Here is a 57671-nt window from a genome sequence, read left to right as displayed (position 1 = left end):
TCGGCGAGCAGTGCACTCTTGACCTGCTTTAACATGCCTGGCAAGTCCGAATTGTCGAGCGCTGTGAGTACGCTGTGCCATGTCGGAAAGGGCCGGCCCCTGCCTACGCCTATACGAAAGCCATCTGACATCACGACCACCCGACGAATCTCGGCTGCCGCGTAGGTCGTAACGGCAAGGTGCGGCAGCCCTGCGCCGGATAGGTCAGCGATCCAGTAGCCGTCATGGTGATTCGCTCTTTGGCGATTTTCCAGAAGTATGTTACTGATATATGTCCGTGCTTGGCGCGGGGAGATATGACGGGCTCTTGCTGTGTCGCGCAGGTATGAGATTGCGCTCTCATCCAATGCAGACAGTTTTCTATCGCCGGGTAGGAATCTAATCTCGCCAGTTCGAAATTGCACTAATATTGGGCAATCGCCCAGGCTCCCGATGTGAACGACATCGTCTATGAGATGGACGATCGAGATAGCCGCTGTGGGGTCGATGCCTTCTTGCGAGACGAGGAGTTGTCCGACAGTCGAGTTGCGCATGGACGCAACCGCCGCAACCAGTTCGGTTGAGATGTCCTTGAACTCCGGAAATACGGCGTCAAAATGGTCCGTAATTCCTCTCGCAAGCCATTGTGCTTCAGATTCACAATCTGTCAGGTTTCGGTCGCTTAGTCCTGACGCGCCGTCTGAAACGATAAGAAGGGCGGAGTTCGACCGGTTGTCAACCCGTGCCGAAGCCGAATCCTCATTCACCTTTGCGCCGGCCACTACCGCGCTGCCAATGCGGATCACTTCGTAGGCCATCCGGGCAGAAGAAAAGTAGACAGAACTATTAGTGATCCGAATGTAAAGACGATTGCCGCTCGGAGGTATCCAGCCTTCGAAGGGCTGCTTACCAGAAGGCCAAACCCGGCAAAAACACCCATCAGGACGCCCATCAACACAATGATCAGTCGCGCCGCTTGGGACGGTGTCAGGCTGATCGCGATCTGAATACTTCCGATTGTAAAGGAAAGGATGGCGGCGAAGAATCCGAGAAATTCGAGGTTCCGAGTCGATGACTCATCAATCCGCTTGCTGGCGGCTGCCAAACTCAATCTATTCTCTTCGATGGTTTGGATCATTGATTGACCGAGCGCGTCCATCCGGGCTTCTGCATCGGCCCTGGTGGCCCTTATCTCGGCGGCAACTGCAGCGCCACTCTCGCGGAGAGAGTTTCGCATTCTCTGTGCTTCGTAATTTGTGATTCGTAAAGAGTAATCCGCGCGAGATGAGCTCTCAAGATCGACGGCTCGATCAAACTCTCTGCGGGCCCCCGCGTAGTCGCCATTCAGCGACCGCAGTCGTCCGAGAGTGGAATGGAACTTGGCGTATGATCGATCGAGTTCGACTGCCTTCAGCGCGGCGTCGAGCGCACGTTCCAGCCATTCTCGTCCAACCTGGGCCTTACTGCCCTCTTCTGCTTCCATGACAAGCGCGACGACGCCGGCAAACATGTGAATGTATCCGGCGTTTCCGGGGTGACTCTGCGCGTGTTCATATGCAGCGCGTATGAACTCGTCGGGATCAGTAAATCGGTCGAGAAGTCCGACGCGAGTCAGGAGCTCCAGGTGGCGATAACTTTGGCGATTTCTGAATGGATCGCCATGGCGCTCCATGAACTGTTCGAGTATGGTGTAGTCGCGATTGGTTCGCAATATTGTGCATAGGCAATAGAACGCACCGTATTGTATCTTCTCGTCAGCGTCGGCCATCAATGACTCGAGTTGCGACTCGCGGTCCAAGCGCCGCACTTGAGCCGCGAGCTTCGCCATCGCTAGCTCGTAGTCGTGGCTCGTTTCTGAGGGAAGCTGCGAAAGCAGCTGTTTAAGGTCTGCCCGCTCGTCTCCATCAGCCGTGGCGCCACGGTCGCCAAGAGTAACTGGACCGGCTGCTCCGTCCAGGCCCGCAGCGTTGTTCGTTTCAGCCATGCCACTCCAATCGGCACTTCGGACGATGCGCACCTTATCGATCGAGGGGGACCATTGTCTCGCTCTTGGAGGTCCGGCGAGCCTAGTGTTGGCCTAGCGCCCGCGGACGGCCGCTACGTGGTGACGAGCGACTGGGATCAGGCTGCGCTCCGGCCTATGCCCGGCTAAGCCGTCTCGTCGGATGTCAGCCGGAGGCCGGCGCGTGGCCTACCGGTGGGGCTTCCAGTTGCGTCTTCACGCCCTGGTGCGTCTGCTGAGGCGCAGGGGTGCCGAACGGTGCAGATTCGGGGCGGGAGCGCGGCCCGACTAAGTGAAGTGAATCGGGCAGCGCTTCCACTGGAGCGGCGGAACGGACGCGGGGTGCAGGGGACTTGAGGAGAACGAGGGATGTCCCCTCAGCACGTCCGCTCCGCCGGCTTGATGGCGATCAGGACCTCGTGGGTGCAGTGGCGGAGATGGTCCCTGATCTGCGCGGGGTGCCCGAGTACGGCGAGGTGGTGCAGCGTTGGAACGACGAGCGGCTGACCCTCGGACTCCAGGAGTGATTCGAGAAGGTCGAAGGCCGGGCCGGGCGGTCCGGGCTCTTCGACGTACACCTTGATGAGCTCGAGCCCATGCTCGGTCGCGAACGCCTTCAGCTGCCGACGGATCGCGAGGAGCTCGCCGGTATTGCGCACGAAGGACATCGAGATGAGCCCGAGGGCTGCGGTAGTCGGCATATGCACCACTGGTCCTTACGGTCGCGGGTGCCTAGCCGCCGACCACGATCGCGATGCCGTTCGACTCAAGGCGCTGTTTCACCGACGCAGGGTCGCCCGCGACCTCGAGGTGCTGGACGTCGGGCGTGATGATCATTCGCTGTGTTTCCTGCATGACGACCGCGAGCAGATCGTGGAACGCCTCGGGCGACGTCTCGATCTCCTCGACGTGAATCGCTACCAGCTGAACGCCACGACTCTGAGCAGCGTCGACGACGAGTTTGCGAGCGCTGGCCAACTCCGTCTCGTTCATGAGGAAGTGCTTCCTGATGTAGCCGTACGCCCGCATGGCGTTGCCCCGCTCGTGCTGATCTGTAGTTGAAAAGGTGCTGGTCATCTGTCCCGCTGCCCTGTCATTCGTTCCGGCCGGAAAGGTCTCGGAACAGATCGGTGAGCATTGCGATCATCAGCCCCGTGGTCACGCAGATCACGATGAGCAGCGGCGTCGTCATGGCGGGCGTCCTTTGTCAGTGGGTGTAACACTCTGTGTCCACACCATGGCGCTGTGACGGCGGCCACCACTACAGGCTGTGCTCATCGAGCCGACCTATCGGCCGAGCCGATAGACGCACCGGATGCGCTCGGGCTAACTTCACAGAGCCGCCTAGAGACAAGGAGTGACGATGACGGCACCGCAGCCGCAGCTCGACTCGTCCTGGTGGGATCAGGCGGAGCTGCGTCCTGTCCTGGCGTCGCGTGACGTTGCGGGCATCTTCCGCTGGCTGCAGCGGCACGGCTGGAGTCAAACGCAAATCGGAGCCCGCACCTATCAATCCCAGGGCGAGGTCTCAGAGATCCTCAACGGTCGCCAGGTCAAGGCGTACGACGTCCTTGAACGTGTCGCCGACGCGTTCGAGATTCCGCGCGGACGGATGGGGCTCGCATACAGCTCACCTGGCGAGGGGGAGAGCGGCAAGTCGAGTGAACTGACCTGCGACGATCGCCGGGACTTCGCCGGCGCGGTTGCGAGCGTCGCGTTCGGCTCAGTCAACGACCAGGCACGGAAGTGGCTTCCCGAGTTGCCGAACAGTGTGGCCGCGGTACCGCCTGTGATCACCGATTCTGACGTCGAACAAGTAGGGTCGATGACCCTGGAGTTCCGGAAGCTCGATCAGCGCTATGGCGGGGGAGCAGCGGTCGACGCGGCCCGCGGTTTCTATGGGTACGCACGGCGGATGATCCACTCGACCGCGGACCAACGCACCCACCGGGACCTCAAGGTGTCTCTAGCGGATTTCAGCAGCATGCTCGGTTGGTCCTTCCACGACATCGGCGATCAAGCAGCGGCTCGACGCTTCCTGATGAACGCTCTCGTCCTCGCCAAGGATGCCGACGAGCCCTCTCTCGCAGCTTCGATCCTGTACCGGCTCGGTCGGGTCAGCATGCAAGAAGCCCAACCAGTCGAGGCTTTGAAGATGCTCCAGCTTGGCCAGCTCGCGGCACAGGACGCAGGCGATCCGGCCGAGGTCGCACGACTGCACGCCAACGAAGCGCTCGCCTACGCGATGCTCGGCAAGCACGATCACGTCCTCGACGCGCTCGCTCGTGCAGAACATGAGATGGGCCGTGCCGACAAGAGCCGGGTGTCACCGTGGACGACGCTGTACTTCACGCCAGGCGACTACACCGGGCATCAGGCGCTGGTGTACAACTCGCTGTCTGGCTACGCAAAGGACGAGTCACAAGCCCGCCAGTACGCCGTACGCGCTGTCGAATTCGCGCAACAGGCCATCACCGAGTCCGGCCCGGACAGATCGCGCCGAAGCCGCACCTTCGACCGAATCATCTTGTCGACGAACCTGCTGCGTACGAACGAACTGGATGCCGGCGTCGACATAGCTCGCGATGTGATCAACGAAGCCCAAGTCCTCCGCAGCGGCCGTGGCCTCAACCGCCTCGCCGAGATCGGCGTCGCAGCTTCACACCATTCCGGCAGCTCCGACGCCGTGGACTTGCTCCACCAGCTCGAATCCGTCCGCACAACCGCGCCGAAGGCCCTCACCGCATGACGAACCTGTCTCCAGAGCTCGACCAGCGGCTCAAGCACGCCCTCAAGGGAATCTGCCAAGAAGCAGGCCTTCTCCCGGACGAAGCCGAACTCATCAAGTACACGAACAACGCCGTGTACCGACTCCCCAGCCAAGGCGTCGTCGTCAGGTTCGGCGCCGGCGATCTCGCCAGCCAACGCGCCGACCACGTCGCCCGAATCGCCACCTGGCTCGAGCAGCACGACGCGCCCGCCGTCAGGCTCGCTCCAGATCTGACCCAGCCCGTCCTGTTCGAGAACTACTCCGCCACCATCTGGCAACTCCTCGAAGGCAGCAACGCCGCGTGGACCGGCGCCGCGCTGGCAGCACCGTTACTCGGCTGGCACAAACTAGAACCGATGCCCAACCTCAAGCCGTGGGACCCCTTCAGCAGCGCACGCAGCCGCCTCGCGTTGGCCGACGGTCTAACCGCTGATGACCACGCCTGGCTCACTGAACAGTGGGCCAATACCGAGGCCGACTACCGAGATCTGACACCGGATCTCCGGATGGGCCTACTCCACGGAGACGCCTACATAGGGAACCTGCTGAAGGAGCCGACCGGCCGCTTCGTCCTTTGCGACTTCGACGGCACCAGCATCGGCCCTCTCGCCTACGACCTAGTAGTTGCCGCGGTCAGCGCCCTCCGCTTCGGCGCCACCCAAGACCACGATGCCCTAGCCGCCACCTACGGCCTGGACGTCACCACCCTTCCCGCCTGGCCCACCCTCCGCCGCATCCGAGAGCTCGTGCTAGTCACCAGCGTCATCACCGACCTCCGGAACCGCCCCGACATCGCCAAGGTCCACTCGCACCGGCTAGCGACGCTCCGATCGGGCGCTAACGAACTGTGGCACCGCTACAAGTAGCGGTTGCGGCGGCTCAGAAGAGTGTCGCGGCTACCTCAACCGGCGCCTTGTTTGATGCGGTCTTGCCGGCTGTCGTATCCAGCAGTTCGGCGAGTGTGAGCGGCTCGTGGCCGGGAGACGTCGCCAAATGGGACAGGAGCCGGGCGCAGGCCAGTGCGTCGTAGGTCGCGCGGTGCGGCACCAGGTCGGACGGAAGCCCTCTGGCTAGCCCGAACGCGTCGACGAGCGCCCCGAGCGTGTACGAGTCGCGGCCCGGAAGCAGTCGTCTCGCGAGCTTGAGAGTGTCCACGACGCGAGCGGGTCGGAAGCCCGGCAGCTCGCGGCCGAGCACCCCGAGATCGACGCTGGCGTTGTGGGCAACGAACACCTTCTCGCTCAACGCCCGGTGCAGTTCTGCTTCGATGCCGGCAACGGCCGGAGCGTCGGCGAGCTGGTCGTCCGTGATCTTGTGGAAGCGTCGCGCCATCGGAGTGATCGGCCGTGGCGGGCGAACCAGCCAGCTCTGCGGCTGGCCGACCAAGCCGCCCTTGATCGCGACAATCGAGATCTCAACCAGATCTGGTGGCCGCTGCCCATTGCCCTCGACGTCGACAACGGCGTAGTCGAATGCCGTCCACAGCTCCGTAGGTTGCTCCATTCTTCGTCGCCTCCGATGATCGTGCCGCCTGGGGCGGTCGCGTGTGCCGTCATGCGCTGTGGACGTGCCGAGCTACTCCCAGTCTCCCGCCGCCGCTTGCGCCGGCGCTGCATCCGAACCGGCGCGCGTCGCGGGCAACTGGTGGGCGACTGCACCCAACATCCGTCTGGACAGGCTCGACCGATTCATTCAGCCCCACATCGGGCCGCCAGGGGGGACCTTTCGGCTCCACGGCGTGGATGTGGGCGATCTGGACCTTCTTCTCGGGGTCCGCGTCGAAGAAGGTGACCGTTGGTACGCCACAATCAGGGAAGTAACACTTGGTGCTGAACGCGAAGAGCGCGCACTTGGTGGTTTCTGAGTGGTGTCGCTTTGACGTACTGACCCTGAATGATGCTGACTACTGATGGTCAGAAGACTCTAACGGTGAGTGCCGACAGTTTCTGCGCGATCGATCTCAGGCCAAGAGCCGACGGCGTCGTTATCGAAGGGGGAGTTCGTCGCGGCACAGGTCGACAACGAAAATGACGACGATGGTGTCGGGTGACCGGGTGCGGGACGGTTCACCCTGTCTAAGTTCAAGCTGGACTGGTGACGGCGGTCCGCTGCCCAACGGGCACTCCGAATGTCCGGCGGGGCGAGATCTGTAAAGCTCAGCACCGACAGCCGCTGCTGAAGCGGCCGCGTGTTCTTCGCCGCACTGTCGGACGTCTACGGAATGCTGTGGTGGCGATGCCTTGAGAGGAGCCGACCATGACCACCGAGGCTAGGACTGTGCCGTCACCGAAGAAGGCGGCGCAGGACTACGGTCCCGTGCAGGCATCGCGACGACTAGGAATCGCGCGCTGGCAGTTCCGGGATGCATTGCGCCTCGGCCTCATCCCAGCGGCCACGCTTGGGCGTTGGCCGGCGGAAGTGATCGAGGATGTCGAGCGGCGGCTGCCTGAGATTCTGAGCGCCTTGGAGCGACCCGGCGTCTTCTTTGTTGACGAGGACCGGGATGGCGACGAAAATCCAGATGAGGTAGCTGGGGTGGGTGAGCGGAGCATCGTCGACAGCGTGTTCGGCCGCAGCGTGGCCGGCCAGGCCTTCTCTCCCCTTCCGGGCCAGACCGACATTGACAGCGCCCTTCGCCTGACCTCCCCGGTGCTGCCGCCACTGTATCCCGATCTGCCGCGCGATGTAGAAGATGCCCGAGAGATTCTTCAGAACAACGCTGTTGACTTGGACAGATTCGAGCCAGCGATGCCCGAGGAGATCCACCTGCTGCAACTGAACGTCCGGGAAGGCCTGTACCGCTACCTCGCCCACACCTGGAGAGGTGACGACCGTTTGTACGTACTGGAGTTTCAAGGACCCTGGCAATATGTGATGTTCGGCCACACGAAGGACCTCGCCAGGCGCGTCACGAAGCACATGAACGACGCCACCCGGCATGGGTTCGCGCTCTTGAACGCCTGGGCGTCACCGCCCTTCGCGGATGCACGTGCGGCTGAGCGATCGGTTCTTCTCTTCGCGCGACAGATGCACCGTTTCAGTCGGCACGAATCGTTCCCACAGCTTCCCTATCCCAAGGCACTCAGCATCGCTCGCGCTGTGTTCGAACTGCAGTCCGGCTGGCCTGATGAAGCGGTCCCGGCAACCTCACCGGTGACCTACCCGGACCAGCGTTCGGCCGAACTGGCTCGCATGGTCCGTAACGTGCGCAGGCTTGGGCCCGATCGGGCCAACGGCGCGTTGCACGATTTGTGAGATGTCCACGGCCGAGCCGGAGTACGGGTCGTTGCTGTTCTCTTCGTTAACCAGGATCTGGCGGCGAACGAGGTCTTCCTGCGCAGTGTCGAGAGCTTGCGGGCGGCTGGGTTCGTGTCCTGTTCGGGCCGGGGGAGTTCGATCCGCATCCGCCCAGGACGGATGGCTCTGAGTTGACTTCCTTCCCATGGAGTATGGCGCTGCAGGCTGCCCACCTAGCGCACGGCTGCGGGCAATATCGCGGTCGCGGTGACCAACAACCGGGTCGGTTCGGGGGCTGTCTATGCGCGGTGATGGGGCCAAACCACGCGAGCCGGCTGGAAGCGTTGGATCGTTTGGTGGCGCTTCAACTGGTCGCGTAGAGCGGCGTTGGCTTGGCGGAGTTCTGCTGCTTGGGACTCCAGGCGGGAGACCTCTGCGCGTAGAGCAGCGACGAGGTCTGTGGTGGATTCTGTAGATCCGGCTTGGGTCTTTCGGAGGGTTCGCCAGCGGCGGAGGCGGCACGGGCCCGAGCAGAAGCGTTGGTCGGATCTAGCCATTTCGAAGTGGGTCGAACACTGTTCGCAGACGTTGGAGCGGTAGGTGGAACCGAGGCGTTCTGGGCGCGATGGGGTGTCCATGTGTCATTCAACGGTTGTGCCGTCGGGGGGCGGATTAGCCGTTTCAGGAGGCAGAAACGCCTCGGATGCCAGATGTGTAACGGTTTGCGGCTTTGTCGCTGCGGCGGCGGATGAGAATCGGGGTGTGCCGTCCGGCGACGTCGAGTCACACTGGTGCGGGTGAGCCCGTAGATGTGTAAGGCGCGGGGTCTTCGGGTGCCGGTGGATTGTTGCTGCGAGCACGTGGGTCTGTGTCCTGGCAGAGGGCCCTCCGGGCGGCGCGTGGCCTGTGGGTGTCGCGGGTCGAAGTCGTGGCCGGAGGGAGTGCTCGATGGAGGTCTTGTTCGAACGGGTTGCGGTTGGATGTCGGTAAGGCGTCGGTGACTGTTTGCGTGCGTGTTCCGGGCCCGCGGCAGGGGAGTCGTTCGTCAATGACGAGGACGTTCAAGACCACGATCGGGTCGCTGCGGGTGATGCGCGAGTGGCTGGTCGAGTGTGGTGTGACGATCGCGGCGATGGAGTCGACGTCGACGTATTGGAAGCCGCCATTCTTCTGTCTGGAGGAGGCGATGGAGATCTGGCTGCTGAACGCTGCGCATATGAAGGCGGTGCCGGGCCGAAAGACCGACGTGCGTGACGCCGAGTGGATCGCCCAGCTGCTCGAACACGGATTGCTGTCTCCGTCGTTTATCCCACCGCCGCCGATCCGGCGGTTGCGCATGCTGACCCGGTATCGGGTGCAGCTGACGGGCGACCGGACGCGTGAGGCGGTTCGGCTGGAGTTGATGTTGGAGGATGCCTCGATCAAGTTGTCGTCGGTCGCGTGGTCGGTAACGACGGTCTCGGCGCGGGTGATGCTGCGTGCGATGATCGACGGTGAGCGCGACGCTCGCGTGCTGGCCGAGATGGCCAAGGGCAAGATGCGTTCGAAGATCCCCGACCTCGCCCAGGCGCTCGAGGGGCACTTCGACGACCACCACGCCCGGATGGCCGCCGCGATCCCGGATCGACTCGAGCTAGTCGAGCGCGCCCTGGCTGATCTTGATGAGGCGATCCGGTTTCAGTGTCTGCCATGGACGCACGAGATCGAGTTGCTGCAGACCATCCCCGGCGTTGGAGAGAAGGTCGCGCAGGTCATCGTCGCCGAGACTGGTGCGGACATGACCCGATTCGGTTCCGCCAGGCTTGCTGCCTGGGCTGGGGTGGCGCCCGGGGTCTATGAGTCGGCCGGCAAGCGGACTCCGACCGGGAAGCGGCACGGCAACAAGTGGCTAACCGCGATGCTCGAGCGATTTGGCGTCGTGGGTCGACTGGATAGCCAGCCGCTACAACCTCGACCACAAACTCATCCCGCCTTGCTGGCCCCACCATGGCGCCCTGGTCGAAGAGCTCTCGGCGCTCCGCACCCTCTGGGAAGCCTCCTACCTCGAAGACGCCGCCCCCTCCAGCCCTCTCGCCTTCCACCGCGAACTAGACCTGACCCTCCGCCGCCTCCGAGAATGGACCTCCCGCCTCGGCTGCTCAAGACCCAGCACCGCCACGAGAGCTAAACCCGATCGTCCCATCGAGATGACTGGCGATATTGCCGTATTCACGTCATGATGTTGGCTCCAATCAAGGGGGGAAAATGGGCGAGACAAGAGGTGATGGCACCGATGGTGTGGGTCTCTCAGACGCGATCGCGCTGCTGAGGGATGAATTGCTTCGTGCGCGGGCGTCGGGCGCGGGATCGGCGGTACAACTGCCGATTCAGTCGATGACTGTTGAACTGACCGCCCGCGCCACGAGGTCCGTGGACGGCAAGGCCGGATTCAGAGTTCCAATTGTGAACATTGAACTCGGTGGTGGTGGAAGTCGCGAAAGTGGTGCTGACCAGACGATCACCGTCGTCTTCGGACCGCCAGTCGATCAGGAAGGCCGTCCGGTCAAGGTCGCGAACGCGAGCGACGAACTCAAGGGCTAGCCGCAGTGCGTGTCTCGCTGGCCAGCCGAATCGTCGAGATCATAGTCGATCTGGGGGCCGGTGCCGCAGAACGGTACAGATTCGGTTCCGGCTGCATAGTTCGAGGCCGAACAGTAGTCACGGCTGCGCACCTTCTGGTCGGCGCCGTCAGTGTGACTGTTCGAGATGCCGCGAAGAACACATACGGTGCCGTCCTTCAGGAAGCGTTGGTCGGCGATCCCGACGGTCCGGGTCCCGATCTCGCCCTCATCGACATCGAGCACACGGCGCTTGACCTGCCAGCCATCGGACTCGCCCGAGTCGATCGTGACAACCCGGCGGGGGAGCCCGTGGAGCGATGCCACGCGATCGGCTATCCGTGGTTCGCGGAGACCCCCTCGCCATCAGCGGTCCGTGACTCTGTGGACGCGATCGGAATGATCCCGGTTCTGTCGAAGCTTGGATCCGGACTGCTCAGTGTGCGCGTCTTGGAATCGCCGCGGGGGTTGCCGGCCGAGGACCTGACTCTCGACAGATCCGAGTGGTCAGGTATGTCTGGTGGACCGGTAATTGCATCTGGACGTCTCCTCGGAGTCGTCGTCGAACACGCGCCACGCGAGGGAGCGTCAGCAATCACAGCGGTGCCTTTGACTGCTCTGGAGCCGGATGGAGCACGATCCACCAAGAGGAGAGGCGTAACAAACCCTGAGCTTTGGTGGTCCCGCCTCGGCGTGTCCGGCCAGCAGGATCTTGTGGTTCTGCCGGCCCATACATCGACACCGGAAGCGCCATATCTGGCAACAATCAGGGAGGTCCGCAGGCGCACGCCGAGCCTTCGGGGTCGTCAATCTGAACTTGCAGATATTGCGGACTTCGCTACGGGAAATGAGAGCTACCGGTATATTGTGGGAGGCGCCTGGGCGGGCAAGACTGCGTTGCTTTCAAGTGTCGCTACGGACACGATGCCTGAAGATGTTGACGTGGTCGCCTATTTCTTGTCAATGCGCGAGTCGGATGCGGATAGCAATCGCTTCCTCGCCGCAGTCGTTCCACAGTTGGCAGAGTTGCTTGGCGAAGTCACGCCGGTGGCCGATCGTGATCAGTTCAGATTACTCTGGGAGCGTGCGACAGTTCGCGCCTCCACACTCGATCGACATCTATTGCTTGTGGTCGACGCCTTGGACGAAGACTTACGGCCAGACACTGTGCCCAGCGTGGCCTGTGTTCTTCCGCAGCATGCTGGGCATCACTCGCATGTGCTCGTATCCGGACGGCCACATCCAGAGTTACCGCAGGATGTAGCTGTCGAGCATCCGCTTCGGCGTGCAACGCTAGTTGAGCTCCGCGAATCTGAGTACGCCCAATATCAGCGGTCATTGGCTGAGCAGGAGATAGCTGGCCTTCTGAGTCGACACAGGAGTGAACTTGCAGTCGATATACTCGGCTGCCTCACAGCGGCGGCCGGACCCCTGTCTATTATGGACATCGGGGAGCTTACGTCGCGACCCCTGCTGCAGATCGGCAGGTTTGTCGAGGAGTCAGCGGGCCGGAGCCTGCAACCGGTCGCGTTGCACGCCAGGCAGAAGCGCTACCAGTTTGCACATGCATCGTTGCTCGAACATTGTCTGGCGAATCCATATACCAGCCATCCGAAGTACCTGAAACGATTGACGGAATGGTCGCTAGACTGGCAGCGTAAAGAATGGCGAGCGGTCGATCCAGATGAGGTACCCCCCAGCTATTTCTTCGACTCGTATCCTGATGCGATTAGCGCCGATCGGGATCGACTCGACGCACTGCTCGGTGATGTCTACTGGATCGAGCACGCCATTCGCATCTCCGGTGTCGACAACGTCCTTGCGAGTTTGCGAACAGCGGCTCGAGGTATGTCTCGACTCACCGGAGCTCGTAGCATGCTAAACGTCGTCCAGAGGCAGGCGTTGAATCTACGTGAGTCCGCTGGCAAAACGGAACCTGGATTCGTGTTGCGCCAATTATGCCTGGAAGCGCTCGCTTGCGAGGCATGGGTAGTTGCTGAAGCCTGCGCGAAAAGGCTACAAGTTATGGCTGATCCGGGGATCATCCCGACGATTGTACTTGCCGACTCGGAGAAGCCTGCTGCATCGATGGCGGTCAAACTTCGACAGCAGATGATGATTGGCATCGCAGGGGGCGGCGTTGTAACAGTGACGGAGGAGGGGAGGCTCCTTCGCTGGTCTCTGGCCTCGTCGAAGGCTAGGCCGATGGAGGTGGGTGGCGCATTCCGCGTCGCAGGCGCGCCGCAGGCGTCGGCTCTGCTGGATGGCCGACTGGGCATCGGTGGCTCAGACGGGCGAGTTTGGATCCTCGATCCCTCCACGCCGGACAGCACGCCTCGCCTGATGGGGGAAGTGGATGGACCGCTATCGGCCATGACCACGTTAGCCGACGGGCGACTGGTCACCGCGTGCAGGGATCGTGCAGGCGGGGTCTCTGAGCAGGGTAGTGTCCATGTCTGGAGTGATGATGGTCGTGCGTTCACCGCAGCGGAATTCGGGCGGATATGTGCAGAACTCCTAGCTCCATTGCCCAATGGCGGCCTTCTTGCGTACACCGCTGACCAACGTGTTCTCTACTGGTCTTCAGTTGGAAGGCGATCGGAGCCGATTTGTCTGTCGTACGGGGAACAGGTCATCAGTTTCTGCGGACTGCCTGATGGTCGAGCCCTATCCGTTGTTGCCACACGTCGTGGTGGACATGTGGTACGCATATTAGATCCAATGTCACCTGTGTCCGCTATCTTCGCTCCTGATTCTAGCAAAGTGTCCTTCGATGTTCGTGAATCCTATGTAGACACGGCGATTGCGTTGAGTAGTGGATATGTTGTCCTTGCGACGGCAGATTGCTTTCTCACAGTGTGGAGTATTAACGATTCGCAGAGGCGGATCGGTCGTGTGAAGATGTCGAGTCGTGTCCTTGCGATCGCGGCGCTGACGGATGGTCGCATTGTTGCCCTCGATACATCGGGCGAGATATTTATCTGGGACGTTGAAATCCGGTCGGATCCTGAGGAGATCCACAATGATCGCCTGAGGATGAGCGCGATCGCCTGTGGCCCTGACGGCAGCGTGTTGACCGCTCGCGATGACGGGTACGTTAAGTTGTGGCGGGCGGACGAGGTGACCCCCACGAGTCTAGGTCTGCAAACGGATTCTGTCGCGGTCGTCGTAACGGCTGGCGGAGACTACTTCTCCGCAGGAGGCTTCTTCACGCCGTCCCTGAGGAAGTGGACTCCCAGCGGAGAATTCTCTGAATCGGCGTCGTTCGGTTGGGTGAGTGTAATGGCACCCGCTCCGGATGGCGGATTTCTTACAGGTGGGGTAGACGGGCGGATCAATCGATGGCATCCCACGACGTCAGTCCTTGACCCGACGCTTTTGGGACGATTGCCTCGCGCAATTACGGCAATCGCTGGACTGCCTAACGGTAATGTGATGACAGGTGATCAAGAGGGAGTGGTCGCACTCTGGTCTGCGGATGGCGAGGCCGAGCCCATTCAGCTACTTCGGCTGAATAGCGTGGTTAGCAGCGTTGCCGTGCTGGCAGGTGGGCAGATTCTGCTAGGCACCGAAAGTGGGGATCTGTTGTCGATTGAGGGACCTAACGCAGCGCTCACGCCGACACTGCTTGGATCGCATCCAGGTGGAGTGATTGCGATCGCGGCAGTGAGCGATCATCGAGCTATGTCGGCCGGGCGAGATCAGACCATCCGCCTTTGGGATACGCTGCAAGGGGTAGAAATCTGTCGGCTTTGCTCTCCGGTTGAGGCTATCGACTGCTTGCCGAGCGCTGATGATTGTGCTGTTGTCGCAGTTGCGCACGATGGCAACCAGCTTTCAATCCTTCACTGCCCCGCGTGAGGTCATCGACGGTCAACCAGCGCCTGCATCCGGTGCGCTTCGCTTAGGTAGGCGTGCGCGTAGACGAGGCGTCCCCTGGTGAGCTCTTGAGAGCTCTGGCTGTCTTCAGTTGGAGGGCTTTGTGTCGCGAGTCTTGGACTGACGTAAGCACCGGCCGGGTGACGCTCGCTGCTGGATCGAGTTGGTCGAGGAATCGTGTGAGCTGCAGCCGCTCGCCGAGGGCGAAGTGGATCTTGGCGACTTCGAGGATGTCGATGTCCTCGCGGGACGCGGTCTCGACGATGCCGAGTCCGGCGTACGCCGGGGGCAGCACGGCGATCCGGGTTGCGAAATCGTCCGCAACACCCTTCTGCACAAGGCTTTCCCGGCGCTGCTCGAACAGGGCCAGCTCACGACCCCGCAGTACGTCGGGCAGCGCCGCGGTCAGCTTCGCGATCCCCGGACCGAAGAACTCGATGAGCTCCTCGATGTCGACCGGAGGCCGCCGGTTGCTGACCAGCCAGCGCGTTGCGCGTTCGACCAGCGTCCGGGTCTCCAGCCGCATGTGGGTCTGGGTCTCGGCGTCGACGATGTTGTCCAGCTCGGCGTTGCGCGACAGCAGCTCCGGCTGCGAGAAGATCCTGCTGGCCGCGAGGTTCGCGCGGACGACGTCCTCGACGGTCCCGCCGGTCTCGAGCGAGAGCCGGTGGTACGCCGTGATGCCGGACGTGTTCACGAATTCGTTGACGACCTGCGTGGTGATGATCTCGCGCCGCAGCTGGTGGCTCTGGATCTGGTCCTCGAACCGCTCCTGGATCGCCTTCGGGAAGTAGCTGGCGAGCTTGTGCTTGAGGAACGGGTCGTCCGGGAGCGTCGTCGTGAGCAGCTCCGCCTTGAGCACGAGCTTGGTGTACGCGATCAGCACCGACAGCTCCGGCGACGTCAGCCCACGTCCCTCGGCCCTGCGGCGTCTGAACTCCGGTTCTTCGAGGAGAGCCTGGATTGCCGGATCGAGCGGAGCGTCTTGCTCGAGCCGCCGAATCCAAGCGAGGTGGATATCGAGGAGCGCCGGGGCCTGCTCGGCCGCGTTGGCGAGCGCGATGTTCTGCCGGTAGTTGCTCTTCAGCACTAGCGCGCCGACCTCGTCGGTCATCGACGCGATGATGTCGTTGCGCTGCTTCTCGGTGAGGTCGCCGTCGGCAACCACCTTGTCCAGCAGGATCTTGATGTTCACCTCGTGGTCGGAGGTGTCCACGCCGGCCACGTTGTCGATGAAGTCGGTGTTGATCCGGCCGCCGGCCGCGGCGTACTCGATCCGGCCGAGCTGGGTGAAGCCGAGGTTGCCGCCCTCGCCGACCGCCCGGGCCCGCAGGTCGGAGCCGTTGATCCGGATCGCGTCGTTGGCCTTGTCGCCGACGTCGGCGTTGGACTCGCCGGACGATTTCACGTACGTGCCGATGCCGCCGTTCCAGAACAGGTCGACCGGCGCCTTCAGGATTGCGTTCATCAACTCGGCCGGCGTCAGCTTCGCCGGACTGCCTTCGATACCGAGCGCGTCGCGCACCTCGGTGGAGATCGGGATCGCCTTCTCGGTCCGCGGGAACACGCCGCCGCCGGCGGAGATGAGCGACGCGTCGTAGTCCGCCCAGGACGACCGCGGGAGGTCGAAGAGCCGCCGCCGCTCGGTGAACGACGAGGCGGCGTCGGGCGTCGGGTCGAGGAAGATGTGCCGGTGGTCGAACGCCGCGACCAGCCGGATGTGCTCGGACAGCAGCATGCCGTTGCCGAACACGTCGCCGGACATGTCGCCGACGCCGACGACGGTGAAGTCCTCCGCCTGGCAGTCGTGGCCCATCTCGCGGAAGTGCCGCTTGACCGATTCCCACGCGCCGCGGGCGGTGATTCCCATCGCCTTGTGGTCGTAGCCGACCGAGCCGCCGGACGCGAACGCGTCGCCCAGCCAGAAGCCGTACTCCTTCGCGACCCCGTTCGCGATGTCGGAGAACGTCGCCGTGCCCTTGTCGGCGGCAACGACCAGGTAGGCGTCGTCACCGTCGTACCGGACCACGTCGCGCGGCGGAACGATGTCACCGGCAACGATGTTGTCGGTGATGTCCAGCAACCCGGAGATGAAGGTCTTGTACGACGCGATGCCCTCGGCCAGCCATGCGTCCCGGTCGACGGACGGATCCGGCAACTGCTTGGCGTAGAACCCGCCCTTCGCGCCCACGGCGACCAATGCCGAGTTCTTCACCATCTGCGCCTTCACCAGGCCGAGCACCTCGGTCCGGAAGTCCTCCCGCCGGTCCGACAACATCAGGCCGCCGCGAATTAGTGGACTGCCGAACTGCAGGAATGATCCCTCGACCTGCGGCGAGTAGACGAAGCTTTCGTACATCGGGCGTGGCTGCGGTAGGTCCGGGATCGCTCTGGATTCCAACTTCAGCGAGATGTACTCACGATGCCGGCCGTCGGCGCCCGCCTGAAAGTAGTTAGTCCGTAGCGTTGCCTTCACCAGCGTCAGGAACGATCGCAGGATCTCGTCCTCGTCCAGGCTCTGCACCGTGTCGAGCGCGGCTAGGATCTCCTTCTCCAACGTCAGTGACTGCTCATGGCGATGCAGTCCATTCAGATCCCCACGAGTCGGATCGAACAGTGCCTCGAACAGTTGGTAGAGGAGGGTGATCACCTCGCTGTACTTCAACAAGCAGGAATCAATGAAGTCGCCACTGAACCGAGTCCCGATCTGGCGGTGGCATCTGACGTATGCACGTATGAGCGAGATCTGGCGCCAATTCAGGCCTGAGCGAATCGCTAGTCCGTTGAGCGCATCGCTCTCCGCGGCACCGTACCATTGAGCCTGGAACGTGTCGGAGAAGAGTTTGCGCAGTTCCTCGCGCTCCTCGGTGTCCTCCGGTGCTCTCAGGCCGAAGTCGTAGATGTAGGCCATCGGGCCGTCGTCGCAGCGGATCTCGTACGGGCGCTCGTCGACGACCTCCACGCCCATCGCGCTCAGATGCGGCAGGACCTGTGAGAGCGACAGCGACGACCCGGTGCGGAACACCTTGAAGCGCCGTTCGCCTTCCCACTCCTCGTCGAGCGGGGTGTAGAGCGACATGGCCAGCCCGTTGTCGGACGGCAGGCTCTCCAGGACATGTACGTCGTTGACCGCGACGCGCGCGTCGAAGTCCTCCTTGTACGCCTCCGGGAACGCGTTGGCGTACCGGCGGGACAGCTTGGTGACCGCACCGTCGCCGCCCTGTGCGTGCAGCGCGGCGGTGAAGTCGTCCTGCCACGCCCGGGTCGCCTCGATGACCTGCTGCTCCAGCAGATGCGCGTCGTACTCGCCGACCGTCTCGCGCTGCGTCATCCGCACTACGAAGTGCACGCGGGCCAGCACGGACTCCGTGACGTAGGCGGCGTACGTGACCGTCTCGGCGCCGATGGCGTCCTTCAGGATCTGCTGCATCTTCAGCCGGACCGCAGTGGTGTAGCGGTCACGCGGCAGGTACACCAGGCAGGACAGGTACCGGTTGTAGACGTCACGCCGTACGAACAGCTTGACCGCGCGCCGCTCCTGCAGGTGCAGCACCGACTGCACGATGGGGAGCAGGTCCTCCACAGGTGCCTGCAGCAGCTCGTCGCGTGGGTAGGTCTCCAGTACGTCGAGCAGGCCCTTGCCGCGATGACCGTTTGGCTCGAAGCCGGTCTGGCGGAATAGCGCCAGCGCCTTGCGTCGCAGCAGCGGCACCTGCACGATGCTCTCGGTGTACGCCGTCGACGACAGCAGACCGATGAACCGGCACTCTCGGAACGGGTTGCCGTTCTCGTCGAACTGCTTGATGCCCACGTAGTCCAGGTAAGCCGACCTGTGCACCGTAGAGCGGGAGTTGGCCTTGGTGAGGATCAGCAGCTTCCGCTCCTGAGCCATCTTGCTGGCCTCTCGCGGCAGTTTCACGGTTCTTATGCCAGCCGTCGGATTATCACGCAACACACCCAGGCCGGTGCCGGCGCGCGCGCATAGGACGCCCTGCTCACCTTCCATGGTGAAGTCGTACTCGCGGTAGCCGAGGAAGGTGAAGTGCTCGTCGGCGAGCCACTCGAGCAGCTCGCGGGTCTCCTCCACCTCGCTCTCGGAGACCGGCAGGTCGTCGGCCGTCAGCCCGGCGGCGATGCTGACCGCCTTCTCGTGCATCTTCGGCCAGTCCTCGACCGCCGCACGGACGTCGGGCAGCGCCCTCCGCAGCGCCTGCCCCAGGGTGCGCTGCACGGCGACGTCCGCGATCCGCTCGATCTCCAGATGCATCCAGCTCTCGCGGACCAGGCCCTTGTCGTCAGCGAGTGCATACTCGTCGAGCACCTCCTGCAGTGCCCCGCCAGCGTCGCGCCGCGCGATGAACTGAGAATAGATCGCGCCAGCGACCTCAAGGCCTTGCTCGGTGATCGCCATTAAGACGCTGTCTAAGAGAAACGGCATGTCGTCGCTGACGATCTCGATGACGGTCCGTCCGATCGCGGACCAGCCGTGCTCCTCCAGCGTGGGTGTGAAGACGTCCAACCTCGCAGTTCCCGGTGGGCGAACCATCGCTGACTTATAGTGATGCCGTGCGGCGCCCAGGCAGTCGATCGGCTGACGCTCGGCGACATCCTCTGCTGCGACATGCCGGTAGTACTGCTCGAGGAACATCTTCAGCTTGCCAGGGTCGGCCGACTTGTCATGACCATGCGTCCCGGCCGACACCGCCTTGGCCAGCACATCGGCCTTCTGGACGTCCAGCTTGCTTGCCATACCCACCCCCATCCGGCGTCTCGCCGGCTACCCCATACCTGCCGTCGAGTCGACGGATCCAGCTCAGAAGCCCGATGGCCTCAAGCCTTGGATCCATCGGACAGCCCGACGCCCCAGATAAACCATAGAGCACTACCGTCCTCTCGGTTTGGACATCCCCATGGCGAGAAGGCGTGCAAGCTGGGCGCGACTAGATTACCGTGGGCATCAGCGTCCGACGGTGGGCTTCACGCCGAAATCGCCGTCTGGGGACGTGGCGCAAGGGGTGGCCGCTTGTGCGATTCCCTCAGCCGAACCTTGAGGTGGCCGTGATGGCGCAGCTGGGCGTACGCAGCGGTTGGTGGGGTTGCAATAGGATCAAGACCGGAAACCTGACACGTCTCGCGGTAGGCCGCGATGTCACGGACGACTTGGTGCCTCAAGGCGATCTTGTCTGACGCTGAATCGGCAACCAGCCGGAACCAAGGCTCGTTGGCTGACGCAGCTTGTTCCCCGAGCCAGTCTGCGCGTTGTGCGATCTGGGACTCGATCTCTTGGAGAGCGGCCTTGTAGGTGGGGTTGGAGACGTGGGTGGACGGCGTTGCGACGCCAGGGATGAGTGTGGGTGATTTTATGCGCGTACGCCGTTCGGCTCGCGTAGTGAGTCGTTCGACGCGGGCGTGTAGGACGGACGCTAATGTCCTTCGCATCGGTGAGGGAGGACTGGGCAACGGCCTGGCGGAGGGTGGTGGGGACGTCGAGGCCGAGGTGCTCGGCGCGGCGTAGCGCGGTGATGAGCGGGCCGAAGGCGGAGGATTGGAGGGCGGCTTCATCGATGGCGTCTAGGCTGCTGATGGAGATGGCGGGGCGGTAGCGTTCGCGAGCGTCTTCTTGGCAGAGGTGTTCGTGGATGGGGAGGAGGCGGTCAGGGCGGGTTCCGTCGTCGAGCTTCTTGCGCATCATCTCGTGGGCAGAGCGCTCGATGCCGTCTTGTTCGAGGACGCTCTGCAGGACGTCCTGCATGGTTTGCGGGAACTGGGGCTCATGCATCTCGGCGGTCGACGTATGAGTGGCGACGTACGCGCGGCTGCTGTGGCGGCCGCGGGTCATGCCGGCGTCCATGAGGGCTCGTGTGAGCTTGTCGGTGACGAGTAGGTGCGCGGTGTCGATGGTGGCACCTTGTGCGCGGTGGGCCGTTGTGGCATAGGCGAGCTCGACGGACTCGCGCTTGGCTGCACGGCAGCCCATCCCGCGGTTGCCGGTGGTTCGAGGGCCTGCGCATTATGTTGTCGGCCGACGCCGCCAGCTGTCGGAAGTCCGCGCGAACCCGCTCAAGCTAGTCGTGAACCAACTGTCATACCTCCATGATCCGCGCCTCCCCGAAGAGTGCCGCAAGGGGCTCGTCGGCCGTCAGAAAAGGTTGCATGAGGCAAGTTTCTGCTACGTCACTGCTACGTGGGAGGTTGAGAAGCCGCGATCACCGATGCTGACCGTTGAGAGACGAAGCCGCAGGTCAGAGATCAAGTACGCCCGTCCGCGCGCCAATCCCCGCGACGCTGGAAGAGATCTACACCATCTTCGAAGGCACCAGCGAAATCCAACGCCTGGTGATCGCGAGAGCCATCTCAGGCATGCGAATCCGGTAGGTAAGAGCTGGGGGAGTGAATGCCCCCGCCCGCTATGCAGGCGCTACCTTCGTCGCTCCGCTCCTCAACGCGCCTGCTACGCGTGCACCCCGCCCACCCCCGGCTACCGCCGGGACATACGGGCTGCCGCCCGCGCTGCGCCCGCTATCGCTCGCGAGTGACTGCCACGTGCTGCCGCCCAACCGCGACGAGCGCCGGACCCAGCGAGGGCCGCACGAGCCTCGTGCCCAGAGCACACACGTACTCGATGGTCAGCAACACCCGCTCGCGCCCGAGCGCTGACTACCGCTGAGTGGCGCCGCTCGTCGTGTCGGCGTCCACGGCGAAGCGGTTGCCGCTCAGCTGGATCAAACGAATCGTAGGCGGGGTACCGTGTGGCCACGGAGCCAGGCCGGATCGAAGAAGCCAGCGCCCGATCGCGGCACTGCGGAGCTCACTGCACGTCCGCCAAAACGAGGCGGACAACTGGACTGTTACTTCACCTTCACCCGGAACGGTCAGCACAATGTCGGGCCACGCCGGATCAAGACGCTGTCCCGGTCCACGATGCGAATCTTCAGCCCGTACCCGGCGCCAGACAGGTGGTGTGCGCCGTTGTTCCACGCTTTGCCTTGCATCTTCCGCCACCTCCGGAGACCCGTCGACCCTGCGCTGGCCGGCGAGAGTTCCGTCAGGCCGGATGGCCATCGTGGAGGTACGCGACCGTCCGCGATTCGGTGGCCTTGAGAGCAGCTTCCACGCGGAGCCAAACGTATGGGCGTAGACGCTGTTGTACCTGCTGTAGGTCGAGGAACGCGTACCGCCGCAGCTCGTCGTGGTCCGGCTCGAGTCGCGCAATCTGGTCGGCGGGTAGTTGTCCGGCATCAAAGATGAACATCAACGAGTCGTCCCAGGGGCCGTGGGGCGACATCCAATCGATGCACGAGAGCGCGAGTTGGTCCGGCACCAGCTCGAGATGGAGCTCTTCGTTGAGCTCCCTGATGAGGCCGTTGACAGGTGGTTCGTTGGCCTCGATCATGCCGCCGGGATGGTCCCAGTCGGGCTTGTAATCGGGGTCGACGAGAAGGATCCGGCCCTGCTGGTCACGGAGGATTGCATCGCCCAGCCGAGCCCGACCCCTCCGAGCAGCAGCGGGAGGCCCACGAGGGCGAGCAGGATGCCGATGACGAGGGGGACCGGGCGGTTCCTGTGTGGAGCGGTGCGGCCTGGCTCAGGTGGCGGGGTGGAGGTGGTCATGGTTGTGGTCGCCCTTCTCGTCGCCAGGCGACGTCATGACCGGGGCGCTGAGCCGATCCACCACGAAACGGCGGTATCCGGAACGTGCAGATGAGTTCCGGATAGGGCCGCTCGCGTGTGTGGCTACTTGACCTCGGAGCGGCGCAGGAACGACAGCCCGACGACGAGGGGAATGACGATCCAGATCATCGTGGTCGAGCCGAGCATCGCCCACTCCTTGACAGTGTTCGTGGCGCCATTGAGGAGCGCCACCTGCGTGTAGTGCCAGTCGATCCACGGCTGCAGGTCCTCGAACCACGAACGCACCTGAGCCAGGAGCGCGAGGATGCCCGGCATGACCAGTGAAGCGACGAAGTAGCCCACGATCGCGGCTGCGGGGTTGCGCAGCACGACACCGAGGGCGAAGCCGAAGGCCATGCCAACCAGGTTGTAGAGCATCATCTGGAGTGCCATGGACAACGAAATGTCCCACGCGGTGTCGACGCCTGCGAGCGCGGACCCGGCCACGTTGCCGAGGGCGCCGACCGCGAAGGCGACGGAGACGGCGCCGAGGCCCACCAGGAGGGTCGCGATCGCCTTGGCGCCGATCACGCGGCCGCGGCTCGGCACCAGCGTGAAGGTCGTGAGCCCACTTCGCTGGCTCCACTCACCTGTGACGGCCAGGATCGCGATGATCGGCAAGATCACCGACATCGGGAACCCGCTCGCCCTCACGAAGTTCTGGTAGGTGACGTCGCTGTTGAGGCCGAGGACGAGGAGCGACCCGGCCGAGATGGGCGACAGGACGCCGATGCTGATGAGCATCCAGAATCCCGAGCGGGTGTTGAACATCTTGCGCAGCTCGACCTTGACGAGTCGGGTGGTCGGGATGGGCTGGGCGGTCCGTCGGGCCGGCTCGGCCTCGATGGTGTCGGGAGGGACGATCGTGGCGGTCATGCCGCAACTCCTTCGCGTTGGGCGTCGGCAGTGAGGGACAGGAACATGTCTTCGAGCCCGGTGCCCTCGGCGGGCCGGAGCTCGGTGAGGGCGATGTCAGCTGTCAGTGCCACCGCCCCGACCCGAGCCGGGTCGGCATCCGTGCGGACCCAGCCGTCCCCTGCGAGCGTGCTGGGGATCCCGGCCCGTTCGAGGGCGTGCGCGAGGTCGCGCGGTGACGTCGACCGGACGAGCGTCCCCGCTGCGGCCAGCAGCTCTTCCTTGCTGCCGGACGCGACGACCTTTCCCTTGCCGATCACGACCAGGTCGTCGGCGATGACCTCGATCTCGTGGAGCAGGTGTGAGGACAACAGGACGGTGCCGCCCTGGCTGGCAAAGCCCGTCAGCAGGTCGCGCATCCACCGGATCCCGGCAGGGTCGAGCCCGTTGGCCGGTTCGTCGAGGATCAGCACCCGGGGGTCCCCGAGCAGTGCGGTGCCGATGCCCAGTCGCTGACGCATGCCGAGGGAGTAGTTGCGCACCCGGCGCTTGGCCTCCGAAGATGTCAGGCTGACGAGCTCGAGCATCTCGTCGACGCGGCGGCGGGGCAGACCCATGGTGTCCGCGGCGATCGTGAGGATCTCGCGTCCGGTGCGGCCGGCGTGCTGGGCGGAGGCGTCCAGGAGGACGCCCACCTCGAGGCCGGGGTTGGGGAGGTCGGCGAACCGTTCTCCGTTGATGGTCGCGGTGCCGGACGTGGGGACGGTCAGGCCGACCATGACGCGCATCGTGGTGGACTTGCCGGCGCCGTTCGGGCCGAGGAAGCCGGTCACGCGCCCAGGCAGGGCGGTGAAGGAGACGTTGTCGACGGCGGTGAAGCCGGCGTACCTCCGGGTCAGTGACTCAACAGTGATCATGTGACAACCCTCGCCGCGTCGCGGCGGGCGCACATCGGCGTCGAGGCCGGAGCCTGCTCGGCCGTTGGGAGGAGCGGGGTCTCGTTCTTTCGGTCGGTCCCCGAGGCCGCGGCGATCCCTAGGCTGGGCGTGTGATCAGCAACGCCCCCGCGCTCGCTGTCGGCCGAGGCGCCGCGCAGCCGACGTTCCCGAACGGGTGTCGCGCGACTGGGTGCTGGTCGGGGTGTTGATGGTGACGGCGCTGCTCGAGGGAGTCTTCCGGGACGACGTCGCCTGGCGGCCGTTAGTGGCGATCGTGGCGGTCGGGATCGCGCCGGTGCTGCTCTGGCGGCGTACCGCCCGACCACGATGAGACTCGTCTGTGCCGACGGGCGCGGACGAGCCTCGGGTGCTTGCAGCACCTACGTATTCCATTGCGGGTGACGCCTGCTCGTGCCGGATCGCCGACCACCTCCCGGTGGCTTCGCCCGCGGCCCCGCGCTGGCGGTGCGAGAGTTCATCAGCCTGAATGGCCATCGTGGAGGTATGCCCACCGGTGCCCGGCGCGGTTGGCTGCGTTGCGATCTGTGCCCGCTAATTTGCTCTGACGCGTTTGGTGTCGTGGGCCCACATTGCGATTTCTACGCGGTTGCGGGCGCCGAGCTTGGTCATTAGCGATGCGATGTGGGACTTGACTGTGCTCAGGCCGACGAAGAGGTCGGTGGCGATTTCGGCGTTGGTCCGGCCTCGTGCCACCAGTGCGAGCACCTCTTCCTCGCGGTCGGTGAGCGGGGAGGTGGGCTGGATCGGTACCGCCGGTGCCTGGTTGGCGAAGGTTGCCAGGAGGCGGCGGGTGACGTTGGGGGCGATCAGGGCGTCGCCGTTGGCGGCCGCGTGGATGGCCTGCACGAGGAGGTCCGGGCCTGCGTCTTTGAGCAGGAAGCCGCGGGCGCCGGCGCGTAGGGCGCCGAGGACGTACTCATCGAGGTCGAAGGTGGTGATCACGACGACCGCCATCGGGTCGGCCACGTCTGGCCCGGCCAGGCGCCGCGTCACCTCGACGCCGTCGAGCCCGGGCATCCGGATGTCGACGAGGAGGACATCGGGACGCAGCCGGGTCGCCATGTCGAGCGCTGCGAGCCCGTCTGCTGCCTCCCCGACGACCTCGAGATCGGGTTGCGCGCCGAGGATCATCACCAACCCGGTCCGGACCAAGTCCTGGTCGTCGGCTACAAGAACACGGATGCTCATCCCAACGCCTCCACCGGGAGCACGGCCTCGACCACCCAGCCACCCCCGGGCCTCGGGCCTGCGGAGAACGATCCGCCGAGGAGCTGGGCCCGTTCGGCCATGCCCAGCAGGCCGAACCCAGGCCCCGGGCCCGGCCCCGGCTCGGTCCGTCCATCGTCGCTGACACGCAGTCTGACGGCGTCGCCTTCCCGGCGTACGTCGATCCCGACGCGGGTCGCGCTCCTGGCGTGCCGTACGGCGTTGGTCAGCGACTCCTGCGCGAGCCGATAGAGCGCGGCGTCCACGGGTCGTGCCAGCCGGGTCAACGAACCGTCCAGCGAGACCTCGACGGTGGGCGTCGCGTCCGCGCGCGCCAGAGCAGGTAGGTCCGCGATACCCAGCTGCGGTGAGTAGGCGACGGCTTCCTCCTCACGCAGCACCCGCACCATGGATCTCATTTCCGCCAGGGTTCGCGACGCTTCACGCTCGATTGCGGCCAGTACCTCGGCAGCCTTCTCAGGCTGGATACCTGCCACCACGCGACCGGCCTGCGCCTGTACCGCGATGGCCGAGACGTGGTGGGCCACGGTGTCATGCAGCTCGCGCGCCAGCGCCACCCGCTCCTGATTGCGGATCTCGCGCTGTCGGCGATGCCAGAGGTCGGCGCGGTAGCGGAACACCACCGCGAGGGCGACGACCAGCAGCAAAAGGACGCTTCCGCCAAAGACCTCGGCCCAGCCCACGGAGGCGGCATACATCCCCAGTAAGACGACGACTGTCACGAACGCCGTACCCAAAACGATCTCCCGGCCCGAGCCCCATCGCACCAGGGAGTAGAGCAGGATCACGACGGCCGTCATGGAGTCGAGGCCGAGGTCCTCGGCGTGCGCAGCCAGCTGGAGGACCGAGAGCAGCCCGGCGATGCCCCACCCGGACAGGGCGGCCATCAGGGGGCGGCTCCGCCGCCAGAGCAAGGCAGGCATCAGCGCCAGGGCGAGCACCGTCACAAGAGGCCGCCAGGCCAAGCCCGGCCGAACGATGCCCTCGACCAAGGCGGCGGCCGCGAACACGCCCACCAGCAGCCAGTCGAGCCGACCGACGGGTGGGGCGTCAGCAGGCCGCGGCTCATGCCAGATGGAGCGCCGGATAGTGACCACGGCTCCAGCCTAGGGTTCGGCGCGCCTCCGCGTACCAGCCGAAAGCACTAGAGGGAGACCGTGCCATCGGCCAGGCAACCCGAGCCTCCGGGCCGAGGCGCCCGCCGCCGGGCCAGGCGATCGTGGACCTACTGATCCACACCACGACAACGGAGCCCATGATGAGAACAGGTGCCACCCTGGAAGACCAGCCGGTCCCGGTGCGAGCGAAGCTCGCCGCAACGTGGACAAGCTTCATGTTCCTCTACGCCTACGTGGACATTCTCAACTTCTTCACGCCCGGCGTCGTCAAGGACATTCTCGGCGGCAAGGTCTTCGAGTTCGACCTCTCCCAGACCTTTTCGACCACGGCGCTGGCCCTCGTGGCCATCCCGATCCTCATGGTCGTGCTGTCGATGACGCTGCCCGCCAGGGCGAACCGCATCACGAACCTCATCGTGGCTTCGCTCTACATCCCCGTCACGGCATTCAACGCGGCGGGCGCGTCCTGGCTGTTCTTCTACGGCCTCGGCATCGTCCTGGAATTGATCCTTCTCGCCCTCATCCTGCGGTTCGCCTGGACCTGGGCCCGCACCGCACCGTCGGCGACTAGCCCGCACCATGAAACCGTTCGCACCCAACAGCGAGCGTGAACCCACCCGCAATCAGCTGGCGTGGAAGGAACGCTCCAATGCCAGAGCGAGCCGCTGCTTCCAGGCTTCGGCGGTGCCTTCGATCCAGGGGTACTCGTCGAGGAAATTTCCCCAGTCGACATCCCAGGCGAGCACCGACGCCGGTTCGAAGTCCAAGGATTTCGACTTGGGGTGCAGCACCTGCCGGATGAGGGTGGGGGAGACGTCCTCGGGGCCGGCTGTCAGCAGCCAGGCGTCGCCGATCGGCAACCGTTCGGGTCCATCGGAAGTTTCTCGTTGTAGACGAAGTCGAGTTGGACGGAGCCGGTCAGGCCCTCGTGCTCGTACGGGAAGACCAACCGCCGGCCCGGGACTCGTTCGTAGGTTCAGATCTCGTCCCGGGCCACCTCCGCGGCGCGCAGCCCTGGACCCGGATCCGCGGCCCGAGTCCGGCAAGGTGGTGCAGCGTTGGTACGAGGCGCGGTTGCCCATTCGAGGTGCGATTCGAGGAGTCGAAGGCTGCACAAGGCGGCTCGGGAGCGGACCCGCGGGCCGCCTGGCTCGATGGGAGCGGAATGCTCGCGCGATGTGATCTGGGTTCTCGAGTACTCGGATGCGAGCGTCTTCGGCTGTCTGAGGGGTTCGCTGGTTAGGTGGGTGGGCCGGTGGTTATGCGGTGGTGGAGTTCGGTGGGTGGGATTTCGGAGCCGTCTTGGAGCCACCAGGTGACGCCGGCTGCCTCGTACTGCTTTGCTGTTTGGGCGTTGGGGGTGCCGGCTTGGTTGGGGGACCAGATGGCGATGTCGGGATTTGGGGGGCCGCCGGAGGCTTCGAAGTTGGTGCGGATGGTGGTTAGTTCGGCGATGGTGGGTAGGCGGAAGTCGTCGGACTCGTCTCGGATCTGCGGGAAGAGGCCGGTTGCGTTGCGTGCGCCTCGTACCGGGCCGGTTCGCGGCCAGAATCCGCTGGTCCAGATCGGGATGTTGCTGGCCGGCATGCGTACGTCGGTGGCGTGGTAGTACTTGCCGGTGTGCTCGACGGGGTCGCCGGTGAGGAACTTGTGTAGGAGGTCGGCTCCGTCGTCGAGGCGTTCGGCTAGTTCCCTGCGGCTGGCGGACTCGCCGAAGCGGGTGTAGTCCCAGCCGGCTCCTGTTCCGAGGCCGAGGATCAGACGGCCGTCCGAGAGGTCCTGGAGCGTGCTGGCTTCGAGTGCCAACTTTGCCGGTCGTCGGCGCGGCAACGGCACGACCATCGGGCCGATGAGGATTCTGGTGGTCGCTTGGGCGATCGCGGCGAGCGCGACCCAAGGATCTGCGACCGGTGGCTCGTAGGTGGGTGCGCTGAGCAGGTCCCAGACGAAGAACCCGTCCCAGCCGTGTTCCTCGCTTGCTACGGCGAGATCGCGCAGCACCCTCGGACTTCCGTACTCACCGAACGACTTCGTATAGATCCCATAGCGCATGGTGCTGGCAACCTCCCGCTTCCGGACGCTATTCCCGCACGTCTCGAAGACCGGCGGGGCGTGAAGCCGGCATACCGCCTGGTACCCCGGCTCAGCCTCAAGCCGGAGACGCGCGAGACGCTGCCGTTCGCCGTACCGCAGGAACTCCTCGAGCCGGAGGGCTGATTGACTTGTGCCGACTCGTGCGACATGAGGCGTGGGTGCATCGAGAGGAGACTTTGATGGGTTCGTACGACGTGTTGCTGGACGATGAGCGTGTGCAGCTTGATGCGTTTGTCGAGGAGTATCGGAGTGCTGTCGAAGGGACTCTGGACTCTCTTACTGAGGAGCAGGCGCGGCGGCGGCTTGTGGCGTCCGCGACTACGCTGCTTGGGCTGGTGAAGCACGTTACTTGGATGCAGAGGGTGTGGTTCGAGCAGTGTGTTGGCGGGGAGTCTCTGCGCGCGCTCGGGTTGGTGCGGAGTCCGGAGGAGTCCTTTCGGCTTGACGCGGACGACACCATCGCGTCGGTCACGGCGGCCCATCAGGAGGCCTGTTCCACTGCGCGGAAGGCGGTCGCGGACCTGCCCCTGGATGCCGTCGTGACCGGGCATCAGTCCGGACCTCGCACGCTTCGGTGGGTGTATCTGCAGGTGTTGCGGGAGTTGGCGCAGCATTGCGGACACGCCGATATCCTGCGCGAACAGGTACTTGCGGACTGACAGGTCGAACAGTTGACGCTCGCTAGTCGGGGGCGGGCCTAGCGGTGTTGGTTGAGGAATTTGGTGAGTTCTGTGAGGTACTGCGCGCGGTTGTCGCGGCGTACTGAGTGGCCGGCGTTGGGGACGTGGGCGGATCGGAAGTCGCCGGCTGCTGCGTGGGCGCAGAGTTCGGCGTACTCCGGGGAGATCAGGCCGCCGCGGCCAGGGTCTCCGTGGATGAGCAGTACCGGGCACGTGATCGTGGCCAGCAGGTCTGTTAGCGGGGGCGGGGGCTGGTGTGGCTGGTCGAACAGGTGGGGGTTGACCTGCGCTTTTGACACGGCCCAGGGCTCTAGTTCGTCGTCGGGCCAGTCGGGGTCGTTGGCTCGGCCCTGTGCGATCCGTGACGGCAGATCGAGGGCCCGGAGGTCTGCGAGCCACTCCGGCTCGGACCACGGCTGGTCCTGTCGGTCTGCGGACGGCTGGCCGGTCGGCGGGTCTTCCAGTACAACCGCGCGGACCAGGTCCGGCCGGGACGCGGCGAGGTGGGCGGCCGACATCGCGCCCATCGAGTGGCCGACCACGATCATCCCGCCGTCACCAGGCTGGCTCGACAGCACGAGGGCGGCATCGTCGCTGTGCGCGGTATAGCGGACAGGTTCCTCGGGGAGCCCGGACTCGCCGTGCCCACGTGCGTCGATCGCGAGCGCCTTGATCCCGGGTATCGCGCCGATCACTGGCTCCCAGCACTGCGCGGAGTCGGAGAAGCCGTGAAGGAAGGCGACCTCGGCCGCCGCTTCATCGGTCCGGTACCACGCCAGATGGGCCGTCCTGCCTCGCACATCGAACATGCTTGGGGACACTATCCCAAACACGCCACACCACCCAGGGGGTTGGCGCTGCCACGATGTGCGCGCCTACGACGACGTGGCAGACCCGCGCCCGCCGAGGTCGAGCTGAAGCTCAGTGCGACTCGTCGTCGAGGGGGAGGTGAGCCAGTTCTACCCGGGAGCGGATCGAGAGTTTTCGGAAGATCTTTTGCAGGTGGTAGGCGACCGTGCGGGGGCTGAGGAAGAGTTGGGCACCGATTTCGCGGTTGCTGGCGCCGTCGCGGGCGAGGCGGACCACCTGTAGCTCCTGGGGTGTGAGGCTCGTGATTGGTGTGGGTTGGGACGGCCGCGTGCGGGGGGCGCCGGTGGCGCGTAGTTCAGTGCGCGCGCGTTCGGTCCACGGTGTGGCGCCCAGTTGGGCGAAGGTCTCGGCAGCGGCTCGCAATGGTGCCCTGGCATCGCTGGGGCGTCGCTGGCGGCGCAGCCATTCGCCGTACAGGAGCTGGGTTCGGGCCCGATCGAAGGGCCGGGGCTGGCCGCGTCGCGCGGCCTCGTCGTGCATCGACAGCGCCTGCTGGTAAAGGCTGCCGGCGGTGGTTTCGTCGTCGGCCAGCAGGGCTTGGCAGCGCAGATCGAGGGCCCGTGCGGCCGGCCGGTCACTGGCATCTGCCCAGGCGGTGAGCGCGAGGCTGCGCTCGCGGACCATAGTCGGATCAGCGCAACGGCTCGCGGCCTCGATCAGGTCAGGGGCCTGCAGGACCGACATCAGCGGGTGCTCACACCCGCCGGTGTCGCGGAGCGCCTGCTCGGGGCGTCCGAGACCAAGATCGAGCAGGCACAGCGCCCAGTGGCCGATGGCAACTACCGGCGTGACGCGGTTGACCTCGGCGTGCCCCAAGGCGCTGTGGGCGAGCTTGCCGGCGCTCTCCTCCTGTCCGGCGACCGCGTCGAGCCAGGCCAGCACCCCCTCGAAATGACAGCGCCGGTTCTGTTGTCCGAGTACGGTCGCCAGGTCGAGGCCTTCGGTCGCGTTCGCTCGGGCGTAGCGGTAGCGGCCGGTCAGCGCCTCCACTGTGGCGAGGATCTGCAGCGACAGGACCAGCGGACCGAGCTGGCCACCTGTCCGGCACACGCGTACGGCGGTCTCGGCGGCGGCAAGCGCCGCATCGTCGTCAGCCAGCGACATCGCGACGGCGGCCTGCAGCACGAACTCCACCGGCGAGCGGCGCGCATGGTCGTACGCCGGTCGAGCGTGCTCCGAGCCGCCGGTCAACGTGTCGAGCCGACTCGACAGCTCGAGCACGACCTGGACGGCGGACTGCTGGGGACTGTCCGGCGGCAGAGTCAATGTGTGCAGCGCACAGAGGACTTCGTGCGCCAAGCCCTGGTCGTTGGCGAACCAGGCGTTCTTCACCGCGTCGACCAGGAGCAGAGCGGCGAGCCCGGGATCAGCGGCGGCGACCTCATCGATCTCGGTCATCAGCAGCTGGTGTGTTGTCACCGGCGAACCGCTGTCGACCGCCATGCCCCCACGGAGGCGCCGGTTGTGCGCCCGGACCACCGGATCGCGGGCGAGCTGGTCGGACTGCTCGACCAGCCGCTCGGCGCGCGCCGGCTGGCCGGCCAGGTTCGCGGCCTGTGCTGCCGCGGAGAGCAGACGCGCCCGCTCAGGGTCCGTAGTCGTCAACCATGCGGCCTTCTCGAAAGCAGTGGCCGCCGTCGCCGGACCGCCGCGTCCTAACGCGCGCCGGCCACAGCGCTCGAGTTCGGTGGCGATGGCGTCGTCGGGACCGGCGGAGGCGGCTGCCAGATGCCACGCCCGTCGGTCCGCGTCGCGCTCCAGTACCTGCGCCAAGGCACGATGGGCATCGATCCGGTCAGCGACCGCTGCCGAGCGGTAGGTCGCGGCGCGGAGCAGCGGATGGCGGAAGACGATCCACCGGCCGCTGACCGTGTCCTCGGTTCGCACCACACCTGCTGCCTCGGCAGGGATCAGCGCCTCCGGTGCGAGCCCGCGCGCGGCGGCGGCACGCAGTACCACGGCCAGATCGGAACTCTCCTCCGCCGCGCACAGCAGCAGGAAGGCCCTGGTCTCGGTCGGCAGCGTCTCCAGCTGAGCCTCGTAGATCCGCTGCAGCCGCTCCGGCAGCGGAAGCGGCTCGGCGAGCGGCTCGACTCCAGAGCGCTGCGCCGGCGAGAGCGCGGTCGGCAGCTCGCGCAACGCCAGCGGGTTCGCGGACGTCTCAGCGATCATTCGCTGGACCAGGTCGCCGGTCACCTCGGGATGAGCCTGCGCCAGCAGCGACACAGCCGCGGCTGTATCCAGGCCCTCCAGCCGGATCTCCGGCGAGTCAGGGAAGAGTGGAGCGTCCCGGACGGCGATCAGCAGACCGATGCGCTCAGCAACCAACCGGCCGGCGACGAACGACAACGTGTCGGCCGACGGCTGGTCCAGCCACTGCGCATCGTCGACCAAACAGAGCAAGGGGCGCTCGTCGGCCGCCTCGGACAACAAGGTCAGCGTGCCGAGGCCGACCAGCATCCGATCCAGCTGCGCGGCTGGTTCCAGTCCGAAGGCTCCACGCAACGCAGCTGCCTGTGGAGCCGGGAGCCCGTCGATGCGGTCCAGCAGCGGGCGGAGCATTTGATGCAGCGCGGCGAAGGGCAGCTCGGCCTGGCTCTGTACGCCGTACCCGCGCAGCGTCCGGACGTCATCACCTGTGGATGCAGCCGCATGCTCGAGCAGAGCCGACTTGCCGGAGCCGACCTCGCCGCGAATCACCAGCACACCCGGGGATGCGGCCACGAGATTCCCCAGCAGCTGCTCGATCCGTCGGCACTCCGACTCCCTGCCGTACAACATGTCTCCAACCTAAGCCCTCTGAACTGGTCATCTGACGGATGAGCTCGTGTCGAGCTCGGGCCTACCGTCGGCCCATGGACACCTCGTGCGACCTCCGGCACGTGTTGGTGACCGGCACTTCGACCGGCATCGGGCGCGCGACGGCCCTCAGACTGGCCGCGGCGGGCTTCCACGTGTTCGCGACCGTACGCCGTACCGCGGACGGCAGGGCGCTCGCGCTCGCGGCCGGATCCGGGCGGCTCGACGCGTTCACGATGGACGTGCTGAACCCGGAGCATATCCGGGACGTCGCGCGCGCCGTCGCGCAGCATGTGGGCGCCCGTGGACTCGATGCCCTGGTCAACAATGCCGGGGTCGGTCTGTTCCAGCCGCTCGAACTCGTCGACCCGGGCGCCTTCCGTCGGCAGCTCGACATCAACGTGACCGGTCCGCTCGTGGTCAGCCAGGCCTTCCTGCCGCAGTTGCGAGCAGCCAGGGGCCGGATCGTGATGATCGGCTCGATCGGGGACCGCATCACCATGCCGTTCGTCGGGCCGGTCGCGGCCGCCAAGCGCGCGGTGTTCGCGCTCACGGAAGGCTTCCGGCAAGAGCTTGCGCCCTGGGGTGTCAAGGTCGTCCTGATCGAGCCGGCCAGCATCCGTACCGCGGCGGTGGACAAGCTCGCCGACGATTCGGAGCGGGCGCTCAGCCCCTTGTACGACGTCATGTTCCGGAGAGCGATCACGAAGGGCATCGCCCGCGAGCGCAGCGGCAGTCCGCCCGAGGTCGTGGCGGCCGCGGTAGCTCGAGCGATCCGTACGCCGCGCCCGCGGCCCCGCTACCTGGTCGGGAAGGACTCGCGCAGGCTGGCCCTGCTGGCCGGACTCCCACCGGCCCTGCTCGACCCCATCCGCCGGCGGCTGTTCGGCCTGCCCAAGCCGGGATCACTTGCCGCGGGACCGGTGCAGAACGCCGTTCAAACACGACAGCTGAGAGAGGTGTAGCGGATGAAGTTCGGAGTCGAGGCTCCTACTTGCCTGGCTGGAATGATGTACCCGACCCCGTTCGCGACGGCGAACGACATCGTGCGCGTGGCCGTCGAGGCCGAGCAGCTCGGGTACTACGACGTAGGCGGCAACGACCACCTGAGCACTATGCGGTTCATCCGCGAGGCGTGGCCGCATCCGCCCGACTTCTTCGAGCCGCTGGTCGTCCTGTCCAACATCGCCGCGCGGACGTCGGTGATCCGGCTGACCACCGGCATCATGGTGCTCCCGATGCGTGACCCGGTGCTGCTGGCCAAGCAGGTCGCGACGCTCGACCAACTCAGCAACGGCCGGGTGACTCTGGGCGTCGCCGTCGGTGGCTACCGGGACGAGTTCGAAGGCGTGGCGCCGGACCTGGTGGACGCGTCGAGGGCGCGGTTGACGACCGAGGGGATCGAGTCGCTCCGGGTGCTCTGGGAGCAGCGGTACTCCACCTACAACGGCAAGCACAGGCGGTTCGAGGACGTCGAGTCGTACCCGAAGCCGGTGCAGTCGCCGCTGCCGATCTACTCCGGCGGCAACGTCGAGGGTTCGTTCCGGCGGGCCGGCGAACTGTGCGACGGGTGGCTGCCGGCCAAGGTCGGGCCCGACAAGATTCGCACCGGGCGCGCGAAGGTCGAGGCGTACGCGCGGGCGGCCGGTCGGGATCCGTCGACGATCGCCACCGCGCTGCAATCGGTCGTGTGCCTGGGCAACACCAAGGAACAGGTACGGGAACGGTTCGAGCGGTCGGCGTTCGACCTGTTCCGGAAATCGCTGTCGAAGACGATGACGAAGGGCGTCGACCTCGACGCGTACTTCGATGCGAACCTGATCGGAACGCCGGACGAGGTGTGCGCGAAGGTGCAGGCGTACCAGGAGGCAGGGCTTGATCACTTCTGCGCCAGCCTGTTCGTCGGCAACACCGTCGACGAGCTGCTCGACCAGATGCGGCTGTTCGCCCGGCATGTGATGCCCATGTTTCCCGCGGAGGCGTCATGACCGGCCTGCAGATCGGCCTGGCGGCCGCGCTCGAGCAGTTCTCGCCCCGAGAGGCGATCGACACCGCGGTGCTGGCCGAGCAGCACGGCTTCTCCGGGCAGATGGCTGCCGACCATTTCCAGCCGTGGGTCCCCGAACAGGGGCAGGCGTCGTTCGTCTGGAGCGTGCTCGCTTCGCTCGCCGAGAACACCAGCGGCGATCTCGGACCCGGAGTCACGTGTCCGTCGTTCCGACTGCATCCGGCCCTGGTGGCCCAAGCCGCGGCGACGCTCGAAGCGACGTACCCGGGCCGTACCTGGCTCGGCCTCGGATCGGGGGAGGCCCTGAACGAGCACGTCATCGGAGGGTACTGGCCGGAGGCGCCGGAGCGGGTACGGCGGATGTTCGAAGCGCTCGAGGTGATCAGGAAACTCTTCAGCGGCGGGGATGTGAAGCACGCGGGGGAGTTCTTCAAGCTGCACACGACCCGCTTGTGGACGATGCCCGACGTACCGCCGCCGGTGTATGTGGCCGCGGCCGGCCCGTACACGTCACGCAAGGCCGGCGAGCTGGCCGACGGGCTCATCACGCCGGCGGCCTCGCTGGAGAAGCTGGCGGGCATTCTCGATCAGTTCGGCAAGGGCGCGCGAAGGTCCGGCAAGGATCCGGACGAGCTGCCGAAGCTGCTGCAGGTACACCTGTCCTGGGCCGAGACCGACGAGCAGGCGTGGAGAAATGCCTTCTCCTTCTGGCCGAACGGCGGGATGAGGTTCCCGAAGGCGGACGTCCGGTCGCCGTACGACTTCGCCCAGATGGCGCAGCTGGTGCGGGTGGAGGACTACGAGGGCCGGATGGTCGTCTCCGCTGACCTCGACGTCCATCGCGCGTCGCTGCAGCGGTACGTCGACGCCGGCTTCAACCGGATCTACCTCCACAACGTCGGTCGCAACCAGGAGCAGTGGCTCGAGGCATTCGGCCGCGAGGTGCTCCCCAGTCTGAAGGCATGACATCAGTTTGGTGCGAGGACAAGTAGGTCGCTGTCGGTCGCGATGGGCTCAGCCGTGGTGGCTGCCCTCGCGGCCGCCTCGATCGCGGTGAAGCCGGCTTCGATCTCCGCCTCGGTGAGATGCTCGAACGTCGAGCTGGCTCGGTGCCGCAGTCGCTCGACGTACTCGGCCAGGCTGTCGGTGTAGTGCTCCCGCACCTGCTCGAACCCGGCCTCGCGCAGACCGGCCTCCTCGAACAGCCCGACCACCTCGGAGTACGCCGGAAAGACCTCCTGCTCGATGGCTCGCGCGCGGGGGAAGTACCGGTACCAGGGCTTGTCCGGCAGCCGGTCCGCGAAGCTGCTGCGTAACAGGACGCGGCCACCCGGGCGCAGCACACGGGCGAGCTCGCGGGCCGCTGCCGACCGGTCCTGGACGTGATGGAAAGACAGGAACAGCAGCACGAGATCACAGCTGTCATCGGGGAGCGGCAGTCGCTCGGCGCTGCCGGCCAGGTAAATCACGGCTGGGTGCGTCGCGTCCCGCTCGGCGATCTCTCGCATCCGTGCGAACGGCTCGACACCGTAGACCGGTCCGCCGAAGGTCTGGGCGAGTGAAGGCGTGAAACGCCCGGTGCCGGAGCCCACGTCGGCAACGGTCAACGGCCTGCGAGCAGGAGCGTGCCGGGTGAAGGTCTCCATCCAGGAGCGCATCACCTCCGCGCTCAGCGCGCGCCCCTGGTCGTAGGTCGGGTACTGCGTGCGGTCGTAGTCCACCTTCTTGCGCATCGTCCCTCCGAGATCCGGTCAGGCATTGGGCTGTACTTCGCGACCCTGACGCTAGATCTCGCGTTCCGACGCTCGCATCCGTCGATCGACGAGCCGAGGTGCCCACGCCCCGCGAACAGCCTGTCATTCGAGGGTGTGTTGAACCGGGATGGTCTGCGGTAGGTCTGTCAGTTCGAGTGCGGCTCGGAGTGGGGAGTCCGGTGGGACGACGATGCGGAGTTCCTGGCGGCTTTGGCCGAGTCGGTCGGCGAGCCGGAAGAGCATCGCGATTCCGGAGCTGTCGAGGTAGGCGGTCTCGGTCAGGTCGACGACGATGACGGTCGCGTCGACCGAGGCGACGCGACTGATGGCGTCTCTCACCTCCATGGCGTTGGTGAGGTCGACTTCACCGGAGATCCGCACAATCTGGACGCCTTTGCTCGTCCAGGCGTCCACTTCCGCGTACGCGGTCACCCTTCGCCCCCGATCACCACGGTGCGTCGCATGACGATCGTCGTACCTGCAGGATCGGTGTCGATGTCCACCGAGTCCGAGAGTCCGTGGATCAGTGTCATGCCCAGGCCTCCGCCCCGGTCCGCCGGTCGCCGCCATCGACCCTGGTCGCGCACGGTCAGCTGGATCGAGTCGTCCACAAGCCGCGCCTCGACGTGCATGTCGCCGGGCGCGGCGCCGTACGCGTGCCGTACGACGTTGCCACAAGCCTCCCCGCAGGCGATCGCGATCTCACCGGCGTCACGCGCATTGACACCCGACTCGCGGAGCCAGCGACGCAGTGCGTGCCGGACCTGGAAGAGCATGCGCGCGTCGGCCGGTACGTCGAGCGACAGCGGCGTGCCGGCCAGGGCCAACGGGCGCAGCGCAACCAGAGCGATGTCGTCAGCAACCTGGCCGGTCTCCGCCAGCGACGAGAGGAGATGGTCGCAGAGACCGTCGAGGTCGGGCCATTCGACGCCACACGCTTCCGCAAGCAGCCGATCGAGGCCGTCCTGGATCGACAGCGTGCGCTTCTCGACCAGCCCATCGGTGTAGAGCAGCAGAGTCGCTCCAGGCCGCAGTCGTTGCGTTGCCTCGGCATAGTCCCAGTGCCCGACTACGCCGAGCGGTGGGGCCAGCCCGCCGTCGAGATACCGCGTGCGCTCGTTGTCGATCAGGAGGGCGGGCGGATGTCCTGCGTTCGTGAACCGCACGGTGCCGGTGTCCGGGTCGTACAGGACGTAGAGCAGGGTCACCATATCGGCCATCGGCAGCTCGCGGGCCAGCCGGTGCAGGCTGTTCATCACCGCTACCGGTGACGGATCGTTCACGGCGTAGGCCCGTACCGCCATCCTGAGCTCTGTCATCGCTGCCGCAGCTTGCAGACCGTGGCCGGCGACATCACCGATGACGAGACCGATCAGGCCGTCGCGCAGCTGGACCACGTCGTACCAGTCGCCCCCGACATGCAGGTCCGCGGTCGCCGGCACGTAGCGGGCGGCCACGGCCAGGCCAGGGATCTCGGGCATCCGGTCCGGGAGCAGGCTGCGTTGCAGCGTATCGGCGATCTGGTGCTCGCGCCGGGTCCGGGCCTCTTCCCGGGTCAGCTGCTCCTGGGTCTCCTGCCGCTGGTCGATCTCGCGACGCAGACGGTCGTTGGTCGCGTTCAGCTCCGCTGTGCGGTCCTTGACGCGCTGCTCCAGGTCAGTGGCCGCGACCATCAGCGCGCGAGCGAACCCCATCCGCTCGGTTACGAGCGCGGCGAGGAAGAACGACGTCAGCGCGACGGTGGCGTTGAACGCCTGCAGGATCAGCATCTCTTCCAGCAGCGACTTGCCCGCGAACGGGCCGAGCTGGCGCGTCGCCGCCCAGGTTGCGATCAGTGACGCCACCAGCGCGGCAGGAGCAGCTCCACGCAACTGCAGACGCCACGAGGCCCATCCGAGCAACGGGAATACCAGGAACAACACGGGCAGGTCGGTGTACGCCGTCCACGACACCAGCACCGTGGTCAGGACGAGGATCACCGCGGCTTCGATCCAGCGCCGGGCCGCCCACGGTTCCAGCTCTCGGAACAGCGGCAGGCACAAGAGGAACGGGGCAACGGCGAGAATGCCCATCGCGTCGCCGGTCCACCACACCGCCCACGCACCCGCCAGCTGGTCGGCGCCGATCGCTTTCGACGACAGGAGCGTGACGGTGCCGATGGTCGCGCTGATCGTCATGCTCGCCAGCGCACCCAGGAAGACGATCGCCAGCGCGTCACGCTGGCGATCCAGCTGACGCCGGAACCCGACGCGCTCGAGCACGATCGCCGCCACCAGCGGTGCAAGCGTGTTGCCCGCGGCGGTGAGCAGCGCCGGCACCGGACCGGTGCTGATCGGCAGATTCACGGCCAGCGCCGCGAGTCCGACGCCCGGCCACGTCCACCTCCCGAGAACCAGGAAGGCGGCCAGTGCGATTCCGCTGGGCGGCCACAGGGGCGTGACGTTGCGCTCGATCAGCGACAGGCCCAGGCCCAGACGGGCACCGAGATAGTAGGCCGCGCCGACCAGGACGACGGCCGCGACGGTGCGCCCCAGATCCGCCGGTAGGCGCAGTCTGAGTGCCCTTGACGTCCAAGAAACTCCGGCGCGCCCAGCCATGGCCCTACTCGTGTGCTGTGGCTGTAGACACCCTGTCCAACCCCCTGGCCGAGGCCGAATGCCTCCCTGCCCTCAGCTCATTAGGACGCTGGAAACCGGGCCACGTCAAGCCACTGGGGGATAGCGATCAGTCCGCTGATTTCGGGTCTTTGCGCTGGTTGGCGTTGAAACGGGCCTTCTTCTGGCGGTTTCCGCAGGTGTTCATGTCGCACCATCTGCGGGTGCGGCTCTGGCTGGTGTCGAAGAAGGCGGCTTGGCAGCTCGGCGATGCGCAGAGGGCCAGTTTTCCGTCTCGTTCGCCGGCGATGATGCTGATCGCATCGGCGGCGATCACGCCCAGGGCGTCCTCGACGCTGGACGCCGAGCCGAGCTGCCAGCGCCGTTCGCCCTCTGGGGTCAGGATCGCGGCGGCCCGGCCCTGAGCGCTGCGGTCGTTGATGATTCGGACAGCAGACATGGGCAGCGCGTCCTGGATCGCGGCCGCTGTCGCGGCGGCGTGGATCGATTCCCTCAGCTCCCGGGCGAGGTCGAGTTGGGCAGGGGTGCAGGAGTCCACGGCGAGGCCGCTCACCGCCAGCCAGTCGACGAGTCGCTGCGGCGTGGGAATGCGCTCCACAGGTTCGCCGCGGCGCTCCGACAGAGTCCCGGTGAAGCTGGTCGCCAGCACGCTGCCGAGGCGGAAGTCAGGGAACCGAGCAGGCATGGAACCAGCTTAGCCGGTTGCGTGCACGTTCGAAGACATGTAGAACCGTCTTAGGTGGTTCCAGCCATGGCCAGGAGGTCTCATGCCCCGCCCAGCCAGCGACGTACAAGCATTCGAAGCCCACGCGACCGAAGCCGACCTCGACGACCTGCGCGCGCGATTGGCCGCGGCACGGCTGCCGGAGGCCGAGACGGTCCACCGCGCCGCGCCCGACCCTCGCCGCTGGGACCAGGGTGTTCCTCTCGCCGACCTCGTCGAGGTCGTGAACTACTGGCACACCGGCTACGACTGGCGGGCGTTCGAGGATCGCCTCAACCGGATCGGCCAGTTCCGCACGACCATCGACGGTCTGGGAATCCACTTCCTGCACCGCCGGTCTGCGCGCGCAGATGCGACTCCGCTCATCCTGACGCACGGCTGGCCGGGCAGCATTGCCGAGTTCATCGACGTGATCGACGAGCTCGCAGACCCGAACGACGCAGGGACGCCGGCGTTCCACGTCGTCGCTCCCTCGCTGCCGGGCTTCGGCTACAGCGACAAGCCGGCCACCACCGGGTGGGGAACCGAGAAGATCGCGGCCGCCTGGGTGGAACTGATGGACCGGCTCGGCTACAGCAAGTTCGTCGCCGCCGGCGGCGACTGGGGCGGCGTGATCACCACGACCCTCGGCGGCAGGTTCCCGGCGCACGTGCTCGGCATCCACACCACGACCGCGCAGGCACCACCTGGGTTGACGACGGACGGGCTGACGGTGGCCGAGCGCAGATGGACCGAGGAAACCCACGACTTCTGGCACCAGCACGCGGCGTACGCGAAGCAGCAGGCGACCCGGCCGCAGACCATCGGCTACTCGCTCGTCGACTCACCGGTCGGGCTCCTCGCCTGGATCCTCGACAAGTTCGCCGAGTGGACAGACACCGAGGACAGTCCGTTCGAGAGGATCTCCCGGGACAGGATCCTCGACGACGTCACCTTGTACTGGCTGACGCGGACCGGCGCGTCAGCGGCCCGCATCTACTACGAAAGCCACAACTCGCTCGACCCCGAACTCCGCGTCGACGTCCCGGCGGCCGTCAGTGTCTATCCCCGCGACATCGAGAAGTGCCCGCGTCCCTGGGCCCAGGAGCGGTTCCGGAAGATCGTCCACTGGACCACCCCCGCAACCGGCGGACACTTCCCGTCACTCGAAGTCCCCGACTACTTCGTCGAAGACCTTCAAGCGGGCCTCGCCGCGGTGCTGGCCGCGTAGTTGTCACACGCGGCCGGGACGTGTGCCGCGCTCGATGTGGCGGGCCAGGTCGATGGCGGTGCGGTCTTCGAGGTACGGCGCGATGATTTGGATGCCGACGGGGAGGCCGTCGCGTGTCTGGCCGGCCGGAGCGACGGCGGCTGGGAGGTAGGCGCCTCCGGCAAGTCCGGTCCAGATCGACTGATCGGTGTAGGGGCGTTCGGTGCCGTTGACGGTGATGGCGCGGTTGTCGACGTCGCCGGTGTGGTCGTGCTTGATCGCGGCGACGGGCGAGACCGGCGTGAGCAGGACGTCGTACGACTCGAAGAAGTGCTGCCACTGTGCGCGGAGTTGCTGCCGGTGCTCGTGGGTGTAGTTCCAGTCCGCCGCGCCGGGGGACACCGCGGCCTGGAACAGCTTCTCGAACACCGCGTTCGCCTCGCCGAGCTCGACCGGCCGAGCCAGGTCGTCGATTCGGGCGCCCGCCGAGCCCAACGTCTCCACCGCGGCGGTCAGTACTTCGTGTACGGCGGAATCGACCGGCGCGACTGGATCGTTCAGCCAGACAGCGATCCGGTAGTCCGTCAGCGACCGCCCGCGCGCGGCCGGCAGCCGGAGCCGCCACGCTCGCGCCATGGCCGCGTCCGGGCCGGCCAGCACGTCCAGCGCGAGGTCGAGGTCGTCAGCACTGCGTCCAAGGGGGCCGAGGACGGCCATGTCCGGCGTACTGAGCGTGCCGGGCGGGCCGGGGACGTGACCGCGGACCGGGACGATGCCGAAGCTCGGCTTCAGCGCGAAGACGCCCGTGTTGTGCGCGGGCTGCCGCAGCGAGCCGCGGATGTCGCTGCCCAGCTCCAGACCGGTCAGGCCGGCGGCGACCGCCGCGGCCGCGCCGCCCGAGGAGCCGCCGGGGGTGCGGGTCAGGTCCCAGGGGTTGTTCGTGGTGCCGAAGACCGGGTTGTAGGTCTGCCAGTCCATCGCGTACGTCGGCAGGTTCGTCTTCCCGAAGATCACCGCTCCGGCGGCCCGCAGCCGCGCTACCGCGTCGGCGTCGCGCGCCGGAACGTACCCGGCCAGGTCCGGTGCGCCGGCAGTGGTCCGCAGGCCGGCGGTCTCCAGCGAGTCCTTGATCGTCATCGGCAGCCCGTGCAAGGCGCCGACGTCGTGACCGCGGGCGGTGTCCTGGTCAGCCGCGGCTGCCGCGGCCAGCGCGGACTCCGCGTCGAGAGTGACGACCGCGTTCAGCGCCGGGTTGAGCCGCTCGATCCGGGCCAGATAGTGCTCCAGCAGCTCACGGCTGCTGACCTCGCGGCGCCGCAACGCGCGGACCAGTTCGCTGGCCGGGGCGGTGGTGAGGTCGGTGAGGTCGGTGGTGTGTGTCATCGCAGTGTCCTTTCCAGTGTCCTTCCGGGCTGATCGGATGACTGGAACGGTCGCAGTCAGCGCCCCCGCTCCACATCGGTCAACTCCCTCGATCCACCCCCTAAGGGGGTTCCGGTCCGTACCATCGGTCCATGTCGGCAGAAGCCATCGATCCGGTCAGCGCGGGCGGTGCGGCGTACGTCGACGACCGTCTGGACGAGGCCCGCGAACTCTGGGAGGGCGCCTTCCGCGACCTGCGCGACGCCGGCCAACCTGCCGCTGCCGCCCGCGTCGCCGCGCTCCTCGCCGAACTGCACTGGGGCGGCCTCGGCCACCCTTCCATCGGACGCGGCTGGCTCGAACGCGCCCGGCGGCTGCTCGACGACAGCGGGCCCTGCGTCGAGGCGGGCTACTGGGAGCTGGCCCGGCTGGCCTGCGACCGGCCCGATCCCGTCGACGTCGAGCACAGTGCACGCCGCGCGCTGGCCATCGCCGTAGAGTTCGGCGACCACGGCCTGCACACCCGCGCGCTCGCCGATCTCGGCTTTTCCCTTGTCTCACAAGGCCAGCTCGCTACCGGATTCGCCCACCTCGATGAGGCCCTCGCGGCCATCACCAGCGGCGAGCTGCACGATCCGTTCGCTGTCAGTACGACGTGTTGCGCGCTGCTGTCCGCCTGCGACCGGGCCGGAGACCTGGAGCGCGCCACCGAGTGGCTGCAAGTCGTCCGCGAGCTGGTCCTCGCCCCGGCGGGCGGACGTCCGCGGATGTTGGGCGCCCATTGCCAGGTCGCGCTCGGCGGCGTGATGTGCGCGGTCGGCGCGTGGTCGGACGCGGAGGCGGCCGTCCGCACGGCGGTCGACCGGGCCACCGGCGCCACCGCCTCCCAACGTACGCAGGCCGCCGCCCGCCTCGCCGAACTCCACATCCAGCGCGGCCGCATCGAGGAAGCAGCCCAGCTCCTCGGCCCGATCGAGGACGACATTGCCGCCGCCGGAGCGCTCGCACAACTTCACTTCGCGCGAGGCGACGCGGCCGTCGCCCTGGCCGTGCTCCAGCGCGCGACCGCGACGCTCGGCGGCGACGTACTGCGCTCTGCCGATCTGCTGCTGTTGACCGTCGAGACCGCACTTGCCTGCGACAGCACGGCCGAAGCGGACCAGGCCGTCGCGCGTCTGCACACCATCGCCGCCCACGCGGACGCCGAATTCGTGCACGGAATCGCCGACCTCGCCCAAGGCCTGCTCGACGCATCCCACAGCCGCACCGAACAGGCCATCACCGGCCTCGAGTCGGCCCGCGCCCGCTTCGGCCGGACCCAACGGCCGCTCCTCGACGCCCGCGCGTGCCTGGCCCTCGCAGACATCACCACCTCGAGCGCCGAAGCGATCGCCGCCGCACGCGCCGCACACGCGGTCGCCGTACGACTCGACGCGCCGGCGATCCGCGACCGCAGCGCTGCGGTGCTCCGCCGCCACGGTGCCAGCACTCCGCGCTCGACAGCACCCGGCGTACTGCCCGAACTCACACCTCGCGAATCCGAGATCCTGGACGGCATTCGCCGCGGCGACAGCAACACCCAGATCGCCGCTCGCCTCTACCTGGCCCCCAAGACCGTCGAGCACCATGTCAGCCGCATCCTCACCAAACTCGGCGTCCGCACCCGCACCGAAGCCGCAGCCGTCGCAGCGAGGACAGACCCACGGAATTAGCTGGTATGCCGCTGCCGGTGAACGGGGTGTCAGTGATCGGCGCCCAGCCTCCCGGCGAGGCGCTCGTGACGCTCGGAGCTGGCCGGATTCAGGCCGACGATGCGGACCGTCTTGCCGTATCTGGCGTACTTGCTCGTGATCGCGTCGAGGGTCGCGACGGTCGAGGCGTCCCAGATGTGCGATTCGGTCATGTCGATGACGACGGTGGACGGGTCGCCGCGGTAGTCGAACTGGTACACCAGGTCGTTGCTGGACGCGAAGAACAGCTCACCTGTGACGGTGTAGACCTTCGTGTCCAGGTCGTCGGGATGTGCGGTCTCCCGGACGGTGGTGAAGTGCGCCACTCGGCGGGCGAACAGCACCATCGCGACGACGACGCCGACGACGACTCCGATCGCGAGGTTGTGGGTGATGACGACGGCCACGACGGTCGACAGCATGACGACGGTTTCGCTGCGCGGCATCTGGCGCAGCGTCCGGAGACTGTGCCAGTCGAAGGTGCCGACCGAGACCATGACCATGACCGCGACCAGCGCCGCCATCGGAATGTCGCCGACCAGATCGCCGAGACCGACCACGAGGATCAGCAGGAAGGTGCCGGCGAGAAAGGTGGAGATGCGGGTACGCGCGCCGGAGGCCTTCACATTGATCATGGTCTGGCCGATCATTGCGCAGCCGCCCATGCCGCCGAAGAAGCCGGTGATGATGTTGGCCGCGCCCTGGCCCCAGGCTTCGCGCGTCTTGACCGAGTGGGTGTCGGTGATGTCGTCGACGAGTTTGGCGGTCATCAGCGACTCGAGCAGCCCGACGAGCGCCATCGCCAGGGCGTACGGCCCGATGATCCGCAGGGTCTCGAGGTTGAACGGCACGTCCGGGAAGAACAATGACGGCAGGCTGTCGGGCAGTTTGCCCTCGTCGCCGACGGTCGGCACGGTCACGGAGGTCAGCGCGACGACCGCGGTGACGGCGAGGATGGCCACCAGCGGGGCCGGGACGACCTTGGTGAGCTTCGGCAGGAAGACCATCACGGCGATGCCGGCCGCGACGAGCGGGTAGACCGGCCATGGCACGTGGGTCAGGTGGGGGAGTTGCGCGAGGAAGATCAGGATCGCGAGTGAGTTGACGAAGCCCACCATGACCGAGCGGGGGATGAACCGCATCAGCCGGGCGACGCCGAGCAGGCCGAGGACGATCTGCAGGATGCCGGCCAGGATCACCGTGGCGACGAAGTACTCGAAGCCGTGATCCCGCATCACCGGTGCGATCACCAGCGCGACCGCACCGGTGGCAGCGGAGATCATCGCCGGACGTCCGCCGAGGAAGGCAATGGAGACTGCCATGGTGAAGGACGCGAACAACCCGACACGTGGGTCGACGCCCGCGATGATCGAGAAGCTGATCGCTTCGGGAATCAGCGCGAGTCCGACCACGAGGCCGCCGAGCACCTCGATACGCAGCCGCCGAGGAGAACGCAGCGCTGCCCGGACGGACGTGACATCGGAGTCGGTCGAAGCGGAGATGGTGGGGGAGGGCGTGGCTGACTCAGGCGTCAGCGAGGTCATTCGATCTCCAGGTAGGCGCAGGCGGCGTCTCGGCGCAGGTCGCGGCCGGCGCGTCGTTGCGCGGGCGTGACGATCGCTCGATCGGGGCTGAGAGGGTGAGGAACACCAATTCGCCTCACCGCGCCAGACTCTACCGTGACGGGAGAGTAGAGGTCTGCGGTGTGCCCTTAGGCGGACTCGGGGTGCTTGACCAGGACGGCGCGGGTGTAGAGAAGGTCGAAGCCGCTCCGTTGCGCGTTCTGCTGTGATTTTGAAGCGGGTTGAGTAGTGATGACGCCGACGTCACATCCGGCGGCGGCGGCGTCTGCGAGGCGGACGGACAGCAGCGCGGACTGGATGCCGTGGCGACGGTGCGCGGGGGAGGTGGCAGCGCCGGCGAACTGGGCGATTCCTTCGGACGTGCGGAGCCCGGCGCCGCCGGAGATGGCGCCGTCTCGCAGTGCGACGTAACGGATGATGTCGGCTGTCGAGGCGTCGCGTTCGGCCGCGATGTAAGTGTCGCGGGGGAACTCCTCGCGCCAGGGGACGCCCTGGGTGTCGGGTGCGGCGACGGCATCGGCCATCAGGTCCAGCCAGGCGTCGAACTCGTCGTCGCCGCTTCGTCGGATGGCTATTCCGTCGGGGACTGCCACGTCGTACTTGTCCGCGAGGGCAACGCCGAGGACGTTCTCGAAGGACTCCAGCCGGTAGCCGCGCTCGGTCAACAGTGTCGCGAACTCCGGGCCGGCGAGGTGAGACAGCTCGACCTGGACCGGCGCGCCGCAGTTCGCGTAGGCGTGTTCGACCTCGGCGAGTTCTTCGGCGGTCGGTACGCCGCCGAAACCGAGCCCGACGACCTTGTTGTACGGCGAATCGTCGTCGGCGAAGCTGGCCAGCCCGCCTGCGAGCGGCAGCACGAACCCTCTGCCGTCGGCGATCCGGCGATGTGCCGCACGCGCGCAGGCCCCGATCAGCTCCGTCTCCACCCTCTCGATGCGCGCGGCCAACTCGGTGTCGCAGAACAGCGGTGTGCGGTGCGAATTCATGCGGAGAACTCCTGGTCGAACCAGACGCGATCGAGCAGCGGGATGCCGTCGATCACGATCCCATCGGGATATCCGGCCGCGGCGCCGAATGCGTCGCGCTCGATGCACAGCATCCGGAAGCCTTGCCGCTGGTAGAAGCGCAGGTTGCCGATGTCTGCCGCGGCGGTCGCCACGAGCAGCCGCACGGCCTCCTGCTGCCGGCAATGCCGGACTGCCGCGTCGACCAGGAGTCGTCCGATGCCCTCGCCGCGGCGGCTCTCGATGACCGCCAGGCTCGTCAGCTCCCAGATCCGCTCCCGACCGGCCACCACCTGCACTTGGCCGACCAGCTCACCGTCGTCGTCCGCGACCAGGACGTCACCACGCTTGAGGTCCGCATCGATCTGCTGCTCGGAGTCGTCTGCCAGCCGGAAGAACGGACGCAGTACTTCGCGATCTCCGTCGTACTGCTCGATGTTCATAGAACCACGGTGCCACGTGCGCGACTGCCAACGCGCGGGATTTAGCGATCCGTAAGGGACCTATGTTGCGTGTTTGGCAACGGGTACCGGACGACTGGTTCCGGTGGTGGTACGACAGAGTGCCATTTTCTGTAAGTCCTTGTTGCGAGGCAGAGATGCTGCGCCCGTCGGCCTGAGCAGGCAACCTTCTCGAACTCTTCTTGCCGTGCTTCTTCTACGGCGGATCACGCACGCCTGGTCCCCTCGCGACGCCATTCAGTCAATGCTCCTGGAAGGAGCGTCACATGTCGCAGACGACGAATCATCGGATGGATGCGGGAACTCCACCCACAGAGGCCGTCGGCCAAGTTGCGGGGACGGTCAAGGAGAAGGCGTCCGACGTCACGTCGGACGTCCGTGAGCAGACGCGGCGGTTGGCCGGTCAGACCCGCGACGAGTTGGTCGAGCAGGCGAATCAGCAGAAGGAAAGGGCGACCACCAGCCTTCGGTCGGTGAGCGATGAGCTGCGTGGGATGGCCGAACACGGCCAGTCGGGGCTCGGGGCTCAGCTGGCACGTCACGGTGCACACTTCACGGATCAGGCAGCGGACTTCCTGCAGCAGCACGAACCGGGGGACTTGCTGGACGAGGTCCGCGGGTTCGCGCGGCGCAAGCCGGGCACGTTCCTGCTGGTGGCCGCGGCTGCCGGTGTCGTCGCGGGCCGCCTCACGCGTGCGCTGGCAGCAGGCAGCAGCGGTACGTCGGGCAGCACTGGTACGTCGGGCAGCACAGCTGCACCGATCCACCCAGGGGTGCCGATCAGCAATGGTTCGCCGACCGGCGTCGATGTGCCGGATCGGCCGGTCGGTGGGATGGCCGGCGACGAGTACCTCGTGCCACCGCCCGGATCGGAGCGGTGAGATGACTGTCGGCGGTTCTCCACCCGACAGCGGGATGCAGCGCCTGTCGATGGACGAGTCGGTCGGTGAGCTGGTTTCGCAGCTGACCAACGATCTGGGCCAACTGACGCGTCAGGAGCTGGCGCTGGCCAAGGCCGAGCTCCAGGTCGAGGCGAAGAAGGCGGGCAAGGGGGCGGGCATGCTCGGCGGCGCGGCCTTTGCCGGCTGGATGGTGGCCCTCTTCGTTTCGCTCACGGTGATGTGGGCGCTGGACGAGGCGATGGACCTCATCTGGGCTGCGCTCATCGTCGCGGCCGTCTGGGCGGTCGTGGCCGCCGTACTGGCAGCGAAGGGGCGCAAGGAGCTTCAAGAGGTCAGCCCGAAACCCGACCTGACGGTCGACTCACTCAAGGAGGACGCGAAATGGCTGAAGACCCGGAAGAGCTGAAGCGGAACATCGAGCGGACCCGGCGCGAGGTCGGCCGCGACGTGGACGCGCTGACGGAGAAGGTCAGTCCCGGTCGCGTCGTCGGCCGACGGGTCGACCGGGCCCGCGGCGGGGTCCACCGGTTGAAGGAACATGTGATGGGGTCGGCGGACTCGGTCGGCGGGTCCGTGAGCGACAGCGCCAGTTCGGCGGTGGCGACGGTTCAGGATGCCGGCCACAAGGTCGGTGACGCCGTGGGTTCGGCACCGGACGCGGCGCGGGCGCGGACGCGCGGTACGCCGCTGGCCGCCGGGTTGATCGCCTTCGCGGCAGGGTGGGTCGTTGCTGCCGCCGTTCCCGCCTCGACACGGGAACGCGACGTGGCCCAGGCATCCAAGGACAAGGCGATGGAGGCCGCAGGGCCGGTGAAGGAAGAAGCCGCACAGGTGGCGCAAGAGGTGCGGGACAACCTGCGGGAGCCCGCGCAGCAGGCGGTCGACAACGTCAAGCTGTCCGCCTCCGAGGCGGCGACCGATGTCGCCGACGAGAGTCGTTCGGCTGCTCAGCATGTCGCGGGGAACGACTCCACGGACAACCTGCGGCAAGCCGGCCCCTCGAGCTGATTCACGATGCCGGAACGCTCCATCGGGCCGGGTGGGCTTCACCCACCTGGCCCGATGGCGAGTGTCCTGCGCGGTGACGGGTACTGGCGAAGTCGTGAATGAGGACCGACTGTTGGCCGTGGCGCAGCATCTGATGGAGACGCTGACGCCTGGTGATCTCGACCACACGCTCAGTCGAATCACGACTGCGGCGGTCGAATCGCTGCCCGAGACCGACTACGCGAGCATCACGATCCTGCACGCCGACGGCAGGCTGGAGACAGTCGCGCCGACGGACGACCTGTTGTGGGGTGTCGACGCAGCGCAGTACGAACTCCGGGAAGGTCCGTGCTACGAGGCAGCCGCGGACGCAGTCCACGTCGCGTCGCCTGATCTGGCCCAGGACGAGCGGTTCTCGCGGTATGCCGTCAGCGCAGTAGCGGCAGGTCTCCGGGCGCAGGCTGGTATCCGGCTCTTCGAGGCTCCGAAGGCCCGCGGCGCTCTCAACCTGTACTCCGGCCACGTGGGCGCCTTCAGCGATCTGGGCGCGCTCGGCGAGCTGTTCCGGCACCAGGCAGCCACGGCGATCGACTACGCCCGGGAGATCGGGAACCTGCGCGAGGCGGTACGGACGCGGACCATGATCGGCACGGCGGTCGGCATCGTGATGGAGCGGTACCACCTGTCCGATGACCGCGCCTTCGCCTTCCTGACCCGACTCTCCCAGGACAGCAACGTGAAGCTCCGAGAGATCGCGAGACGTCTGATCGCGCTCACGCAGGGATGAGTTCCTCCGGGCTCGTTTGGGGTACTAGCGGGTAGTAAGTGTCTCCAGGCGAGGAGTGATACCCGTGACGGCTACGACGCGGCAGGTCGGCGAGCGTGAGGCGCGTGAGGTCGCGGAGGCGGCCCGGGAGACCGAGTGGACCCGGCCGAGTTTCGCCAAGCGGCTGTACCTCGGCGATTTCGACCTGTCGCTGATCCATCCGCAACCGCACGCCGTCGCGGTGGACGACGCCGCTCGCGGCGAGGAGTTCATTGCCCGGCTGGCGGCGTACTGCGAGACCCTCGACGGCCTGCTGATCGAGCGCGAGGCGAGGATCCCCGACGAGTACCTGCGGGGGCTCGCCGAGCTGGGGACGTTCGGCATCAAGATCCCGGTCGAGTACGGCGGCCTCGGCCTGCCGATGTCGTACTACGGCAAGGCGCTGATGCTGGTTTCGTCGGTGCATCCGAGTCTCAGTGCGCTGGTCTCGGCGCACCAGTCGATCGGGGTGCCGGAGCCGGTCAAGATGTTCGGGACCGACGAGCAGAAGCAGCGGTTCCTGCCCCGCTGCGCTGCCGGTGCCGTGACCGCGTTCCTGTTGACGGAGCCCGATGTGGGATCGGACCCGGCCCGCCTGGCGTCGACGGCAACGCCGACCGACGACGGTACGGCGTACCTCCTCGACGGCGTGAAGCTCTGGACGACCAACGGTGTGATCGCCGAGCTGGTCGTGGTGATGGCACGCGTACCCGAGCACGACGGCGAGCGAGGTGGCATCAGCGCATTCGTGGTCGAGGCCGACTCGCCGGGGATCACGGTGGAGAACCGCAACGCCTTCATGGGGTTGCGCGGGATCGAGAACGGCGTGACCCGTTTCCATCAGGTCCGCGTGCCGGTCGAGAACCGGCTGGGACGCGAGGGCGCCGGCCTCCGGATCGCGCTCACCACGCTGAACACCGGCCGGTTGTCCATTCCGGCGACCACCACGGCGGCAGCCAAGTGGTGCCTGAAGATCGCGCGGGAGTGGTCCGCGGAGCGCGTCCAGTGGGGCCGGCCGATCGGCGCCCACGCGGCCGTCGCCGAGAAGATCTCGTTCATCGCGGCCACCACCTTCGCGCTCGAGGCCGTGCTCGACCTGTCCGCGAACCTGGCCGACGCGGGCACCAAGGACATCCGGATCGAGGCGGCGCTGGCCAAGCTCTGGGCCAGCGAGATGGCCTGGCAGATCGCCGACGAACTGGTGCAGATCCGCGGCGGACGCGGGTACGAGACCGCCGACTCGCTGGCGGCCCGCGGCGAGCGTGCGGTGCCGGCGGAGCAGATCCTGCGCGATCTGCGGATCAACCGGATCTTCGAGGGCTCGACCGAGATCATGCATCTGCTGATCGCCCGGGAGGCGGTCGACGCCCACCTGTCCGCGGCCGGCGACCTCGCCTCACCGGACGCCGACCTCCAGGCCAAGGCGAAGGCCGCGGTCAACGCGAGCGGGTTCTATGCCAAGTGGCTGCCCAAGCTGGCGGTCGGCAAGGGATCGGATCCCAGGTCGTACGGCGAGTTCGGCCCGCTGGCCAAGCACTTGCGGTACGTCGAGCGGGCGTCACGCAAGCTCGCGCGGCAGACGTTCTACGGAATGGGCCGCTGGCAGGCGAAGCTCGAGTACCGGCAGGGCTTCCTCGCCAGGATCGTGGACATCGGCGCCGAGCTGTTCGCGATGGCCGCATCCTGCTCGCGGGCCGAGACGCTGCGCGGGCGAGACGCCGCCCAGGGTGAGGCGGCGTACGAGCTGGCGGCGGTGTTCTGCGAACAAGCGCGGCTGCGGGTCGACCACTTGTTCGAGCAGCTCTGGAGCAACACCGACGACAGCGACCGACGGCTGGCTCAGCGCGTGCTCGACGGGAACTACAGCTGGCTGGAGGCCGGCATCGTCGATCCCTCCGAGGGAACCGGCCCGTGGATTGCCCAATGGGAGGCCGGCGAGTCGAAGACGGAGAACAAAGCACGCCGCTATCGCTGACTGCGCAAGATGTCGGAGGCCGTCGTTAGGCTGCCTGTCGTGAGCGCGGATTTCGACGGGTGGCCGAGGGCTGCGTTCGATGTGTTGCTGCAGCTCGAGGGTGAGCCTTCGGCCGAGGTCAGGCGGCAGTGCCGGCGCGACCGGGAGAGGCTGGTGCGGCAGCCGATGATCGGTCTGCTCAACGCGGTGGCCGACGCGGATCCGGAGTACGAGGACTTCGCGGTCTGGGGGTACGGCGAGGTACTGCTGCATGCCTGGCAGCGGCAGAACTCGATCGTCCGGCTGGCTCGCAACGTCGAGCTCGGCGTCCGCTTCGATCTGGACGGACTGACAGTCGTTCTGGCGTGGTGGTACGCGCCCTCGGCGCAGATCGAGCGGTACCGGACGGCGGTGGGGGATGAAGGCTCCGGGCGTCGGCTGGTTGCGATCGTGCGAGAGCTCGAGCGCGAGGATTTCGTGATCTCGGGTGACTTGCTGAAGCGCCCACTGCGCGGGTATCCCGCCGACCATCCGCGTGCGCAACTGTTGCGCCACAAGTCGGTCATCGCGTCGCGGCCGCTTGGCTGTGACGACTGGATCCACACTCCGGCCGCGGCCGACCATGTCCTCGCCGCGTTCACACAACTCCGTCCGCTGGCGCGGTGGCTCGTCAAGAATGTGGCTGGGGTCTAGGGTTCTCGGATGCCTATTGCTCGTGCGCGGCGTCCTCGGCCGGCTGATATGACGGTTCCTGTTGGGGCGCGGTCGGTGTTCACCGACGGGGCCTGCTCGGGGAATCCCGGGCCCGGCGGGTGGGCGTGGGCGTTGTCGACGTCGGAGTACGACGCCGGCCGGGAGGCTGTGTCCACGAATCAGCGGATGGAGATCCGGGCCGCGCTCGAGGCCGTCCGGGCGAATGACGGCCCGCTGCTGGTGGTGTCCGATTCGACGTACGTCGTCAACTGCTTCCGCGACCGCTGGCATGCGGGGTGGCTCGAGCGCGGATGGCTGACCTCCGCCAAGAAGCCGGTCGCCAACCGCGACCTGTGGGAACCGCTGGTCGAGCTGGTCGTGGAGCGCGGCGACATCGCGTTCCGCTGGGTGAAAGGTCACTCCGGCCACGAAATGAACGACTTCGTGGACCGGCTGGCGGTCGCCGCCTGTCAAGCGGCTGGGTAGACCTCCGCTTCGTAGAGGGAGTAGCCGTACTGCGTCGCTCGGTGGACGCCTTGGAGACGGACATAGCGACCTGTGGTGTCGAGCCACAGGGTGTCGGTGCCGCCGTCGCCCGCGGTGACCTCGGTGGCGGTGGTCCAGGTGGTGGCGTCGTCGGAGACCTGGATCTTGTACGCGGAGCCGTACGCCGCTTCCCAGCGCAGGACGATCTTGCCCAGGTGGGTCGCGGCGCCGAGATCGAGCTGGAGCCAGGACGCGTCGTCGTATCCCGATGCCCAGCGGGTGGTGGTGTCGCCGTCGACCGCGAGGTCCGCGGTGAAGGTCGTCCCCGGTTCGATGCTTGAGGCAACGACCGGGCGGTGCAGGGCGATATTGGTGTCCGAAGTACGCGGGCGGACGGCGACCCGGAGTACAGCGGTGGCCGAATTGAAGGCGACGGGGATGTCCACGTCGGCCAGCGGGGCGTCGGCCGGTGGCGTCAGCTTCACGGTGACTGACTGCGTGAAGCCGCGTCGCACGGTGAGCGTGCTCGGCGCCTCGAGGGCCCAGCCCGGAGGCGGCGTGATGCTGAGCTTGCCGGTCACGTCCGCGCGCGAGCTGGCGGACACGCCGATCGTGATGCTGGACAGCACACCGCGGACCACGTCGATCCGATCGGCACTGGTGCTTAGGGCAACCGATGGCGTGTCGCTCCAGAGCGGGACGAGCTCTGCGACGGACGGCGTTCCGCTCCTCCACACCAACCGCACCGCTTCGGCCAGCACATCACCGACCTTCACCTCGGCGTACGCCGACGAAAGGTGACCGACTCGCTTCCACACCCCGCCGACCTGGACCTCGACGTCCGCGGTGCCGACAGACGAGGACGGTTGCAGGACGGTCAGCCGGGACAGCTCGCGCGGCGCCGACAACGTGGCTACCAGCGCGTCACCCGCGCTCGGTGCGGTGGCAGGCACGTACGCGGTCTCGACATCGCCGTCCACAGCACGCTGGTACGACGATCCCGCGGCAGGAACCGGCGTACCGGTGGCGGTCAGCGTCGTCACGTGCCCGCCGACCGTCTCCACCGAGAACTCCCGCACCACCAGCCAGAAGTCGCTCGCCGTCAATGACCGGTACCGGACGTAGCGCGCAACCGTTCCAGCCGGAGCCGTGAACCGTACGTCGGCGGTCGTCGCGCGGGTGAGCTCGGTCCAGTCGGTGCCGTTGACCGAGTACTCCAGCGCTCCCGAGTGGATGTAGTCGTCCGGGCTGGAGGACTTGCCCATCAGTACGGCGATCGCACCGAGCTGGACCGACGATCCGAGATCGACCCGCACCTCCGAGCCCGGACCGGGCGCGCCGTTGCTCCAATAGAAGGTGTTCTCGTCGCCGTCGACCATGCGCGCCGGGACGTTGTCCTGATAGGTGCCCAGGTTGGTCGTCGCCGTCCGGCCCGGTGTCACGCCGAGCCAGCGGTCGTGGACCCGGCCGGTCTCTGCGATCAGTTCGTCGACAACCCGCTCACCGATCCGCGGGTACGTCCCATCGTGCGGTGCGCGGCTGTCCCGGATGGCCTTCGCTTGCGTCACGAGCGCGCTCATCTGCTGGCGCGCGGTCCAGGCGGCCGCACCGTTGCCGGTCTCGAGCGCGGACAACAGGTCGAGCGCGCGATTCATCGCCTGGCCCCACAGTTCTGTTGCCTTGAGCCACGACTCCGCCTGGGCCGTGAAGGCCGGATCGACGACGCCGCTCCGGATCGTGCCTGGCGCGGCGACGATCGCGTTCACTCGCGGCCGCAACGCGGCGATCGCCTGCGTGCGCGGTCCGGCGTGCCACCGCTGCCAGAAGTCGTCCACGGCGGCGCCGAAGACCGGTGCGCTCTCCGGATGCAGCGTCCCGTCGTACGTGTTGAGGTCGGCGAAGACCCGCAGGGCGTCGGCCGTACGTCGGTCGCCGCCGGCGCGCTCCGCGATCGCGCGCAGCCAGACGGGCGTCGCGTCGTACCGTGCGGTGTTCCAGCCGAACTCGGCGAACGAGTACAACGCGATCTTGCTGACCGCTGCCTGGTTCATCGGGTTGGAGATCACACCGACCACGGAGTCGGCAATCCCCGGCTCGCGCCCGGTGTACGGCGCCAGCAGCAACCGGCCGGCCGCGTAGTCGTTGACGGGGTAGTTGTCCCAGATCAGGATGTCGTGGCCGAACACAGCCTTCGCCTGGGCGGCCTGCGCGGCGGTGATCGTCTTCGGGACCACTCCGACGCCGGTCCAGTGCACGACGACGGCCGGGTCGAGCTGCTCCCGCAGTACCTTCTTGTAGGGCGTTTCGCTGACGTTGTAGTACTCCGTCGGCACCATTTGGAGCGGTGCGACATCCGGCTTGGACTCGACCCACTCCCGCTGGATGCGGTTGAGCAGATCGCTCTGCGCCCGGCCGGCCGCCTCGCCTCCGGTGCCGTACTTCGCGCGGTCCGCGTCGCAGTGCCACGTGTTGTAGTCGATGTCGTCGAGCGGCACGTTGAACGAGCGTGCGCCAAGCGAGTACAGGGCCTCGAACTTTGCCGTCAGCGCCTGGAAGTCGGCGTCGGAGGTGTAGCAGATCGACAGACCGGGGGAGAGCGCGAAGGTGAAGTCGACCTTGTTCTGCCGCGCGCGGGTCACCAGCTCACCGAGCTGCGCGAGCTTGTCCGGCGGGTACGCCTCGCGCCATTGCTCGCGGTGGTAGGGGTCGTCCTTGGGTGCGTACTCGTAGGTGTTCATCCGGTGCGCGCCGAGGTAGTCGAGGTGGTCCAACCGGTCCGCCTGCGACCACGGCGTGCCGTAGAAGCCTTCGATCGAGCCGCGGTAGCGCATCGTCGGCCAGTCGCGGACGGCAACGCCCGGCACCCAGTCCTGTCCCGGGCGGGCCTGCACCAGCTGTGCGAGCGACTGCGCGGCATAGAACGTGCCGTCGGTGTCGACTCCGTCGAGCACGATCTGGGCGCGGTGCTTCTGATCGCGTCCGGCGGCGAGGACGTAGCCCTCGGCCGGTAGTCCGCTGCTGTCCTGGACGTGGAGCGCGGACAGTACGGATGTCGTACGGCCGAGCCAGATGGTCGTCGGCGTGCCGGGATCGCTGCCGTTCGTGGTTCGGACGGTCTTCACGCCGGCGCCGGCGAGTGCCGCGCGTACAACTCGTTCGGCGTCCGCGTCGGATCGCGGCGTACGGACCAGTCCCACCACCGGCGTGAGTGGGAAGCCGTCGCCGCGTTGCACGACCTGCTGTGGTGCCGGCGTGATGGTCGGGGCCGCCGGCGGTACCGCGGATGCGGTCGGCGCGAGCAACGCGAGCGGGGACGTCAACGCGAGCAAGCTGACGGCGGACAGGAGCAGGCGCATCGAGTCTCCTCAGGCGGGCGGTTCCAGCTAGTTAGCCACTGCGCGGAACTGCTCGTCAAGGCGTCGAGCTGGTCAATTCCAGGCAGGTCGGCCAAGGATCCTGAGGCCGGACCCGGCGTAGTTATTCGATTGACGGTGCCTGCCGCGTGCTGGTCTGCTGGGGGCTGGTGCGCCGGACCGGCCGGTGCGGACCGGAAGGAGGAGAGCCATGTCTGTTCTGTCCCGCAGCTTTGCTCTGAAAGGTTCATTGGCTTGGCATTCGCACGTTCGTTCAGTTGTGAACACTGCGGCGTAGAGGTCTCCCTCGACGCCCCTGGAACAACCCATCGCAATCATTGCCCGAGCTGTTTGTGGTCGCGTCACCTCGACCGCAACGTCCCGGGTGATCGCAAGGCCGACTGCTCCGGCGGTATGGAACCGATCGCGGTCACGGTCCGCGGCGAGGGCCGGTGGGTCCTCATCCACAGGTGCACCAATTGCGGACGCCTCCGTCTCAACAAGACCGCCGGCGACGACAACGTCCTGCTGCTGATGCGGCTGGCGGCGTTGCCGCTGACGATGCCGTTCATCCCGTTCGCGGCCGAACCCGACAGCGGCACCAACGGCAACGGCAACGGCGAGACCAACGGCAACGGCTCGCATCCCGTGGCCCGCAAGCCGAGAGCGCGCAAGGCCAAAACCTGAGATCGCGGTGATGCGGCAGCTCGGTCGTCTGCCGTACGGTGAATTATGCCGTGGTTCCCGGAGTTCTCCACTGCGATCGAGTTGGCGCGTCGTGATGCCCGGGCGCGCGAGCAAGCGGATCCCGTCGCGCAGTACCTGAAGGCTCTGTACGACGGCGGGCCCGGTGTGCTGGAGAAGACCTGGCCGGGGGACGTCGTCGTCCACGATCCGCGGGCCGGGGTGATCCGCGGGCATCGGGAGTTGCGGACGTTCATCCACGACAACCGGGAATGGATGGCTGCTCACGACGCGCGGCTGGAGGTGGTCGGCTCGATCACGGTCGACGGTCGCGCGGCCGTGGAGCTGCTGGTCCATGTGCTGCACGACGGTCGCGAAGTGGCATGGCCGGTGGCGGTGGTCGCGGAGTCGCTGGACGAGCGGTCCGTCGAGTTCCGCACGTACTGCAGCCAGTGGCCCGTCGACGGATTGCAGCACCTCCGGCCTGCTTTCCTGGAGGTGGGCGCCGTCGAGACCACGGACGTCGTAGCGCGCCACCTCGAGGCGCTGGCCGGCGGGGACGCCGACTCCATCGTGAAGAGCTTCGAGCCGGACGGCTACCTGCAGGAGCCGATCGGTCCGGACAACCTCCATCGCGGGA

Annotated in this window: 47 protein-coding genes and 1 pseudogene (2 of these 48 only partly in view); 24 read left to right on the top strand and 24 right to left on the bottom strand. The window is 66.6% G+C overall.

The window, feature by feature from the left end; all coding sequences use genetic code 11:
* The 4 genes from ACIA58_RS26415 to ACIA58_RS26400 all read right to left on the bottom strand — a co-directional run.
* A protein-coding gene (locus tag ACIA58_RS26415) for a PP2C family serine/threonine-protein phosphatase (RefSeq protein WP_396406438.1) crosses the window boundary here: on the bottom strand, positions 1-797 show its 5' portion. The gene continues 82 nt to the left of window position 1, outside the view; 797 of the gene's 879 nt are visible here — the first part of the coding sequence; its start codon is at positions 795-797; its stop codon lies beyond the left edge, outside the window.
* Complete coding sequence (locus tag ACIA58_RS26410; protein ID WP_396406437.1) at positions 782-1963, bottom strand: tetratricopeptide repeat protein; 1182 nt, start codon at positions 1961-1963, stop codon at positions 782-784. The genes ACIA58_RS26415 and ACIA58_RS26410 overlap by 16 nt, the downstream gene beginning before the upstream one ends.
* 395 nt (positions 1964-2358) lie before the next feature.
* On the bottom strand, positions 2359-2682 hold the full coding sequence (locus ACIA58_RS26405) for a hypothetical protein (protein WP_396406436.1): 324 nt from the start codon (positions 2680-2682) through the stop codon (positions 2359-2361).
* Positions 2683-2713: 31 nt separating this feature from the next.
* On the bottom strand, positions 2714-3058 hold the full coding sequence (locus ACIA58_RS26400; RefSeq protein WP_396406435.1) for a hypothetical protein: 345 nt from the start codon (positions 3056-3058) through the stop codon (positions 2714-2716).
* A 286-nt stretch (positions 3059-3344) separates the two neighbouring features.
* Between ACIA58_RS26400 and ACIA58_RS26395 the strand changes: the two genes are divergently transcribed.
* Positions 3345-4730 (top strand): helix-turn-helix domain-containing protein, encoded by a 1386-nt coding sequence (locus tag ACIA58_RS26395; RefSeq protein WP_396406434.1) that lies wholly within the window; start codon positions 3345-3347, stop codon positions 4728-4730.
* Entirely contained in the window at positions 4727-5617 is an 891-nt protein-coding gene (locus ACIA58_RS26390) for a phosphotransferase (RefSeq protein ID WP_396406433.1), read from the top strand. The genes ACIA58_RS26395 and ACIA58_RS26390 overlap by 4 nt, the downstream gene beginning before the upstream one ends.
* A 13-nt stretch (positions 5618-5630) precedes the next feature.
* Here the strand turns inward: ACIA58_RS26390 and ACIA58_RS26385 are convergent, their stop codons facing one another.
* The gene (locus tag ACIA58_RS26385; RefSeq protein ID WP_396406432.1) at positions 5631-6254 is read right to left on the bottom strand and encodes an exonuclease domain-containing protein; all 624 of its coding nucleotides are present in this window, start codon (positions 6252-6254) and stop codon (positions 5631-5633) included.
* 753 nt (positions 6255-7007) lie between these two features.
* Here ACIA58_RS26385 and ACIA58_RS26380 point away from each other — a divergent pair.
* The 5 genes and pseudogenes from ACIA58_RS26380 (at position 7008) to ACIA58_RS26360 (ending at position 14446) form a co-directional block, all read left to right on the top strand.
* Positions 7008-8006, top strand: a complete 999-nt coding sequence (locus ACIA58_RS26380) for a hypothetical protein (protein ID WP_396406431.1) — start codon at positions 7008-7010, stop codon at positions 8004-8006.
* Positions 8007-8856: 850 nt separating this feature from the next.
* Positions 8857-10155, top strand: coding sequence for an IS110 family transposase (locus ACIA58_RS26375; RefSeq protein ID WP_396406430.1), 1299 nt, complete (start codon positions 8857-8859; stop codon positions 10153-10155).
* 77 nt (positions 10156-10232) lie between these two features.
* Positions 10233-10568, top strand: coding sequence for a trypco2 family protein (locus ACIA58_RS26370; RefSeq protein WP_396406429.1), 336 nt, complete (start codon positions 10233-10235; stop codon positions 10566-10568).
* A gap of 5 nt (positions 10569-10573) precedes the next feature.
* Positions 10574-11083: pseudogene (locus tag ACIA58_RS26365) on the top strand (trypsin-like peptidase domain-containing protein); the annotation flags it as partial.
* 195 nt (positions 11084-11278) lie between these two features.
* Positions 11279-14446 carry a WD40 repeat domain-containing protein gene (locus ACIA58_RS26360; RefSeq protein WP_396406522.1) on the top strand — a complete coding sequence of 1056 codons (3168 nt, stop codon included), beginning with the start codon at positions 11279-11281 and terminating at the stop codon, positions 14444-14446.
* 43 nt (positions 14447-14489) lie between these two features.
* On the opposite strand, the gene ACIA58_RS26355 is transcribed toward ACIA58_RS26360, so the two are convergent.
* The 4 genes from ACIA58_RS26355 to ACIA58_RS26340 form a co-directional block, all read right to left on the bottom strand.
* Positions 14490-19214: an NAD-glutamate dehydrogenase gene (locus ACIA58_RS26355; RefSeq protein WP_396406428.1), complete on the bottom strand. Its 4725-nt coding sequence runs from the start codon at positions 19212-19214 to the stop codon at positions 14490-14492.
* Between the two features lie 2295 nt (positions 19215-21509).
* A complete protein-coding gene (locus tag ACIA58_RS26350) occupies positions 21510-21932 on the bottom strand; it encodes an NUDIX domain-containing protein (protein WP_396406521.1) in 423 nt (140 codons plus the stop codon).
* 266 nt (positions 21933-22198) lie between these two features.
* On the bottom strand, positions 22199-23011 hold the full coding sequence (locus ACIA58_RS26345) for an ABC transporter permease subunit (protein WP_396406427.1): 813 nt from the start codon (positions 23009-23011) through the stop codon (positions 22199-22201).
* Positions 23008-23907: an ABC transporter ATP-binding protein gene (locus ACIA58_RS26340; protein WP_396406426.1), complete on the bottom strand. Its 900-nt coding sequence runs from the start codon at positions 23905-23907 to the stop codon at positions 23008-23010. The genes ACIA58_RS26345 and ACIA58_RS26340 overlap by 4 nt, the downstream gene beginning before the upstream one ends.
* A gap of 196 nt (positions 23908-24103) precedes the next feature.
* On the opposite strand from ACIA58_RS26340, the gene ACIA58_RS26335 reads away from it, so the two are divergent.
* Positions 24104-24259, top strand: a complete 156-nt coding sequence (locus ACIA58_RS26335) for a hypothetical protein (protein WP_396406425.1) — start codon at positions 24104-24106, stop codon at positions 24257-24259.
* A 221-nt stretch (positions 24260-24480) separates the two neighbouring features.
* On the opposite strand, the gene ACIA58_RS26330 is transcribed toward ACIA58_RS26335, so the two are convergent.
* Positions 24481-25137 (bottom strand): response regulator, encoded by a 657-nt coding sequence (locus ACIA58_RS26330; RefSeq protein ID WP_396406424.1) that lies wholly within the window; start codon positions 25135-25137, stop codon positions 24481-24483.
* A complete protein-coding gene (locus tag ACIA58_RS26325; RefSeq protein ID WP_396406423.1) occupies positions 25134-26273 on the bottom strand; it encodes a sensor histidine kinase in 1140 nt (379 codons plus the stop codon). Before ACIA58_RS26325 ends, ACIA58_RS26330 begins: the two co-directional genes overlap by 4 nt.
* A 161-nt stretch (positions 26274-26434) precedes the next feature.
* Here ACIA58_RS26325 and ACIA58_RS26320 point away from each other — a divergent pair, with 161 nt between their 5' ends.
* Positions 26435-26905, top strand: a complete 471-nt coding sequence (locus tag ACIA58_RS26320) for a DUF6326 family protein (protein ID WP_396406422.1) — start codon at positions 26435-26437, stop codon at positions 26903-26905.
* A 12-nt stretch (positions 26906-26917) separates the two neighbouring features.
* On the opposite strand, the gene ACIA58_RS26315 is transcribed toward ACIA58_RS26320, so the two are convergent.
* Both ACIA58_RS26315 and ACIA58_RS26310 read right to left on the bottom strand, forming a co-directional pair.
* A complete protein-coding gene (locus ACIA58_RS26315) occupies positions 26918-27154 on the bottom strand; it encodes a hypothetical protein (RefSeq protein WP_396406421.1) in 237 nt (78 codons plus the stop codon).
* A gap of 379 nt (positions 27155-27533) precedes the next feature.
* Positions 27534-28346: an LLM class flavin-dependent oxidoreductase gene (locus ACIA58_RS26310; RefSeq protein WP_396406420.1), complete on the bottom strand. Its 813-nt coding sequence runs from the start codon at positions 28344-28346 to the stop codon at positions 27534-27536.
* Between the two features lie 221 nt (positions 28347-28567).
* Here ACIA58_RS26310 and ACIA58_RS26305 point away from each other — a divergent pair, with 221 nt between their 5' ends.
* Positions 28568-29047 carry a DinB family protein gene (locus ACIA58_RS26305; RefSeq protein ID WP_396406419.1) on the top strand — a complete coding sequence of 160 codons (480 nt, stop codon included), beginning with the start codon at positions 28568-28570 and terminating at the stop codon, positions 29045-29047.
* 38 nt (positions 29048-29085) lie between these two features.
* Here the strand turns inward: ACIA58_RS26305 and ACIA58_RS26300 are convergent, their stop codons facing one another.
* Both ACIA58_RS26300 and ACIA58_RS26295 read right to left on the bottom strand, forming a co-directional pair.
* Complete coding sequence (locus ACIA58_RS26300) at positions 29086-29877, bottom strand: alpha/beta fold hydrolase (RefSeq protein ID WP_396406418.1); 792 nt, start codon at positions 29875-29877, stop codon at positions 29086-29088.
* 112 nt (positions 29878-29989) lie between these two features.
* Positions 29990-32719 (bottom strand): ATP-binding protein, encoded by a 2730-nt coding sequence (locus ACIA58_RS26295; protein WP_396406417.1) that lies wholly within the window; start codon positions 32717-32719, stop codon positions 29990-29992.
* A gap of 74 nt (positions 32720-32793) precedes the next feature.
* On the opposite strand from ACIA58_RS26295, the gene ACIA58_RS26290 reads away from it, so the two are divergent.
* The 3 genes from ACIA58_RS26290 to ACIA58_RS26280 are packed head-to-tail and all read left to right on the top strand — an operon-like array spanning position 32794 to position 35711.
* Positions 32794-33702 (top strand): SDR family NAD(P)-dependent oxidoreductase, encoded by a 909-nt coding sequence (locus tag ACIA58_RS26290; protein ID WP_396406416.1) that lies wholly within the window; start codon positions 32794-32796, stop codon positions 33700-33702.
* Between the two features lie 3 nt (positions 33703-33705).
* Positions 33706-34725, top strand: a complete 1020-nt coding sequence (locus ACIA58_RS26285; RefSeq protein ID WP_396406415.1) for an LLM class flavin-dependent oxidoreductase — start codon at positions 33706-33708, stop codon at positions 34723-34725.
* Positions 34722-35711, top strand: a complete 990-nt coding sequence (locus ACIA58_RS26280) for a TIGR03557 family F420-dependent LLM class oxidoreductase (RefSeq protein ID WP_396406414.1) — start codon at positions 34722-34724, stop codon at positions 35709-35711. Before ACIA58_RS26285 ends, ACIA58_RS26280 begins: the two co-directional genes overlap by 4 nt.
* A gap of 2 nt (positions 35712-35713) precedes the next feature.
* Here the strand turns inward: ACIA58_RS26280 and ACIA58_RS26275 are convergent, their stop codons facing one another.
* The 4 genes from ACIA58_RS26275 to ACIA58_RS26260 all read right to left on the bottom strand — a co-directional run bounded on the left by ACIA58_RS26275 (position 35714) and on the right by ACIA58_RS26260 (position 39763).
* Positions 35714-36478 (bottom strand): class I SAM-dependent methyltransferase, encoded by a 765-nt coding sequence (locus ACIA58_RS26275; RefSeq protein ID WP_396406413.1) that lies wholly within the window; start codon positions 36476-36478, stop codon positions 35714-35716.
* 123 nt (positions 36479-36601) lie between these two features.
* The gene (locus ACIA58_RS26270) at positions 36602-36931 is read right to left on the bottom strand and encodes an STAS domain-containing protein (protein ID WP_396406412.1); all 330 of its coding nucleotides are present in this window, start codon (positions 36929-36931) and stop codon (positions 36602-36604) included.
* Positions 36928-39096, bottom strand: coding sequence for a SpoIIE family protein phosphatase (locus ACIA58_RS26265; RefSeq protein ID WP_396406411.1), 2169 nt, complete (start codon positions 39094-39096; stop codon positions 36928-36930). The genes ACIA58_RS26270 and ACIA58_RS26265 overlap by 4 nt, the downstream gene beginning before the upstream one ends.
* A gap of 127 nt (positions 39097-39223) precedes the next feature.
* Positions 39224-39763 carry a CGNR zinc finger domain-containing protein gene (locus ACIA58_RS26260; RefSeq protein WP_396406410.1) on the bottom strand — a complete coding sequence of 180 codons (540 nt, stop codon included), beginning with the start codon at positions 39761-39763 and terminating at the stop codon, positions 39224-39226.
* Positions 39764-39881: 118 nt separating this feature from the next.
* On the opposite strand from ACIA58_RS26260, the gene ACIA58_RS26255 reads away from it, so the two are divergent.
* Complete coding sequence (locus ACIA58_RS26255) at positions 39882-41048, top strand: epoxide hydrolase family protein (protein WP_396406409.1); 1167 nt, start codon at positions 39882-39884, stop codon at positions 41046-41048.
* Between the two features lie 3 nt (positions 41049-41051).
* Here the strand turns inward: ACIA58_RS26255 and ACIA58_RS26250 are convergent, their stop codons facing one another.
* Entirely contained in the window at positions 41052-42410 is a 1359-nt protein-coding gene (locus tag ACIA58_RS26250) for an amidase family protein (RefSeq protein WP_396406408.1), read from the bottom strand.
* 131 nt (positions 42411-42541) lie between these two features.
* Between ACIA58_RS26250 and ACIA58_RS26245 the strand changes: the two genes are divergently transcribed.
* The gene (locus ACIA58_RS26245; protein ID WP_396406407.1) at positions 42542-44101 is read left to right on the top strand and encodes a LuxR C-terminal-related transcriptional regulator; all 1560 of its coding nucleotides are present in this window, start codon (positions 42542-42544) and stop codon (positions 44099-44101) included.
* Between the two features lie 29 nt (positions 44102-44130).
* Here the strand turns inward: ACIA58_RS26245 and ACIA58_RS26240 are convergent, their stop codons facing one another.
* From ACIA58_RS26240 to ACIA58_RS26230, 3 genes are all read right to left on the bottom strand, one after another.
* Positions 44131-45663: a SulP family inorganic anion transporter gene (locus ACIA58_RS26240; RefSeq protein ID WP_396406406.1), complete on the bottom strand. Its 1533-nt coding sequence runs from the start codon at positions 45661-45663 to the stop codon at positions 44131-44133.
* Positions 45664-45830: 167 nt separating this feature from the next.
* Positions 45831-46688 (bottom strand): GNAT family N-acetyltransferase, encoded by an 858-nt coding sequence (locus tag ACIA58_RS26235; RefSeq protein ID WP_396406405.1) that lies wholly within the window; start codon positions 46686-46688, stop codon positions 45831-45833.
* The gene (locus ACIA58_RS26230) at positions 46685-47149 is read right to left on the bottom strand and encodes a GNAT family N-acetyltransferase (protein ID WP_396406404.1); all 465 of its coding nucleotides are present in this window, start codon (positions 47147-47149) and stop codon (positions 46685-46687) included. The genes ACIA58_RS26235 and ACIA58_RS26230 overlap by 4 nt, the downstream gene beginning before the upstream one ends.
* Before the next feature lie 284 nt (positions 47150-47433).
* Here ACIA58_RS26230 and ACIA58_RS26225 point away from each other — a divergent pair, with 284 nt between their 5' ends.
* From ACIA58_RS26225 to ACIA58_RS26195, 7 genes are all read left to right on the top strand, one after another.
* Positions 47434-48048, top strand: a complete 615-nt coding sequence (locus ACIA58_RS26225; protein WP_396406403.1) for a hypothetical protein — start codon at positions 47434-47436, stop codon at positions 48046-48048.
* A gap of 1 nt (position 48049) precedes the next feature.
* The gene (locus ACIA58_RS26220) at positions 48050-48475 is read left to right on the top strand and encodes a phage holin family protein (protein WP_396406402.1); all 426 of its coding nucleotides are present in this window, start codon (positions 48050-48052) and stop codon (positions 48473-48475) included.
* Positions 48451-49077, top strand: a complete 627-nt coding sequence (locus tag ACIA58_RS26215; protein WP_396406401.1) for a DUF3618 domain-containing protein — start codon at positions 48451-48453, stop codon at positions 49075-49077. Before ACIA58_RS26220 ends, ACIA58_RS26215 begins: the two co-directional genes overlap by 25 nt.
* Positions 49078-49171: 94 nt before the next feature.
* Positions 49172-49843: a GAF and ANTAR domain-containing protein gene (locus ACIA58_RS26210; RefSeq protein WP_396406400.1), complete on the top strand. Its 672-nt coding sequence runs from the start codon at positions 49172-49174 to the stop codon at positions 49841-49843.
* A 64-nt stretch (positions 49844-49907) separates the two neighbouring features.
* Positions 49908-51836 (top strand): acyl-CoA dehydrogenase family protein, encoded by a 1929-nt coding sequence (locus ACIA58_RS26205; RefSeq protein ID WP_396406399.1) that lies wholly within the window; start codon positions 49908-49910, stop codon positions 51834-51836.
* A 39-nt stretch (positions 51837-51875) separates the two neighbouring features.
* Entirely contained in the window at positions 51876-52508 is a 633-nt protein-coding gene (locus ACIA58_RS26200; protein ID WP_396406398.1) for a DUF2461 family protein, read from the top strand.
* 48 nt (positions 52509-52556) lie between these two features.
* Positions 52557-52994 carry a ribonuclease H gene (locus ACIA58_RS26195; protein WP_396406397.1) on the top strand — a complete coding sequence of 146 codons (438 nt, stop codon included), beginning with the start codon at positions 52557-52559 and terminating at the stop codon, positions 52992-52994.
* On the opposite strand, the gene ACIA58_RS26190 is transcribed toward ACIA58_RS26195, so the two are convergent.
* The gene (locus tag ACIA58_RS26190) at positions 52979-56350 is read right to left on the bottom strand and encodes a beta-N-acetylglucosaminidase domain-containing protein (protein WP_396406396.1); all 3372 of its coding nucleotides are present in this window, start codon (positions 56348-56350) and stop codon (positions 52979-52981) included. The two genes, ACIA58_RS26195 and ACIA58_RS26190, sit on opposite strands and share 16 nt — an antisense overlap.
* Before the next feature lie 135 nt (positions 56351-56485).
* On the opposite strand from ACIA58_RS26190, the gene ACIA58_RS26185 reads away from it, so the two are divergent.
* A complete protein-coding gene (locus tag ACIA58_RS26185; protein ID WP_396406520.1) occupies positions 56486-57034 on the top strand; it encodes an RNHCP domain-containing protein in 549 nt (182 codons plus the stop codon).
* A gap of 45 nt (positions 57035-57079) precedes the next feature.
* Positions 57080-57671 carry the 5' portion of a nuclear transport factor 2 family protein gene (locus ACIA58_RS26180; protein ID WP_396406395.1) on the top strand. 224 nt of this gene lie beyond the right edge of the window, so the window shows 592 of its 816 coding nt (coding positions 1-592); the start codon lies at positions 57080-57082; the stop codon falls past the right edge of the window.

The organism is Kribbella sp. NPDC051586 (genome assembly GCF_044453965.1).
In the GTDB taxonomy this organism is placed as follows: Bacteria; Actinomycetota; Actinomycetes; order Propionibacteriales; family Kribbellaceae; genus Kribbella.
Note: the sequence above shows the minus strand (reverse complement) of the source record. Positions and strands in the feature narration are given on the sequence as shown.

Bases quoted from the DNA above. Each gene is read 5' to 3' on its own strand.
- ACIA58_RS26235 (WP_396406405.1), bottom strand. From the start codon at position 46,688: ATGAATTCGCACCGCACACCGCTGTTCTGCGACACCGAGTTGGCCGCG.
- ACIA58_RS26230 (WP_396406404.1), bottom strand. From the start codon at position 47,149: ATGAACATCGAGCAGTACGACGGAGATCGCGAAGTACTGCGTCCGTTC.
- ACIA58_RS26300 (WP_396406418.1), bottom strand. From the start codon at position 29,877: ATGTTCGATGTGCGAGGCAGGACGGCCCATCTGGCGTGGTACCGGACC.
- ACIA58_RS26225 (WP_396406403.1), top strand. From the start codon at position 47,434: ATGTCGCAGACGACGAATCATCGGATGGATGCGGGAACTCCACCCACA.
- ACIA58_RS26220 (WP_396406402.1), top strand. From the start codon at position 48,050: ATGACTGTCGGCGGTTCTCCACCCGACAGCGGGATGCAGCGCCTGTCG.
- ACIA58_RS26320 (WP_396406422.1), top strand. From the start codon at position 26,435: ATGAGAACAGGTGCCACCCTGGAAGACCAGCCGGTCCCGGTGCGAGCG.
- ACIA58_RS26410 (WP_396406437.1), bottom strand. From the start codon at position 1,963: ATGGCTGAAACGAACAACGCTGCGGGCCTGGACGGAGCAGCCGGTCCA.
- ACIA58_RS26345 (WP_396406427.1), bottom strand. From the start codon at position 23,011: ATGACCGCCACGATCGTCCCTCCCGACACCATCGAGGCCGAGCCGGCC.
- ACIA58_RS26310 (WP_396406420.1), bottom strand. From the start codon at position 28,346: ATGCGCTATGGGATCTATACGAAGTCGTTCGGTGAGTACGGAAGTCCG.
- ACIA58_RS26250 (WP_396406408.1), bottom strand. From the start codon at position 42,410: ATGACACACACCACCGACCTCACCGACCTCACCACCGCCCCGGCCAGC.
- ACIA58_RS26400 (WP_396406435.1), bottom strand. From the start codon at position 3,058: ATGACCAGCACCTTTTCAACTACAGATCAGCACGAGCGGGGCAACGCC.
- ACIA58_RS26275 (WP_396406413.1), bottom strand. From the start codon at position 36,478: ATGCGCAAGAAGGTGGACTACGACCGCACGCAGTACCCGACCTACGAC.
- ACIA58_RS26380 (WP_396406431.1), top strand. From the start codon at position 7,008: ATGACCACCGAGGCTAGGACTGTGCCGTCACCGAAGAAGGCGGCGCAG.
- ACIA58_RS26245 (WP_396406407.1), top strand. From the start codon at position 42,542: ATGTCGGCAGAAGCCATCGATCCGGTCAGCGCGGGCGGTGCGGCGTAC.
- ACIA58_RS26385 (WP_396406432.1), bottom strand. From the start codon at position 6,254: ATGGAGCAACCTACGGAGCTGTGGACGGCATTCGACTACGCCGTTGTC.
- ACIA58_RS26405 (WP_396406436.1), bottom strand. From the start codon at position 2,682: ATGCCGACTACCGCAGCCCTCGGGCTCATCTCGATGTCCTTCGTGCGC.
- ACIA58_RS26390 (WP_396406433.1), top strand. From the start codon at position 4,727: ATGACGAACCTGTCTCCAGAGCTCGACCAGCGGCTCAAGCACGCCCTC.
- ACIA58_RS26305 (WP_396406419.1), top strand. From the start codon at position 28,568: ATGGGTTCGTACGACGTGTTGCTGGACGATGAGCGTGTGCAGCTTGAT.
- ACIA58_RS26370 (WP_396406429.1), top strand. From the start codon at position 10,233: ATGGGCGAGACAAGAGGTGATGGCACCGATGGTGTGGGTCTCTCAGAC.
- ACIA58_RS26330 (WP_396406424.1), bottom strand. From the start codon at position 25,137: ATGAGCATCCGTGTTCTTGTAGCCGACGACCAGGACTTGGTCCGGACC.
- ACIA58_RS26280 (WP_396406414.1), top strand. From the start codon at position 34,722: ATGACCGGCCTGCAGATCGGCCTGGCGGCCGCGCTCGAGCAGTTCTCG.
- ACIA58_RS26215 (WP_396406401.1), top strand. From the start codon at position 48,451: ATGGCTGAAGACCCGGAAGAGCTGAAGCGGAACATCGAGCGGACCCGG.
- ACIA58_RS26190 (WP_396406396.1), bottom strand. From the start codon at position 56,350: ATGCGCCTGCTCCTGTCCGCCGTCAGCTTGCTCGCGTTGACGTCCCCG.
- ACIA58_RS26340 (WP_396406426.1), bottom strand. From the start codon at position 23,907: ATGATCACTGTTGAGTCACTGACCCGGAGGTACGCCGGCTTCACCGCC.
- ACIA58_RS26355 (WP_396406428.1), bottom strand. From the start codon at position 19,214: ATGGCAAGCAAGCTGGACGTCCAGAAGGCCGATGTGCTGGCCAAGGCG.
- ACIA58_RS26265 (WP_396406411.1), bottom strand. From the start codon at position 39,096: ATGGCTGGGCGCGCCGGAGTTTCTTGGACGTCAAGGGCACTCAGACTG.
- ACIA58_RS26395 (WP_396406434.1), top strand. From the start codon at position 3,345: ATGACGGCACCGCAGCCGCAGCTCGACTCGTCCTGGTGGGATCAGGCG.
- ACIA58_RS26285 (WP_396406415.1), top strand. From the start codon at position 33,706: ATGAAGTTCGGAGTCGAGGCTCCTACTTGCCTGGCTGGAATGATGTAC.
- ACIA58_RS26255 (WP_396406409.1), top strand. From the start codon at position 39,882: ATGCCCCGCCCAGCCAGCGACGTACAAGCATTCGAAGCCCACGCGACC.
- ACIA58_RS26295 (WP_396406417.1), bottom strand. From the start codon at position 32,719: ATGTTGTACGGCAGGGAGTCGGAGTGCCGACGGATCGAGCAGCTGCTG.
- ACIA58_RS26240 (WP_396406406.1), bottom strand. From the start codon at position 45,663: ATGACCTCGCTGACGCCTGAGTCAGCCACGCCCTCCCCCACCATCTCC.
- ACIA58_RS26195 (WP_396406397.1), top strand. From the start codon at position 52,557: ATGACGGTTCCTGTTGGGGCGCGGTCGGTGTTCACCGACGGGGCCTGC.
- ACIA58_RS26290 (WP_396406416.1), top strand. From the start codon at position 32,794: ATGGACACCTCGTGCGACCTCCGGCACGTGTTGGTGACCGGCACTTCG.